At 62.5% G+C, this 55607-nt stretch carries 54 protein-coding genes, 2 tRNA genes and 1 riboswitch (1 of these 57 running past the window's edge); of the genes, 26 read left to right on the plus strand and 30 right to left on the minus strand.

Annotation, left to right across the window (positions count from 1 at the left end; all coding sequences use genetic code 11):
- Positions 1–62: 62 nt before the first annotated feature.
- Positions 63–1213 (plus strand): IS3 family transposase gene (locus tag E8E75_RS05410; protein WP_280358127.1). Its coding sequence is split into 2 segments (ribosomal slippage): positions 63–297 and positions 297–1213, totalling 1152 coding nucleotides; the frame shifts between segments, so codons are not numbered across the junction.
- Here E8E75_RS05410 and E8E75_RS05415 read toward each other — a convergent pair.
- From E8E75_RS05415 to E8E75_RS05465, 11 genes are all read right to left on the minus strand, one after another.
- Positions 1210–2430, minus strand: a complete 1221-nt coding sequence (locus E8E75_RS05415) for a hypothetical protein (RefSeq protein ID WP_280358257.1) — start codon at positions 2428–2430, stop codon at positions 1210–1212. The two genes, E8E75_RS05410 and E8E75_RS05415, sit on opposite strands and share 4 nt — an antisense overlap.
- Positions 2431–2856: 426 nt before the next feature.
- Positions 2857–4125, minus strand: a complete 1269-nt coding sequence (locus tag E8E75_RS05420; protein WP_280358258.1) for a tyrosine-type recombinase/integrase — start codon at positions 4123–4125, stop codon at positions 2857–2859.
- Between the two features lie 189 nt (positions 4126–4314).
- Positions 4315–5415 carry a redox-regulated ATPase YchF gene (gene ychF, locus E8E75_RS05425; protein WP_120654603.1) on the minus strand — a complete coding sequence of 367 codons (1101 nt, stop codon included), beginning with the start codon at positions 5413–5415 and terminating at the stop codon, positions 4315–4317.
- Between the two features lie 26 nt (positions 5416–5441).
- Positions 5442–6026, minus strand: a complete 585-nt coding sequence (gene pth / locus E8E75_RS05430) for an aminoacyl-tRNA hydrolase (RefSeq protein WP_077524268.1) — start codon at positions 6024–6026, stop codon at positions 5442–5444.
- Positions 6027–6064: 38 nt separating this feature from the next.
- A complete protein-coding gene (locus tag E8E75_RS05435) occupies positions 6065–6667 on the minus strand; it encodes a 50S ribosomal protein L25/general stress protein Ctc (RefSeq protein WP_120654604.1) in 603 nt (200 codons plus the stop codon).
- A 108-nt stretch (positions 6668–6775) separates the two neighbouring features.
- The gene (locus tag E8E75_RS05440; RefSeq protein WP_028629917.1) at positions 6776–7717 is read right to left on the minus strand and encodes a ribose-phosphate pyrophosphokinase; all 942 of its coding nucleotides are present in this window, start codon (positions 7715–7717) and stop codon (positions 6776–6778) included.
- A gap of 86 nt (positions 7718–7803) precedes the next feature.
- Positions 7804–7878: transfer RNA gene (locus tag E8E75_RS05445), tRNA-Gln, on the minus strand.
- Positions 7879–7938: 60 nt separating this feature from the next.
- Positions 7939–8013: transfer RNA gene (locus E8E75_RS05450), tRNA-Gln, on the minus strand.
- Between the two features lie 32 nt (positions 8014–8045).
- The gene (gene ispE, locus E8E75_RS05455) at positions 8046–8897 is read right to left on the minus strand and encodes a 4-(cytidine 5'-diphospho)-2-C-methyl-D-erythritol kinase (protein ID WP_153918495.1); all 852 of its coding nucleotides are present in this window, start codon (positions 8895–8897) and stop codon (positions 8046–8048) included.
- A 1-nt stretch (position 8898) separates the two neighbouring features.
- Positions 8899–9516 (minus strand): lipoprotein insertase outer membrane protein LolB, encoded by a 618-nt coding sequence (gene lolB / locus E8E75_RS05460; RefSeq protein ID WP_120654606.1) that lies wholly within the window; start codon positions 9514–9516, stop codon positions 8899–8901.
- 3 nt (positions 9517–9519) lie between these two features.
- Positions 9520–11250, minus strand: coding sequence for a tetratricopeptide repeat protein (locus E8E75_RS05465; protein ID WP_153918498.1), 1731 nt, complete (start codon positions 11248–11250; stop codon positions 9520–9522).
- Positions 11251–11436: 186 nt separating this feature from the next.
- On the opposite strand from E8E75_RS05465, the gene hemA reads away from it, so the two are divergent.
- The 6 genes from hemA to E8E75_RS05495 all read left to right on the plus strand — a co-directional run bounded on the left by hemA (position 11437) and on the right by E8E75_RS05495 (position 16774).
- Complete coding sequence (gene hemA, locus E8E75_RS05470; protein ID WP_120654608.1) at positions 11437–12711, plus strand: glutamyl-tRNA reductase; 1275 nt, start codon at positions 11437–11439, stop codon at positions 12709–12711.
- The gene (prfA, locus tag E8E75_RS05475) at positions 12708–13790 is read left to right on the plus strand and encodes a peptide chain release factor 1 (protein ID WP_120654609.1); all 1083 of its coding nucleotides are present in this window, start codon (positions 12708–12710) and stop codon (positions 13788–13790) included. Before hemA ends, prfA begins: the two co-directional genes overlap by 4 nt.
- 1 nt (position 13791) lies before the next feature.
- Positions 13792–14622 carry a peptide chain release factor N(5)-glutamine methyltransferase gene (gene prmC, locus E8E75_RS05480; RefSeq protein ID WP_280358261.1) on the plus strand — a complete coding sequence of 277 codons (831 nt, stop codon included), beginning with the start codon at positions 13792–13794 and terminating at the stop codon, positions 14620–14622.
- Positions 14616–15371 (plus strand): molybdopterin-synthase adenylyltransferase MoeB, encoded by a 756-nt coding sequence (locus E8E75_RS05485; RefSeq protein WP_120655353.1) that lies wholly within the window; start codon positions 14616–14618, stop codon positions 15369–15371. The genes prmC and E8E75_RS05485 overlap by 7 nt, the downstream gene beginning before the upstream one ends.
- A complete protein-coding gene (gene murI / locus E8E75_RS05490; protein ID WP_280358263.1) occupies positions 15364–16155 on the plus strand; it encodes a glutamate racemase in 792 nt (263 codons plus the stop codon). Before E8E75_RS05485 ends, murI begins: the two co-directional genes overlap by 8 nt.
- A gap of 103 nt (positions 16156–16258) precedes the next feature.
- Positions 16259–16774: an acyloxyacyl hydrolase gene (locus E8E75_RS05495; protein WP_120654612.1), complete on the plus strand. Its 516-nt coding sequence runs from the start codon at positions 16259–16261 to the stop codon at positions 16772–16774.
- Positions 16775–16834: 60 nt separating this feature from the next.
- On the opposite strand, the gene phrB is transcribed toward E8E75_RS05495, so the two are convergent.
- The 5 genes from phrB to E8E75_RS05520 form a co-directional block, all read right to left on the minus strand.
- Positions 16835–18265: a deoxyribodipyrimidine photo-lyase gene (gene phrB / locus E8E75_RS05500; RefSeq protein ID WP_153918500.1), complete on the minus strand. Its 1431-nt coding sequence runs from the start codon at positions 18263–18265 to the stop codon at positions 16835–16837.
- A gap of 11 nt (positions 18266–18276) precedes the next feature.
- Positions 18277–19206, minus strand: coding sequence for a MerR family transcriptional regulator (locus tag E8E75_RS05505; RefSeq protein ID WP_153918502.1), 930 nt, complete (start codon positions 19204–19206; stop codon positions 18277–18279).
- A 2-nt stretch (positions 19207–19208) separates the two neighbouring features.
- Positions 19209–20177, minus strand: a complete 969-nt coding sequence (locus E8E75_RS05510) for a DUF523 and DUF1722 domain-containing protein (RefSeq protein ID WP_174235591.1) — start codon at positions 20175–20177, stop codon at positions 19209–19211.
- A 115-nt stretch (positions 20178–20292) separates the two neighbouring features.
- Complete coding sequence (locus tag E8E75_RS05515; RefSeq protein ID WP_280358265.1) at positions 20293–20514, minus strand: TIGR02450 family Trp-rich protein; 222 nt, start codon at positions 20512–20514, stop codon at positions 20293–20295.
- A complete protein-coding gene (locus E8E75_RS05520; protein ID WP_120654616.1) occupies positions 20511–21494 on the minus strand; it encodes an NAD(P)/FAD-dependent oxidoreductase in 984 nt (327 codons plus the stop codon). The genes E8E75_RS05515 and E8E75_RS05520 overlap by 4 nt, the downstream gene beginning before the upstream one ends.
- Positions 21495–21691: 197 nt before the next feature.
- Here E8E75_RS05520 and E8E75_RS05525 point away from each other — a divergent pair, with 197 nt between their 5' ends.
- From E8E75_RS05525 to E8E75_RS05535, 3 genes are all read left to right on the plus strand, one after another.
- Positions 21692–22600: a TIGR01777 family oxidoreductase gene (locus E8E75_RS05525; protein ID WP_120654617.1), complete on the plus strand. Its 909-nt coding sequence runs from the start codon at positions 21692–21694 to the stop codon at positions 22598–22600.
- On the plus strand, positions 22600–23628 hold the full coding sequence (hemH, locus tag E8E75_RS05530) for a ferrochelatase (protein ID WP_120654618.1): 1029 nt from the start codon (positions 22600–22602) through the stop codon (positions 23626–23628). The genes E8E75_RS05525 and hemH overlap by 1 nt, the downstream gene beginning before the upstream one ends.
- A 185-nt stretch (positions 23629–23813) precedes the next feature.
- The gene (locus tag E8E75_RS05535) at positions 23814–25181 is read left to right on the plus strand and encodes an MFS transporter (RefSeq protein ID WP_120654619.1); all 1368 of its coding nucleotides are present in this window, start codon (positions 23814–23816) and stop codon (positions 25179–25181) included.
- Positions 25182–25235: 54 nt separating this feature from the next.
- On the opposite strand, the gene E8E75_RS05540 is transcribed toward E8E75_RS05535, so the two are convergent.
- Entirely contained in the window at positions 25236–26513 is a 1278-nt protein-coding gene (locus E8E75_RS05540; protein WP_153918506.1) for a uracil-xanthine permease family protein, read from the minus strand.
- A gap of 3 nt (positions 26514–26516) precedes the next feature.
- Positions 26517–27155, minus strand: a complete 639-nt coding sequence (gene upp, locus E8E75_RS05545; protein ID WP_120654621.1) for a uracil phosphoribosyltransferase — start codon at positions 27153–27155, stop codon at positions 26517–26519.
- Positions 27156–27433: 278 nt separating this feature from the next.
- Between upp and E8E75_RS05550 the strand changes: the two genes are divergently transcribed.
- On the plus strand, positions 27434–27991 hold the full coding sequence (locus E8E75_RS05550) for a hypoxanthine-guanine phosphoribosyltransferase (RefSeq protein ID WP_120654622.1): 558 nt from the start codon (positions 27434–27436) through the stop codon (positions 27989–27991).
- A gap of 3 nt (positions 27992–27994) precedes the next feature.
- Positions 27995–28468, plus strand: coding sequence for a WbuC family cupin fold metalloprotein (locus tag E8E75_RS05555; protein WP_120654623.1), 474 nt, complete (start codon positions 27995–27997; stop codon positions 28466–28468).
- On the opposite strand, the gene dauA is transcribed toward E8E75_RS05555, so the two are convergent.
- Positions 28435–30189 carry a C4-dicarboxylic acid transporter DauA gene (gene dauA / locus E8E75_RS05560; protein ID WP_120654624.1) on the minus strand — a complete coding sequence of 585 codons (1755 nt, stop codon included), beginning with the start codon at positions 30187–30189 and terminating at the stop codon, positions 28435–28437. The two genes, E8E75_RS05555 and dauA, sit on opposite strands and share 34 nt — an antisense overlap.
- A 126-nt stretch (positions 30190–30315) precedes the next feature.
- Between dauA and E8E75_RS05565 the strand changes: the two genes are divergently transcribed.
- Both E8E75_RS05565 and E8E75_RS05570 read left to right on the plus strand, forming a co-directional pair.
- Positions 30316–30804, plus strand: coding sequence for a hypothetical protein (locus tag E8E75_RS05565; protein WP_120654625.1), 489 nt, complete (start codon positions 30316–30318; stop codon positions 30802–30804).
- 63 nt (positions 30805–30867) lie between these two features.
- A complete protein-coding gene (locus E8E75_RS05570; protein WP_120654626.1) occupies positions 30868–31155 on the plus strand; it encodes a PA4642 family protein in 288 nt (95 codons plus the stop codon).
- 120 nt (positions 31156–31275) lie between these two features.
- Here E8E75_RS05570 and mqo read toward each other — a convergent pair whose 3' ends face one another.
- Together mqo and E8E75_RS05580 are read right to left on the minus strand one after the other, a co-directional pair.
- A complete protein-coding gene (mqo, locus tag E8E75_RS05575) occupies positions 31276–32793 on the minus strand; it encodes a malate dehydrogenase (quinone) (RefSeq protein WP_153918510.1) in 1518 nt (505 codons plus the stop codon).
- A 353-nt stretch (positions 32794–33146) separates the two neighbouring features.
- Positions 33147–33380, minus strand: coding sequence for a hypothetical protein (locus E8E75_RS05580; RefSeq protein ID WP_120654628.1), 234 nt, complete (start codon positions 33378–33380; stop codon positions 33147–33149).
- A gap of 176 nt (positions 33381–33556) precedes the next feature.
- Between E8E75_RS05580 and E8E75_RS05585 the strand changes: the two genes are divergently transcribed.
- Complete coding sequence (locus E8E75_RS05585; protein WP_120654629.1) at positions 33557–34141, plus strand: YajG family lipoprotein; 585 nt, start codon at positions 33557–33559, stop codon at positions 34139–34141.
- A 223-nt stretch (positions 34142–34364) separates the two neighbouring features.
- A complete protein-coding gene (locus E8E75_RS05590; RefSeq protein ID WP_120654630.1) occupies positions 34365–34643 on the plus strand; it encodes a hypothetical protein in 279 nt (92 codons plus the stop codon).
- A gap of 167 nt (positions 34644–34810) precedes the next feature.
- Here E8E75_RS05590 and E8E75_RS05595 read toward each other — a convergent pair whose 3' ends face one another.
- Entirely contained in the window at positions 34811–35974 is a 1164-nt protein-coding gene (locus E8E75_RS05595) for a 1-acyl-sn-glycerol-3-phosphate acyltransferase (RefSeq protein ID WP_120654631.1), read from the minus strand.
- A 104-nt stretch (positions 35975–36078) separates the two neighbouring features.
- Here E8E75_RS05595 and E8E75_RS05600 point away from each other — a divergent pair, with 104 nt between their 5' ends.
- From E8E75_RS05600 to E8E75_RS05610, 3 genes are read left to right on the plus strand one after another with little or no spacing between them, the layout of a single operon-like run.
- Positions 36079–36261, plus strand: coding sequence for a CPXCG motif-containing cysteine-rich protein (locus E8E75_RS05600; protein WP_120654632.1), 183 nt, complete (start codon positions 36079–36081; stop codon positions 36259–36261).
- Positions 36261–36521: a DUF2007 domain-containing protein gene (locus E8E75_RS05605; RefSeq protein ID WP_120654633.1), complete on the plus strand. Its 261-nt coding sequence runs from the start codon at positions 36261–36263 to the stop codon at positions 36519–36521. Before E8E75_RS05600 ends, E8E75_RS05605 begins: the two co-directional genes overlap by 1 nt.
- A gap of 26 nt (positions 36522–36547) precedes the next feature.
- Entirely contained in the window at positions 36548–37162 is a 615-nt protein-coding gene (locus E8E75_RS05610; protein WP_120654634.1) for an SOS response-associated peptidase, read from the plus strand.
- 178 nt (positions 37163–37340) lie between these two features.
- On the opposite strand, the gene E8E75_RS05615 is transcribed toward E8E75_RS05610, so the two are convergent.
- On the minus strand, positions 37341–39479 hold the full coding sequence (locus E8E75_RS05615; protein ID WP_120654635.1) for a methyl-accepting chemotaxis protein: 2139 nt from the start codon (positions 39477–39479) through the stop codon (positions 37341–37343).
- Between the two features lie 173 nt (positions 39480–39652).
- Between E8E75_RS05615 and E8E75_RS05620 the strand changes: the two genes are divergently transcribed.
- On the plus strand, positions 39653–40471 hold the full coding sequence (locus E8E75_RS05620) for a M48 family metallopeptidase (RefSeq protein ID WP_153918512.1): 819 nt from the start codon (positions 39653–39655) through the stop codon (positions 40469–40471).
- Positions 40472–40585: 114 nt separating this feature from the next.
- Complete coding sequence (locus E8E75_RS05625; protein WP_280358273.1) at positions 40586–41569, plus strand: NAD-dependent epimerase/dehydratase family protein; 984 nt, start codon at positions 40586–40588, stop codon at positions 41567–41569.
- Here the strand turns inward: E8E75_RS05625 and E8E75_RS05630 are convergent, their stop codons facing one another.
- From E8E75_RS05630 to E8E75_RS05650, 5 genes are all read right to left on the minus strand, one after another.
- Positions 41570–42013 carry a ketosteroid isomerase-related protein gene (locus tag E8E75_RS05630; RefSeq protein WP_120655355.1) on the minus strand — a complete coding sequence of 148 codons (444 nt, stop codon included), beginning with the start codon at positions 42011–42013 and terminating at the stop codon, positions 41570–41572.
- 147 nt (positions 42014–42160) lie between these two features.
- Positions 42161–42742: a TMEM165/GDT1 family protein gene (locus tag E8E75_RS05635; protein WP_120655356.1), complete on the minus strand. Its 582-nt coding sequence runs from the start codon at positions 42740–42742 to the stop codon at positions 42161–42163.
- Between the two features lie 57 nt (positions 42743–42799).
- Positions 42800–42956: riboswitch (yybP-ykoY riboswitch) on the minus strand.
- A 48-nt stretch (positions 42957–43004) separates the two neighbouring features.
- Entirely contained in the window at positions 43005–44480 is a 1476-nt protein-coding gene (locus tag E8E75_RS05640) for an amino acid permease (protein ID WP_120654638.1), read from the minus strand.
- Positions 44481–44571: 91 nt separating this feature from the next.
- Positions 44572–45570: a class I SAM-dependent methyltransferase gene (locus tag E8E75_RS05645; RefSeq protein ID WP_153918514.1), complete on the minus strand. Its 999-nt coding sequence runs from the start codon at positions 45568–45570 to the stop codon at positions 44572–44574.
- Positions 45571–45621: 51 nt separating this feature from the next.
- Positions 45622–46584 carry a 2-hydroxyacid dehydrogenase gene (locus E8E75_RS05650; protein ID WP_153918516.1) on the minus strand — a complete coding sequence of 321 codons (963 nt, stop codon included), beginning with the start codon at positions 46582–46584 and terminating at the stop codon, positions 45622–45624.
- A gap of 82 nt (positions 46585–46666) precedes the next feature.
- On the opposite strand from E8E75_RS05650, the gene E8E75_RS05655 reads away from it, so the two are divergent.
- The gene (locus E8E75_RS05655; protein WP_120654641.1) at positions 46667–47296 is read left to right on the plus strand and encodes a LysE family transporter; all 630 of its coding nucleotides are present in this window, start codon (positions 46667–46669) and stop codon (positions 47294–47296) included.
- Between the two features lie 215 nt (positions 47297–47511).
- Here E8E75_RS05655 and E8E75_RS05660 read toward each other — a convergent pair whose 3' ends face one another.
- Positions 47512–48291, minus strand: a complete 780-nt coding sequence (locus E8E75_RS05660) for a helix-turn-helix transcriptional regulator (protein ID WP_120654642.1) — start codon at positions 48289–48291, stop codon at positions 47512–47514.
- Between the two features lie 83 nt (positions 48292–48374).
- Between E8E75_RS05660 and E8E75_RS05665 the strand changes: the two genes are divergently transcribed.
- Positions 48375–49559, plus strand: a complete 1185-nt coding sequence (locus E8E75_RS05665; protein ID WP_153918518.1) for an MFS transporter — start codon at positions 48375–48377, stop codon at positions 49557–49559.
- A 140-nt stretch (positions 49560–49699) separates the two neighbouring features.
- Here the strand turns inward: E8E75_RS05665 and E8E75_RS05670 are convergent, their stop codons facing one another.
- On the minus strand, positions 49700–50875 hold the full coding sequence (locus tag E8E75_RS05670; RefSeq protein WP_153918520.1) for an acetyl-CoA C-acyltransferase: 1176 nt from the start codon (positions 50873–50875) through the stop codon (positions 49700–49702).
- Between the two features lie 179 nt (positions 50876–51054).
- On the opposite strand from E8E75_RS05670, the gene E8E75_RS05675 reads away from it, so the two are divergent.
- From E8E75_RS05675 to E8E75_RS05685, 3 genes are all read left to right on the plus strand, one after another.
- Positions 51055–52737, plus strand: a complete 1683-nt coding sequence (locus E8E75_RS05675) for a fatty acid--CoA ligase (RefSeq protein WP_120654645.1) — start codon at positions 51055–51057, stop codon at positions 52735–52737.
- A 274-nt stretch (positions 52738–53011) separates the two neighbouring features.
- A complete protein-coding gene (locus E8E75_RS05680; RefSeq protein WP_120654646.1) occupies positions 53012–54964 on the plus strand; it encodes a DUF1302 domain-containing protein in 1953 nt (650 codons plus the stop codon).
- Positions 54965–54995: 31 nt separating this feature from the next.
- Positions 54996–55607, plus strand: partial view of a DUF1329 domain-containing protein gene (locus E8E75_RS05685; RefSeq protein WP_120654647.1) — the 5' portion only. 756 nt of this gene lie beyond the right edge of the window; only the first 612 of its 1368 coding nucleotides appear in the window; the start codon lies at positions 54996–54998; its stop codon lies off the right edge, out of view.

Here is a 55607-nt window from a genome sequence, read left to right on the forward strand (position 1 = left end):
TGAATCGCCCCTAGTTTCGTAGACACCTCCAAGCCTCATAATGAGGCCCATTAGGAGGTGCCATGAGCAACCAGCGTTACCCCGAAGAATTCAAAATCGAAGCGGTCAAGCAAGTGACCGAGCGCGGCCTTCCCGTGGCCGAGGTGGCAGCGCGGTTGGGCATGTCGGTGCACAGCCTGTATGCCTGGATCAAGCGCTACAGCAAGCCCCGGGAACAGCGGCAGCAAGAAGATGATCAACAGGCCGAACTGCGTCGTCTGCGTGCGGAACTCAAGCGGGTAACCGAAGAGCGAGACATCTTAAAAAAGGCCGCCGCGTACTTTGCCAAGGAGTCCGGCTGAAGTACGCCGTCATCAACAAGTTATCGGTGGAGTACCCGGTACGTCGTCTCTGCCAGACCCTCAAAGTACATCCCAGCGGTTACTACGCCTGGTTGTCCGAGCCGAAATCCGTACGCGCGAAGGAAGACCAGCGTCTGCTCGGGTTGATCAAACATGCCTGGCTGGAAAGCGGCGGGGTCTACGGCTATCGCAAGATCCACGACGACCTGCGTGAGCTGGGGGAGTGCTGTGGCCGGCACCGCGTGGCTCGCCTGATGCGGGGAGAAGGGCTGCGCTCGCAGACCGGCTATCGTCGGCGCCCCGGTTATTACGGGGGCAAGCCGACGGTGGCCTCGCCCAACCGCCTGGAGCGGCAGTTCAACGTCAGCGAACCGAACAAGGTCTGGGTCACTGACATCACCTACATCCGCACCTATGAGGGTTGGTTGTACTTGGCGGTGGTGCTGGATCTGTTTTCACGCCAGGTGGTTGGCTGGTCGATGAAGCCACGGATGTGCAGCGACCTAGCCATCGATGCCTTGCTGATGGCGGTCTGGCGGCGGAAACCCAGGCAGGAGGTGATGATCCACTCCGACCAGGGTAGCCAGTTCAGCAGCTCGGACTGGCAGAGTTTCCTCAAGGCCAACAACCTGATCAGCAGCATGAGTCGACGCGGCAACTGCCACGACAACGCGGTAGCAGAAAGCTTTTTCCAGTTGCTGAAGCGGGAACGCATCCGACGGAAAACCTACGGCACCCGCGAAGAAGCCCGCAGTGATGTGTTCGATTACATCGAGATGTTTTATAACGCCAAACGCCGGCACAGCAGCGCTATGCAGCTATCGCCAGTGGAGTTTGAAAAGCGCTATTTCCAGAGCTTGGAGAGTGTCTAGGAAAGCCGGGGCGATTCAGTTTGATGGTGGACATACCAATAGGCCTGCTTCTTGTGGGATGCAAATCTTCTGAATCCGTCGATCAGCCTACTGACTTCAGAGTCCGTAAAGTAGATACGAATTACGTGAGAGCTACTTACGTCTATGTCCTCCACGTCCGCCTTTATTGGCGAACCCATTACTGCAATAGACTCATTTGCCAATATTGAATTTTTCGCAATTCGTGATGTTTCTTCCGGGTCTAATGGCCCGAAGCCATGATGCTTGTAGGCATCTAGGTCACTTATCAGCTTTTGGTAAAAATACCGGGCAGTGCTGAAGCTCTCAGTATCAAACAACTCTCGATCAATAAGGGAATGCATAAGAGTGTGAAGCGAGGCATTTGTTAACGTCATCGATTGATTGTCAAGCGCAGCGCTGCGCTGTACTCGAATAAAACCCGCTGCTGCACCTACCACTTGTGCGCCTGCGAAACCTGGCAGTAACTCTGTTCCAGCCTCCATCAACTGTGGTGCAACTAGGCACCAGGATCCAGTTAAGCCCGGGCCACGATCTTCAGTGAAGAGATTTTCAACAGGGATGATAGTTGCACGCCCCTCGTTTACCCAACTATCAATTATGCGCTTGTAACGCGGAGATATCGAGCTCCCACCTTCATCCACGATTAAAATGTAATGACTATCGGTAAGTCCATGCTCACGCATGCTCTGGTCAATTTCGGTGACAGCTCGCCCCGAAACCACAGTGTCGACGAACACAAATCGAGTTGATGGTTTTTTGATACTGGCGTTTCTACTCACTCCAACTCCAAAAATGTCCTCTTGGATGTATTGGTAATAGAGTAATTCCGGCGCCGTCAGATCTCCTTGCAGCCAGGCCTTCAGTACTTTAACCCAGAAATTGCGAATTTGTTTGCTAATGGGGTCGCTAGGGATAGAGTCAATTAGTTTTGAGTCTGCTGTAAATGGAAGAGTTATCTCACTATTTTTAAATGGCGTCGAAAGCCCGTGAAGAATTTTGCTTTTTTCCGTGTGCTTGAGCGCCCATTTCTGATGAATTTCAAAAAGATTCTTAGTAAAGGGAAAGGTACCTCTGCTAGGAATAACAAGAGTACCGAATCCGCGTGACTCTAGATCCACGAGAGTTTCATAGAGCTTGATGCAAGCCCATGCGAAAGAGTGCATGTGGTCAAAAGTAATGCGTTCCTGCCAGTCCATTCCTATCTCTCTATGCTCAATATCCTCTTACCCCTTCCGAGCACTGAGCTAGGGGGCAGTAGGAAAAAAGTGGCTCTTAGGCGACGGTTACGGCTACTTCTTACTCCGTGAATTGGTGATTCAGATATGTCTTAAGCGAGCATGCACTGAACAACCTCCAGACTCCTAGAGATCGTCGAATCTCATGATAAAAAATATTAAGAAATCTCAATAGTAAAAAATATCGCGACTGGCTGCGCTGGGACAAAAGCACTCCCTATCGATCGACCGCTTCTGGCCGTTTGTAGCCTGTTGCGACCGGCTACTTTAGGGCAGTGCTTGTTGATCAGCGTATCGAAACGACTTTTCTGTCCCGATTCTCCTTGATAGCTGACACCCACAGATTGCCCGTAGCTGTGTCCTGGATGTGCTCGTTCCAACAAGTCATCAGCGGAGGTCTGTGCTCGATGATCCGTCTTTGGGGGCCTTCCAAGCATCCAGCATGTCAGCCCATTGCTGCATCATTCCGGCCCGATCGCTCAGGTACTCCGCATGGTTATAGGTGCGGCGGACAGCGTTCTGTTCGGTATGTGCGAGCTGTCGTTCGATCCAGTCTGCTGAGAAGCCCATTTCATTGAGCCTAGTGCTGCCTGACGTGCGAGTGGCATGCGGGCTGTACTTGCCGCCCCAGCCCAGGACGTTGAGCATCTGGCGAAACGATGCCGAAACCATCGGTCGGGTGCGTACATCTCGATGTGGAAACACATGGGTGTACTTGCCGGTGATGGCATGAAGAGCTTGCAACATTTCGACTGCCTGCCTGGGAAGCGGGACAGTGTGCTCCTTACGCTTTTTCATCCTTGCGGCCGGGATGCACCAGATGGCTTTGTTTAAGTCAAGCTCTGACCACCGAGCCTCTACTGCTTCATTTGGGCGGCACAGAGTCAGCCACATAAGGCGAAAGGCGCAGAGGGTCTCGTGGCGGCCACCGTGGGATTCGACATCTCGTAGCAGTTGGCCAACTTCAACCATGGAGAGTGGCCGCTTGTGCTGCGTTTTGTTGGCTGGCAGGGCTTTGCGAACGGGGTGTACAGGATCGCTGCTGGCTCGCAGGGTTGAGATTGCCAGCTCGAAGACGCCGGACATGGTTCGCTTAGCTTCGGCGGCAACAGATGGGCCATTGTCCTGTGCCGCTCCTTTGAGCACTTCAAGGATGTGAGCGGGGGTGATGGATTTGATCGGCAGGTCGCCGATTTTCGGAAAGACGACCCGCTCCAGCATCTTGAGTCGTTTGGACTTGGTGATCTCTTCCCAGTCCTTCAGCGACAGCCACTCTTTGGCGACCGTCTCGAAAGTAATAGCTCTCTCATGGTCGCGTTTAACTCGTTCTTGTTGGCGGTGGTGCGCGGGGTTGATGCCTTGTACGACCAGTGAGCGTGCCTTCACACGCTCATCACGGGCTTCTGAAAGGGTGAAGCGGCGTCCTCTGCGGCGCTCCTCAGCCTGCTCGCTCGTTTCTCCTTTGGGGGCGATTACATAGTCCCCAATGGCGAACACGCTTTCCTTCCTGGCATTGCCGTCGCTCAGCTCGAACCGGTAGCGCCATGCCTTAATCCCGTTGGGCTTCACCTCCAGGTAGAGGCCATTTCCGTCCGTGAGTTTGTAGGGCTTTTCCTTGGGCTTTGCGGTACGGCACGCAGTGTCGGTAAGCGGCATAGCTGCTCCTCTCTGGCTGTACCCGGTTTTTGTGGCGGGTATGTTTGTGCTGTACCCGGCAGCGTACCCGGTTGAGGCGTGGATCGCATAGTGGCTTGATGGATCTTGCTGGAAAAGAAAAACCCCTTGAAGTGGCATTCTTCAAGGGGTTTAGTGTCCGGCAGGATCCGATAGAATCCAAATTTCAGTTTAGACGTTGAAGCGGAAGTGCATCACGTCGCCGTCCTTGACGATGTATTCCTTGCCTTCCAGGCGCCATTTTCCGGCCTCCTTGGCACCGTTTTCACCCTTGTATTGGATGAAGTCGTCGTAGGCGACTACTTCGGCGCGGATGAAGCCTTTTTCGAAGTCGGTGTGGATAACTGCGGCAGCCTGCGGGGCGGTGGCGCCAATGCGAACGGTCCAGGCGCGGACTTCCTTCACGCCGGCGGTGAAGTAGGTCTGCAGGTTGAGCAGGTCGTAGCCGGCGCGGATTACACGGTTCAGGCCAGGCTCTTCGAGGCCGAGAGCCTCGAGGAACATATCCTTTTCCTCGCCGTCATCGAGTTCGGCGATTTCGGCTTCGATCTTGTTGCACACCGGAACCACGATGGCGCCTTCTTCCTCGGCGATGGCTCGAACCACGTCCAGGTGAGGGTTGTTGTCGAAGCCGTCTTCGGCAACGTTGGCGATGTACATCACCGGCTTGCTGGTAAGCAGGTGGAAGCCACGAACCAGGCGCTTTTCCTCGTCGCCCAGGTTCTTCAGCAGGGAGCGCGCCGGCTTGCCTTCGCTGAAGTGGGGGATGAGTTTTTCCAGCAGGGCTTTCTGCGCCAGGGCGTCCTTGTCACCGCCCTTGGCGTTGCGAGCAACCTTCTGCAGTTGCTTTTCGCAGCTATCGAGGTCGGCAAAGATCAGTTCGAGGTCGATGATCTCGATGTCGCGCTTGGGGTCGACACTGTTGGAGACGTGGATGACGTTCTCGTCTTCGAAGCAGCGCACCACGTGGGCGATGGCGTCTGTCTCACGGATGTTGGCGAGGAACTTGTTACCCAGGCCTTCACCTTTGGAGGCGCCCGCTACCAGGCCGGCGATGTCGACGAACTCCATGGTGGTGGGGATCACGCGCTCGGGCTTGACGATGTCGGCCAGTGCGTTGAGGCGCATGTCGGGCATCGGCACGATGCCGCTGTTCGGCTCGATGGTGCAGAAGGGGAAGTTCTCCGCTGCGATGCCGGACTTGGTCAAGGCGTTGAACAGGGTGGACTTGCCGACGTTGGGCAGACCGACGATGCCGCAATTGAATCCCATGGTATGTGCCTCTGCGCGGAGTGGGTTCAGGCCTTGCGACTGTGCAGCTTCTGCATGGCGCGGGTGAGGTCACCGGCGAGCAGTTCTGGCATCACGTCGAGGGCGAAATCGATGCTGGTGTCGAGTAGTTCCTGTTCGCTGCGCGGGGCGCGGCTGAGTACGAAACCGGATACCAGGCTGCTGTGCCCCGGATGGCCAATGCCAAGCCGCAGGCGATGGAACGAATTCTGGTTGCCGAGCTGGGCGATGATGTCGCGCAACCCGTTGTGGCCGCCGTGGCCGCCGCCGGTTTTGAGTTTGGCGACTCCTGGGGGCATGTCGAGTTCGTCGTGGGCCACCAGGATGGCTTCGGGGGGAATGCGGAAGAACCCTGCCAACGCCGCCACGGACTGGCCGCTGCGGTTCATGTAGGTGGTGGGGATCAGCAGACGAACGTCGCGACCTTGGTGGGAGAATTTTCCGACCAGGCCGAAGTATTTCTTGTCGAGGCTCAGGTTGACGCGTTCGCGATCGGCCAGGCGCTCAACGAAAAGGGCCCCTGCGTTATGCCGGGTCTGGTCGTATTCGGGGCCTGGATTACCCAGGCCGACGATCAGTTGAATGGCAGTCACTACAGGGGCCCTTTATCAGGCTGACGCAGAGTAAGAAATTACTCGGCTTCGCCTTCTTCCTTCACCACGCGGGAAGCATGGATGTTGGCAACTGCCAGGTCGTTGCCGTGGGCCAGGGCCACCAGCTCGACGCCTTTCGGCAGGGTCAGGTCGGACAGGTGAACGGTCTGACCTACTTCGACCTTGGCCAGGTCAACTTCGATGAACTCCGGCAGGTCTTTCGGCAGGCAGGAGACTTCGACTTCAGCGATGGTGTGGGAAACTTCGCCGCCGCCTTGCTTCACGCCAACGGAGGTAGCTTCGTTGATGAAGTGCAGGGGTACGTGGGCGGTCAGTTTCTGGCCGGCAACTACGCGCTGGAAGTCAGCGTGCAGTACGAAGCCTTTGGCCGGGTGACGTTGCAGAGCCTTGATCAGAACGGTTTCGGTAGCACCGGAAACGTTCAGGGCGATCACGTGGCTGAAGGCAGCTTCGTTTTCCAGCAGCTTGGCCAGGTCTTTGGCCAGCAGGCTTACGGATTGCGGGGCTTTCTCGCCGCCGTAGATTACAGCGGGAACCAGGTTGGCATTACGACGCAGGCGGCGGCTCGCACCTTTCCCCAGGTCGGAACGCGCATCGGCATTCAGGGCGAAATCAGTCATTACAGTTCTCCAAAATAACCAAAACGCCCGTAATGCTTGCGACCAGCATCCGGGCGATTGGTCTATAAGCCCCGCCTGAGCGGGGCGCGTTTCGTCAGGGATGGCCGCTTAGCGGAACATCGCGCTGATCGATTCTTCATTGCTGATGCGGCGGACCGCTTCAGCCACAACCGGCGCGATATCCAGTTGACGGATACGCGAGCAGGCTTGTGCCGCGGCGGACAGGGGGATGGTGTTGGTCACCACCAGCTCGTCCAGCACGGAGTTTTCAATGTTCTCGATGGCACGGCCGGACAGCACCGGGTGGGTGCAGTAGGCGTAGACCTTGGCAGCACCATGGTCCTTCAGGGCCTTGGCCGCGTGGCCCAGGGTGCCAGCGGTGTCGACCATGTCGTCGACCAGCACGCAGGTGCGGCCTTCGACATCGCCGATGATGTGCATGACTTCGGACTGGTTGGCCTTCGGACGACGCTTGTCGATGATCGCAAGGTCAACGCCGAGGGACTTGGCCACGGCACGTGCGCGAACCACGCCGCCGATGTCCGGGGAAACGATCATCAGGTTCTCGAAGCGCTGGTCTTCGATGTCATCGACCAGGACCGGGGAACCGTAGATGTTGTCCACCGGAATGTCGAAGAAGCCCTGGATCTGGTCGGCATGCAGGTCGACGGTGAGTACACGGTCGATACCGACTACGGTCAGCATGTCAGCCACTACCTTGGCGCTGATAGCCACGCGGGCGGAACGCGGGCGGCGATCCTGGCGGGCGTAGCCGAAGTAGGGGATGACCGCGGTGATGCGGGAAGCCGAGGAACGGCGGAAGGCGTCAGCCATCACTACCAGTTCCATCAGGTTATCGTTGGTCGGTGCGCAAGTCGGCTGGATCAGGAAAACGTCCTTGCCGCGAACGTTTTCATTGATTTCAGCACTGATTTCACCGTCGGAGAACTTGCCTACGGAGGCATCACCGAGGGGAATATGCAGTTGACGTACGACGCGACGCGCCAGATCGGGGTTGGCGTTCCCCGTGAAGACCATCATCTTGGACACGCGCAGTACCTGCCGGCTGAGGGTAGACCTGATGAATCAAAAAGCCGTTCAAAGGCCGTGGGCTTTTGAACAGCTTTTCAAGTGTATGGCAGGGGCGGCTGGATTCGAACCAACGCATGGCAGGATCAAAACCTGCTGCCTTACCGCTTGGCGACGCCCCTATGTGTGCAACTCGCTATGCAGGATATTCGTTTCGCTGTACGCATGACCCAGTGGGTTAATGGCAGGGGCGGCTGGATTCGAACCAACGCATGGCAGGATCAAAACCTGCTGCCTTACCGCTTGGCGACGCCCCTGTATCGTACAACCGAATGCCTTGCATTCCTTCTCAAGCCAGACCTTGAAGCTTGCGGTGCAACATGGAGATGTTGCGGCCCTGGGCGACAAAGCTCGGCAGAGTGGCCGGAAGTTGGCGGCGAACTTTATCAGCATCGCCTTTGTTTGGGAAGCTCCCAAACACACAAGCTCCAGTGCCGGTCAATCTAGCTGAAGTGAATTTATTCAACAAGATCAGAGCGTTACGTACATCCGGGTAACGCTTCTCGACCACCGGCTGGCAGTCGTTACGACCGCCCCCCTCAAGAAGGCTGCGAACTTTAATGGGCGGCGAATTCCGTGTCAACTCAGGATCGGAGAAAACTTCTGCTGTGCTGACAAAGACTTGCGGCACGGCGACAAGGAACCACGGCTCAGGGAGTTCGACGGGGGTCAGCTGCTCGCCAACACCCTCCGCGAAGGCCGCGCGGCCGCGCACGAAGACCGGCACATCGGCGCCCAAGGTAAGCCCTAGAGCGGCCAGACGGTCTTCGCTCCAGCCGAGGTTCCACAGTCGGTCGAGCGCGAGCAGGGTGGTCGCGGCGTCGGAACTCCCGCCACCGATCCCGCCTCCCATGGGCAGGCGCTTCTCCAGCCACATGTCCGCGCCGAGGCGGCTGCCTGATTTGGCTTGGAGCTTGCGCGCCGCGCGGACGATCAGGTTGCTGTCGTGGGGAACGCCGGGCACGTCGGTTCGCAGGTGGATTTCACCATCGTCGCGCGGGGCGAAACCCAGTTCGTCGCCGTGGTCGAGGAACTGGAAGAGGGTCTGTAGCTCGTGATATCCGTCGGCCCGTCGGCCGAGGATGTGCAGCATCAGGTTGAGCTTGGCCGGTGCCGGCAGGACGAGTTGCGCATCCTGCATGTCACTGGCCGAGCTGGCGCGGTTGCCAGTCCTTGATCACCAGGGTGACGTCGAGGTTTTCGCCGCTTAGCTTGATGCGTTCGGGCAGGGTGTAGCCGTTCTGCTCGACGTAGCTCAGGTATTGCACCTGCCAGCCATCTTGCTCCAGGCGGGAAAGGCGGCTTTCGCCGTCGAGGGTGAGGCGGCTGCGGCTGTCAGGTGCGGGCAGGCCGCGCACCCACCAGAGCAGATGGGAGACCGGCAGACGCCAGCCGAGTTGCTCTTCCAGCAGCGCCTCGGGGGATTCGGCCTGGTAGCGGCCCTGGTTGGCTACTTCCAGCTCGATGTTGCCCGGGCGACCAGTGAGTCGCGCCGCGCCGCGACCCAGGGGGCCGGAAAGGCGGATGTCGTAGTAGTCCTGGCGCTGCAGCCAGAACAGGGTGCCACTACCGGAGTCCTTGGGCGCTCGGATGCCTACCTTGCCGCTTATCTGCCAGCCATCGAGGGTGCTGACCTGCTCTTTGTGAGCTTTCCAGATGGCCTGGTTACCCTGGCCTTCGAGGGTTTCGCGCGGGGCAAGGGCGGAGCAGCCGGCGAGCAGGACAAGTGCGCCGGCGGCCAGGAGATTTCGTACACGCATGGATCAGAGGTTTCCGGAGCCAGTCAGGCGTTGCAGGGTGTCACGGAGGATGGCGCTGTCGGGCTGCTTCTGTAGGGCGTCCGCCCAGACCTTGCGGGCTTCGACCTGCTTGCCCTGGGCCCAGAGGACTTCGCCCAGGTGAGCGGCTACTTCGTGGTCGGGGAACTCTTGCAGTGCCAGGCGCAGAAGGCGTTCGGCCTCCGACAGATTGCCCATGCGGTAATTCACCCACCCGAGGCTGTCGAGGATTGCCGGGTCGTCCGGGTTGAGCTTGTGCGCCTGTTCCACCAGTTTCCTGGCTTCGTCGTAGCGCGTGGTACGGTCGGCGAGTGTATAGCCTAGGGCGTTCAGGGCCATGGCGTTTTCCGGCTCGCGTTCGATGATGAAGCGCAGGTCCTTTTCCAGTTGGGCGAGGTCGTTGCGCTTCTCCGCCAGCATGGCGCGTGTGTAGAGCAGGTTGAGGTCGTCCGGGAACTGCTGCAAGCCCTGATGGATGACCTTCCAGGCACGTTCCGGCTGCTGGCGCTCCGCCAGGCTCTCGGTTTCGATCAGGTAGAGCTGGATGGCGTAATCCGGTTGGGCATCGCGGGCCTTGGCCAGACGGGTTTCGGCTTCGTCGGCGCGACCGCTTTCCAGGAGGATTTCCACCTGGCGCATCTGCGCCGGCAGGTAGTCGTTGCCCGGGCCAACCAGTGCGTACTCGATCAGCGCGCTCTCTTTGTCGCCGCGCTTTTCGTAGACCTGGCCAAGGTTGAAGTGGGCAGAGTCGACATGGCTACCGCGTTCCACCAGTTCTTCCAGGTACACCTGGGCTTCGTCCCAGGCTTCGCCTTCCAGGCAGACCAGCGCCAGGGAGTAGCGGAGGTCGTCGTCGTCGGGGAATTGCTGGACGAGGCCGGCAAACTCGGACTTCGCCTCGTCCAGGCGGTCCTGCTCCACCAGCATGCGGGCGTAGGTCAGGCGCAGACGCTTGTCGTCCGGGTGCTGCTTGATGGCTTTCTGCAGAAGCGGCAGGGCTTCATCGCCACGCTTGAGGCTCTGCAGCAGGCGAGCACGGAGCAGGATCGGGGCGATTTCCTTGTCGTTGGCGGGCACGCCTTCGAGCAGAGTGAGCGCTTCTTCGGTGCGGCCGTCCTGTTGCAGCAGCACAGCCTTGCCGAACACCAGCTGGCTATTGTCGGGGTGCTTGGCCAGCAGGCGGTCGAAGCTTTGCAGCAGGCCGGCGCGGGTGTCTGCGTCAGTTTCTGCGGCAGAGAGCGCGAGGAAGTCGAAATGGGTGTCGCCCTGGCCCTGCAGCACTTTCTCCATATAGGCCATGGCTTCGTCGTGGCGGCCGGCACGGGCCAGCTGAACGGCGGCGGCGCGCTGGGCGTCGAGATTGTCGGGAGCGTTCTTGGCCCAGATCAGCGCAGTGTCCAGGGCTGCCTGGTCGGCGCCCAGGTACTCGGCGATGCGGAAGGCGCGCTCGGCCACAGCTGGATCCTGAGTGGCGTTGGCCTGTTGCACGTAGTTGCCGAGGGCGATGTCGAAGCGATTGCGTTGCCCGGCCAGTTCGGCCGCGAGCAGGGCGTAGAGGGTTTCGCGGTTGAACGAGCCATAGACCTCTGGCTTTGCGGGCGTGGAGGCCTGGTTGCCTTCCTCGACCGGTGGAGTGCCGTCCGGGGACTTGTGGGTCAAGCTCTGACAGCCGCCGAGAAACAGCAGGGCGGTCAGCAACGCGAGGGATCTATTCATATAGGAAGGAAGGGGCTAACCAGCGAGTGGCCCATCATGACACAAGCCGTCAGGCTAGCACATGGGGCGGGGGCCAACCCGCGGACGAGCAAAACCTGTACGGGCAGACAATTATCGGCGGTGGTTGTCGTCGTTCGGGTGAAGTAGGACAATTGCGCGCCCTCCCGATTCAGTTAGCGACCCTGCATGGCCTTCATTGCTCTTGGTATCAACCACAAGACCGCCTCGGTGGATGTCCGCGAACGCGTGGCTTTCACCCCCGAGCAGCTCGTGGAGGCCCTGCAGCAGCTGTGTCGCATCACGCCCAGCCGTGAGGCGGCCATCCTCTCTACCTGCAACCGCAGCGAGCTCTACCTGGAGCAGGATCACCCGAGCACCGATGAAGTACTCGCCTGGCTGGCCGGTTATCACAACCTCAGCCTTGAAGAGCTGCGCGCGTGCGCCTATGTGCACCAGGACGATGACGCTGTTCGCCACATGATGCGTGTCGCCTCCGGGCTGGACTCCATGGTCCTCGGCGAACCCCAGATCCTCGGCCAGATGAAGTCTGCCTACGCGGTTGCGCGTGAGGCAGGCACCGTCGGCCCGCTGCTCGGTCGTCTTTTCCAGGCGACCTTCAGCACCGCCAAGACGGTGCGTACCGACACCGCTATCGGCGAGAACCCGGTTTCCGTGGCCTTCGCTGCCGTCAGCCTGGCCAAGCAGATCTTCTCCGACCTGCACCGCAGCCAGGCGCTGCTGATCGGTGCTGGCGAAACCATCACCCTGGTAGCCCGCCATCTGCACGAGCAGGGAGTGAAGCGCATCGTCGTCGCCAACCGGACCCTGGAACGCGCCAGCATCCTTGCCGAGGAGTTCGGTGCCCATGCGGTGTTGCTCGCCGACATGCCCCAGGAGCTGGTCAACAGCGACATCGTCATCAGCTCGACCGCCAGCCAGTTGCCCATTCTCGGCAAGGGGGCGGTGGAGCGCGCACTGAAACAGCGCCGGCACAAGCCGATCTTCATGGTGGACATCGCCGTCCCGCGTGACATCGAGCCCGAAGTCGGCGAGCTGGACGATGTCTACCTCTATACCGTGGACGACCTGCACGAGGTGGTCGCGGAAAACCTCAAGAGTCGCCAGGGGGCGGCTCAGGCAGCCGAAGAACTGGTCGGCGCTGGCGTCGAGGAGTTCATGCAGCGCCTGCGCGAGCTGGCCGCGGTCGACGTGCTGCGTGCCTATCGCCAACAGGCCGAGCGTCTGCGGGATGAGGAAGTGGCCAAGGCGCAGCGCATGCTGCAGAACGGCACATCGGCCGAGGAAGTGCTGGCGCAACTTGCCCGCGGCCTCACCAACAAGCTGCTGCACGCACCCAGCGTGCAGCTGAAGAAACTCTCCGCCGATGGCCGCTTCGACGCGCTGGTCGTGGCCCAGGAACTCTTCGCCCTCGACGAGGGCCCGGATAAACGTTCGCAATGAAAGCTTCCCTGCTGAACAAGCTTGACCTCCTCCAGGACCGCTACGAGGAACTTACCGCCCTGCTCGGAGATGCCGAAGTCATCAGTGACCAGGCCAAGTTCCGCGCTTACTCCAAGGAGTTCGCCGAGGTCGAGCCGGTGATCCTCGCTTTCCGCGAATTCCGTAAGGTTCAGGGAGACCTCGAGGGCGCTCAGGCGCTACTCAAGGACAGCGACCCGGACTTACGGGAGATGGCCGAGGAAGAAGTGGCCCAGGCCCGTGAGCAGCTCGTGGGGCTGGAGGACCGTCTGCAGCGCATGCTGCTGCCGAAGGACCCCAACGACGGCCGCAACGTCTTCCTGGAAATCCGCGCTGGCACGGGCGGCGACGAGGCGGCGATCTTCTCCGGCGACCTGTTCCGCATGTATTCCCGTTATGCCGAGCGCCAGGGTTGGCGTGTCGAGATCCTCTCCGAGAACGAAGGGGAGCACGGCGGATACAAGGAAGTGATTGCCCGCGTCGAGGGTGACAACGTTTACGCCAAGCTCAAGTTCGAGTCCGGCGCGCACCGTGTACAGCGGGTGCCGGAGACTGAGTCCCAGGGCCGTATCCACACCTCCGCCTGCACCGTGGCGGTATTGCCTGAGCCTGACGAGCAGGCCGCCATCGAAATCAACGCCGCCGATTTGCGTGTCGATACCTATCGCGCTTCCGGCGCAGGTGGCCAGCACGTTAACAAGACCGATTCTGCGGTGCGTATCACCCACATCCCGTCGGGCATCGTCGTCGAGTGCCAGGAAGAACGTTCCCAGCACAAGAACCGCGCCAAGGCCATGGCGTGGCTGGCGGCCAAGCTGAACGACCAGCAGGAAGCCGCCGCCCACAAGGAAATGTCCGATACCCGTCGCCTGCTGGTGGGTTCCGGTGACCGCTCCGAGCGCATCCGCACCTACAACTATCCGCAGGGCCGGGTGACTGACCACCGCATCAACCTCACCCTTTATGCGCTGGACGACGTGATGGCCGGCAGCGTCGAGGCCGTGATCGAGCCGCTGCTCGCCGAATACCAGGCCGACCAGTTGGCAGCCCTGGGGGACTGACGTGACCATCATCGCCAGTCTCCTCGGCGAAGCCCGCCTACCGGACTCGCCCACCCCGCGCCTGGACGCCGAACTGCTGCTGGCCGCCGCCCTCGGCAAGCCCCGCAGCTTCCTGCACACCTGGCCGGAGCGAGTGGTTTCCAGCGAAGTGGCCGAGCGTTATGCCAGCTTCCTGGAGCGCCGCCGCACCGGCGAACCGGTGGCCTACATCCTTGGCCACCAGGGTTTCTGGAGCCTGGACCTGGAAGTGGCGCCGGATACCCTGATTCCGCGCCCGGACACCGAATTGCTGGTGGAAACCGCCCTGGCACTGCTGCCGGCGAGCCCGGCCGAGGTACTCGACCTGGGCACCGGCACCGGCGCCATCGCCTTGGCGTTGGCATGCGAGCGTCTGGCCTGGAAGGTCACCGGCGTCGATCGGATTTCCACTGCCGTGGAGTTGGCCGAGCGCAACCGCGCGCGGCTGCGCCTGGCCAATGCCCGGTTCGTCGAGAGCCACTGGTTCTCTGCCCTGGGGAAGCAACGATTCGCACTGATCGTCAGCAATCCGCCCTACATACCGGCCCAGGATCCGCACCTCGCCCAGGGCGACGTACGCTTCGAGCCTTCCAGCGCCCTGGTGGCCGGCGCCGATGGCCTCGACGACATCCGCAAGATCATCCAGGACGCGCCCGATCACCTGCTGCCGGGCGGCTGGCTATTGCTGGAGCATGGTTTTGACCAGGCGCCGGCCGTGCGCGATCTGCTCGATCAGCAAGGCTTCCAGCAAGTGGAAAGCCGTCGCGACCTGGGCGGCCATGAGCGCATCTCTCTGGGGCAATGGCCATGCTGAATGATCAGGAACTCCTTCGTTACAGTCGGCAGATTCTCCTGCCGCAGATCGACATCGACGGTCAGCTGCGCCTGAAGCAGGGACGCGTCCTGATCATCGGCCTCGGCGGCTTGGGCTCGCCGGTTTCTCTCTATCTGGCTGCCGCCGGTGTGGGCGAGTTGCATCTGGCGGACTTCGACAGTGTCGACCTCACCAACCTGCAACGACAGATCGTCCACGACAGCAACAGCGTCGGGCAGAGCAAGGTCGATTCGGCCATGACCCGCCTTGCCGCGCTGAACCCTGAGGTACGTCTGGTGCCGCACGACCGCGCGCTGGACGAGGATTCCCTGGCCGCCGCCGTTGCAGCGGTCGACCTGGTCCTGGACTGCACCGACAACTTCGGTACCCGCGAAGCGGTCAACGCGGCATGCGTCGCCGCCGGCAAACCATTGGTGTCCGGCGCCGCCATTCGTCTTGAAGGCCAGCTTTCGGTCTTCGACCCGCGCCGTGACGACAGCCCTTGCTACCACTGTCTCTACGGCCATGGCAGCGAAGCCGAACTGACCTGCAGCGAGGCCGGCGTGGTTGGCCCGCTGGTTGGACTGGTGGGCAGCTTGCAGGCACTCGAAGCGCTCAAGTTGATCGCCGGTTTCGGCGAGCCCATGGTCGGCCGCCTCTTGTTGGTGGACGCCTTGGGAAGTCGCTTCCGCGAACTGCGGGTAAAGCGCGACCCGGCCTGCGAAGTCTGCGGAGCACGGCGTGCCTGAAGCTGCGGTCGGAGTCTTCGACTCAGGCGTCGGCGGCCTTTCCGTCCTGCGGGAAATTCGCACGTTGCTGCCTCGCGAATCGCTGCTCTATGTGGCGGATAGCGGCCACGTGCCCTACGGCGAGAAGAGCGCCGACTTCATTCGCGAGCGCAGTCACCAAATCGCCGAGTTCCTGCTCGACCAGGGCGCCAAGGCGTTGGTGCTGGCCTGCAACACGGCCACTGTGGCCGCCGTAGCCGACCTGCGTGAGCGTTATCCACAGCTGCCTATCGTTGGCATGGAGCCGGCGGTGAAGCCGGCTGCAGCCGCAACGCGCAGTGGCGTGGTCGGGGTGCTGGCGACTACTGGCACGCTGAAGAGTGCGAAGTTCGCGGCACTGCTGGATCGCTTTGCCGGAGATGTACGGGTCATCACCCAGCCCTGTCCCGGACTGGTGGAGCGCATCGAGGCAGGGGACCTGCTGGGGCCGGAAACGCGCACCCTGCTGACGGCCTATGTCGAGCCGCTACTGGCCGAGGGCAGCGATACCTTGATCCTCGGCTGCACCCACTATCCGTTCTTGCGTCCTTTGCTGCGTCAGCTGGTGCCGGACTCGGTCAGCCTGATCGATACCGGTGCGGCGGTTGCCCGTCAGTTGCAGCGGCTACTGGATGCGCGCGGTCTATTGGCGGAAGGGTCGGCCGAAAACTGCCGCTTCTGGTCGAGCGGCGATCCGCTGGCGATGCAGGAAATCCTGCCGATTCTCTGGGGCGAATCCGCCTGTGTGGACAGGTTTCCGGATTGATACAAAAGTCCGCCAGAGTTCTTTCCCCGATTAAAAAGCTATCTATAATCGCTGCCAGGTATTAAGACTTTTTTGTCTGCACTTCAGAAAAAGGATTGGTTTCATGAAGAAGCTTTTCTGCTGGGCCGCAGCTGCAGCGATCACCGTCGGCCATGTTGTTTCCGCCCAGGCTGCGGACGTTTCTCTGGACATTGGCCAGACTGGCGATTCCACCATGGTTTATCGTCTGGGAACTCAGTTCGACTTCTCCAGCAGTTGGTTCCAGACCGATGTAGGGCGCCTGACCGGCTACTGGGATGCCGCCTACACCTATTGGGAAGGCGATGAGACCGCCAGCAACCACAGCCTGTCTTTCACTCCGGTATTCGTCTACGAGTTCGCAGGTGAATCCGTGAAGCCCTACGTCGAAGCAGGTATCGGCGTCGCCGTGTTCTCGGACACCGACCTGGAAGACAACGATCTGGGTTCCTCCTTCCAGTTCGAGGATCGCATCGGCCTGGGCCTGCGTTTCGCCAATCAGGAAGTCGGCGTGCGCGCCATGCACTACTCCAACGCCGGCATCAAGCAGCCGAACGATGGCGTGGAGGCTTACACCTTGCACTATCGCCTGTCCTTCTGAGGCGAACCTGCAACACCGGAAACCGGGCCAAGCGCCCGGTTTTTTATTGCGCCTGCATCTTCAAACGGTACGTTCCGAAAGATTCCTGAAGGCCGCCAGTGCCCGATCGCGGCTGGCAGACAGGTCTACCAGCGGCGGCGGATACCCGGTGACGCCGAACAGGCCACCCAGTCCGGCCGGGTTGTGGATATCGCGTTTGTCCAGATGAGCGAGTTCCGGTAGCCAGTGGCGCAGGAAGCGTCCGTCCGGGTCGAACTTCTGCGACTGGTTTATGGGGTTGAAGATGCGGAAGTACGGGGCCGCATCGGTGCCGGTGGAGGCGCTCCACTGCCAGCCGCCATTGTTCGCCGCGAGGTCGCCGTCGATCAGGTTGCGCATGAACCAGCGCTCGCCTTCGCGCCAGTCGATCAGCAGGTTCTTGGTTAGGAACATCGCTACTATCATGCGAAGGCGGTTGTGCATCCAGCCCGTGGCGAGCAATTGGCGCATCGCCGCGTCGACGATGGGGATGCCGGTTCGCCCTTGCTGCCAGGCCTCCAGATCCTCCGGCGCACGGCGCCAGGCCAGCGCTTCGGTTTCGCGACGGAAGGGGCGGTGGCGGGAAACGCGAGGGAAGGCCACCAGGATGTGCTTGTAGAACTCGCGCCAGAGCAGCTCGTTGATCCAGCAGACGGCGCCGGGATTGCCACTGTCGAACTCCCCGAGGTTGTTGCGTAGCGCCGCGTGCAGGCATTGGCGGGGCGAGAGCACGCCAGCAGCGAGGTACGGCGAGATCTGGCTGGTGCCGGGGACGGCGGGGAAGTCGCGGCGTTCCTCGTAGCACCAGAGCTCTTCCAGGACGAAGGTGTCCAGCCGCTCGCGGGCGGCTTCTTCCCCGGCGGGCCAGAGTTGGCGCAGGCTTTCCGGAGGTATCGGGAAGCCTTCTACCGACATGGGGGGCGTGTCGCTGGGGATATCCAGTTCTTCCTGCGGGCGCGGTGGTGGCAGGCAACTCGGCAGGGCTGTGTGCAGGCGCTGGTAGCAGACTTTGCGGAACTGACTGAAGACCTGGAAGCAGGTGCCGGACTGGGTCAGAACGCTACCGGGACGGAACAGCAACTGATCGAGATGGCTCTGCAAGACGATACTGTCTGCCGCAAGCAGCTCGGCCACCTGGTGGTCGCGCCGGGCCTCATTGATGCCGTATTCCTCATTGACCTGAACCGAACCGATGTCGAAATCGTGGCAAAGCTGGCGTACCACCTGTGGCGCCTCGGCCCAGGTGTCGGCGTGGCGAATCAGTAGAGGCACGTTCAGCCGGTCCAGCGCCCAGGCCAGCTCGGACAGGTTGCGCATCCAGAAATCCACTTTGGCAGGCGCGTCGTCGTGGGTTTGCCATTGGCCCGGGGTGATGAGGTACAGGGCCAGAGTCGGGCCGGCGGTGAGTGCAGCCTGCAGGGCCGTGTTGTCCTGCACGCGCAGGTCGGTGCGGAACCAGATGAGCTGGCGCATGGAGCATTCCTTTATCGGTTGTGCAGCAGGCCGAGGTCTGACAGGGCCTGAAAGGCGTCGAGCGGGCTTTCGGCCAGGATGACGCCGGGGACGGAATCGGCCTGGTGGATGGCCGCTGCGGGTCCCCCCAGCAGACACGGGCATCGATGGCCGTTGAGCAGCCTTGGCAGTTGCCCGGGACTGATCGGCTGGCTTGAGTAGAGCATTAGGGCACGAGGCTGGATGCGCGCCACGACCAGGGGTAGTTCGGTAGCAGGTACCGGCCAGTCGAAGACTTCTACTGCGCAATCGGCGCTGCTGGTGAGCCAGGCCGCGAGCCAGAGGCCGGGCTCCATTGGCAGGTCCGAAACATTCATCATCAGGATCGGCGCCCCGCTGAACTGGCGGTTGTTGTGGTAGAGCCGCGCGCCTAGCTTGGTGCGCAGCCAGGAGTGCAGGAACACGCGCTCCGCCTGGCGGCCGAACTGGCCGCGCCAACGTTGTTCCAGCTCTTCCAGCACGGGCTGCAACAACTGGCGATAGAGAGTCTGAGGAGGGTAGAGCGCCATTGAGGCATTGAAGCGCTCGTCCAGTTGGCGCTCATTGAGGCTGCCAATGGCTTCCAGCAGGTGCTGGCGCTGTTCTTCCCAGGGGGAGGCCGACGTAGGTTCAGGGGCTGCCGGCGGCTGTTGCTCCTTGAGCAGCCCCTTGACCTGGCCAACGGCGACGCCCCGGTCCAGCCAGGTGAGGATCAGGCGTATGCGCACCACATCGTCCTCGGTGTAGAGGCGGTGGCCCTTGCTGGTGCGCAGCGGTGCGACGAGCCCGTAGCGGCGTTCCCAGGCTCGCAGGGTCACCGGTATGACACCGGTCTGGCGTGCCACTTCGCGAATGGGCAGCAGCCCCCGCGACAGTGCGGTCTGGTAGTCGATGTCCATCGAGGTTTCGCCGGGCGTGTCCATGGCTAGAGGGCGTTGCGCAGGCTGAGTTCTTCCGGATGCGGCTGCAGGTAGGCCTGCTGGGTGATGTAGCGATCCGGGTGACTGTTGAAGTGATGCTTGAGCAGGGTGATGGGCACGACCAGTGGGATGATGCCACCTCGGTATTGCTCGATCAGGCGCTGGAGCTCCGCCTTTTCCGGGCGGCTGAGGTGCGTCTTGAGATAACCGCTGAGGTGCTGCAGCACATTGCTGTGAGTGCCGCGAGTGGCGCATTTACCGAGGGCTGTCATGAGTGCCGAAAAATAGCGCGGGCCGATCTCGGCTGCCGGGTGCTCACCGATGTCGCCGAGCAGTCGGCCAAGGACCTTGTACTGCACCGGGTCGTGGGCCATCAGTTGGTACTTGTAGCGGGAGTGGAACGCGATGATTGCCTTGTGCGTCAGCCCTTCGCGGCACAGCGCCTGCCACTGCGCGTAGGCGTAAACGCGGGTGAAGAAGTTTTCCCGCAGCACCGGATCGTTGAGGCGACCTTCTTCTTCTACCGGTAGGTCCGGGCGCAGGGCGCAGAAGGCTCTGGCGAAGATTCCCCGGCCATCTCCTGCGGCTGCTTGGCCGTTGGCCCGATACACCTTCACCCGTGCGAGCCCGCAAGAGGGCGACTTCTGCATGAAGATGTAGCCACTGATGTCGTCGAGTTGCTCCGCCATTAGCTCGCCGAACTCGGTCAGGGCCTCGGTGTGATCGAGTTGCGGCTGTCGCGTGCCGACCGCACGCGGTGCAGCGAGGTCGCCAACCAGTCGGATGGGCGCGCGGGGAATGCCAAGGCCGATGGCCACTTCTGGGCACAGCGGCACGAAGTCGAAATGCGCTGCCAGGCTGCGGCTGCACAACCGTGACTCCTTGTGCCCACCATTGAAGCGCACGGGGTCACCGAGGAGGCAGGCGCTGATGCCCAGTTTGGGGCGCTGCGACAGATCGAAGGGCATGACCATGGGCTATTACCTGGACGCGTGTTATACAAAGTAGATTGTTTGTATAGGTTTATGGAAATCATAGAGATGGTCTTGTACAAGTCAAATGACTTGTACAAGTTCTTGACGGGTGGGATCAGCGCCAGCCGATCTGCCAGCTGCGGGTATCGGTCAGGTCGCGCCAGGGCAACTGCCGGCAGCGGTGGCTGTGCACAGCTTCGAGTTCCACGGTTTGCAGGACGCCGCCTTCATCGAAGATCAAGCGGCTGACGAGGAAGTGTCGTTCGCGTCTGGACGGCCGTACGGCCGTCCACTTCGAGAGCAGTAATTTGCGCGGATTGAGCCGCGGAGCGGTCACAAGTGCTCAAGCAGGCGGCGAGCGGCTTCCTGGCCGCTTAGCCAGGCACCTTCCACACGGCCTGACAAGCACCAGTCGCCGCAGGCGTAAAGGCCCAAGTCGGCATCGGCGAGGGCGCCCCACTGGTGCGCCTGGCTCGGCCTTGCGTAGAGCCAACGGTGGGCCAGGCTGAAGCTCGGAGCCGGAACGGCACAGCCGATCATTTCGGCGAAGGCACCATGCAAGTGTTCGATAACCGCATCCTTGGGCATGTCCAGGTGTTGCTTGCTCCAACTGCTGGTGGCGTGCAGCACCCAGGTGTCCAGGCTGGCTTCGCGACCTGGCTTGGAGCGATTGCGGGCAAGCCAGTCCAGCGGGCTGTCTTGCAGGAAGCAACCTTCAACACGGGTATCCAGCGGTTCGCTGAAGCCCAGTGCCACGGCCCAGGTCGGCTCCATGGCGACGCTTGCGGCGGCACCGGCGAGTTTCGGTGCAGCGGCCAGCAGGGCCGCAGCGTGGGGCGCCGGGGTGGCGACTATCACGTGGCTGAACGGGCCGTGACTGAGGCCTTCGGCATCTTGAAGGCCCCAGTGGCGTTCGCCACGGAAGACCTCGGTGATGCGGCAGGCGAAATTCACGGGCAGGGCACCGAGCAGGGCGCGGGTGATGGCGCTCATGCGTGGCGTGCCGACCCAGCGGATCTGCTCGTCGGGGGAGGGCAGCAGCTGGCCTTCGCTGAAGTGATAGAGACTGGGTGACCATTCGGCGACCCAGCCACGATCGCGCCATTGCTGCACCACTTCGGCGAAGCGACGGTCGCGGGCGGTGAAATATTGAGCGCCAAGGTCCACGGAGCCGGCGTCGCTTCGCTTGCTGGCCATGCGTCCACCGCTGCCGCGGCTCTTGTCGAAGAGCTCCACGGCCTGCCCGGCTGCATGCAGCGCCTGGGCGGCGGAGAGGCCGGATATACCGGTGCCGATGATGGCGATAGGTGCACTCATGGTCTACCTCGTTACCTATGGCTACAGGCTACGCTTTAGACAACACCTGTACAAAATTCAAGCTTTGTACAGGTTGATCGTTTCCAATCGCGGACTACTGCATTTCTGACGATACGTGGCCCAATCCGGGGCACGTTGAGGCGTCATAGACCAGACTAGGGCGATATCCGCACTTAGCGCCATGCGAGGAGGATGCCATGCACATATTGCTGACCGGCGGTACTGGTCTGATCGGCCGGGCGCTCTGCCAGCGTTGGCTGGCGGAGGGGCATCAGCTCACTGTGCTGAGTCGGCGGCCGCAGAGCGTTGCAAGCCTTTGCGGCCGCACGGTGCGTGGTATCAGCCAGTTTCCCGATTATGGCGACGAGCCGCTGGACGCCATCGTCAACCTGGCGGGAGAACCCATTGCAGATCGGCCCTGGAGCAATAAGCGCAAGGCACAGCTTTGGGGCAGTCGCATCACGCTCACCGAGCAGATGCTGGAGTGGCTGGAGAAGCGCGGCCAGATGCCGCAGGTGCTGCTCAATGGCTCGGCGGTAGGCTGGTACGGTGATGGCGGCGAACGGGAGCTGACCGAGGAATCGCCACCGGTGACCGATGATTTCGCCAGCCAGCTTTGTGTGGCCTGGGAGGAGACGGCGCAACGCGCCGAGGCATTCGGCATCCGCGTGGTGCTGGTGCGCACCGGTTTGGTGCTGGCGCGCGACGGAGGGTTTCTCAAGCGCCTCGTGCCACCCTTTCGCCTGGGATTGGGCGGTCCCCTGGGCAATGGTCGGCAATGGATGCCCTGGGTGCACCTGGACGATCAAATTGCACTGATGGATTTTCTCTTGAAGCAGATCGATGCGCGCGGTCCTTATAATGCGTGCTCGCCGCAGCCCGTGCGCAACCGCGATTTCGCCCGCAGCCTGGGTCGCGCACTGGGCCGGCCGGCCTTCATGCCGGCACCGGCCTTCGTCCTGCGTCTGCTGCTGGGTGAGCTGGCCGGGCTGTTGCTCGGTGGCCAGCGTGCGGTACCGGCCCGATTGCGGGCAGCGGGTTTTACCTTTGCATTCACCGATCTGGACATGGCACTCGGCGATCTGCTGAAGCCTAAGGATGTTTGATGACTGATCACGCGCTGCTGCTGGTCAACCTGGGATCGCCGGCTTCCACCAAGGTGGAGGACGTGCGGAGTTACCTTGATCAGTTCCTGATGGACCCCTACGTCGTCGACCTGCCGTGGCCGCTGCGGCGCCTGCTGGTTTCGCTGATCCTGATCAAGCGTCCGGCACAGTCGGCCCATGCCTACTCGTCGATCTGGTGGCCGAACGGTTCGCCGCTGATCGTCCTCAGTCGTGAATTGCAGGACGCCATCGTTCCCCTCTGGCGGCATGGCCCGGTGGAACTGGCGATGCGCTATGGAGAACCTTCCATCGAAAATGCGCTGCGCAAGTTGGCTGAGCAGGGTGTCAAGCGCGTGACCCTGGCGCCGCTCTATCCGCAGTTCGCCGACAGCACCACTACAACCGCCATCGAGGAGGCTCGCCGTGTAATCCGCGAGCGAGGCCTGACGCTGAATGTTTCGGTGCTGCCACCCTTCTTTGCCGAGCCGGACTACCTGGACGCCCTGGTGGCCAGCGCCAGGCCCTACCTTGAGCAGGACTTCGACCACCTGCTGCTGAGCTTCCACGGTTTACCCGAGCGGCATATCCGCAAACTGGTCAAGAGCATCGATCCACAGCATGACCTGACTGCCCCCGATAGCCGTGACGTCAGCGACGAGGTCCTGGCGGTCTGCTACCGCAGTCAGTGCCAACGCACTGCCGAAGCCTTCGCTGAACGTGCGGGGCTTGCGCCCGGAAAATGGTCGGTGTCCTTCCAGTCGCGCTTGGGCAAGGACAAATGGATCGAGCCTTACACCGAGGCGCGGCTTGATGAGCTGGCCAAGCAGGGGGTGAAGAAGCTGCTGGTGATGTGCCCGGCTTTCGTGGCCGACTGCATCGAGACGCTGGAAGAAATCGGCCAGCGCGGCAGCGAGCAGTTCCAGGAAGCCGGAGGCCAGGAGTTGGTGCTGGTGCCGTGTATGAACAGCCATCCGCAATGGGTTTCTGCGCTCGCCCGGCTTTGCGAAACGGCGGTGCGCCCTCTCTGATCTCGTCCACGTACTTCACGCAGGGGCGAATTCGCTCCTGCGGCGCCCTTATCAACCAGAGGTCATGGCGCGCATTCAGCGTGCCTATATGACGACCGTTCTCGTATTCAGGCCGCCCATGGCCACCTAAGCTGGGTTCTTCTTCAACCGTCGTGCGCCGCACCGGCGGCGCCGAGGAGAGCCCAGTGCAGAACAAGAACAATGGCTATCCCTCGGGCCTGAGAGCCTGGACCACCGTCGCGATCCTGATGGTGGCCTACGTGCTGTCCTTCATCGACCGGCAGATTCTCAACCTGCTGGTGGAGCCCATCCGCCGTGACCTGGTCATCAGCGATACGCAGATGAGCCTGCTGATGGGCCTGTCCTTTGCGCTCTTCTATACCGTCTGTGGCATTCCACTGGGTCGCCTGGCCGACAGCCGCAGCCGGCGCGGGCTGATCGCCATTGGCGTGCTGTTCTGGAGCGCCGCCACCGCCGCATGCGGCATGGCAAAACTCTATTGGCAATTCCTGCTCTGCCGCATCGGCGTAGGCGTGGGCGAGGCGGCCTTGTCGCCGGCGGCCTACTCGCTGATCGCCGACAGTTTCCCCAAGGAGCGGCGCGCCACTGCCATCAGCGTCTACTCCATGGGGGTCTATCTCGGTTCCGGGCTGGCCTTTCTGCTAGGCGGGCTGGTGATCAAGTTCGCGTCGGCCCAGGGCGACGTGCACTTGCCGTTGCTGGGCGAAGTGCGGCCATGGCAATTGATCTTCCTCGCCCTTGGCGCGGCCGGTGTGCTCTTCACTCTGCTGATGCTGGCGGTGCGTGAGCCGCAGCGGCGCGGCATTGGTGCCGGCGTAGTGGTGCCCCTTGCGGATGTCGGCCGTTATCTACGCAGCAATCGACGCACTGTCATCTGCCACAACTTCGGTTTCGCCGGCCTGGCCTTCGCCGGCTACGGCAGCGCGGCCTGGATTCCCACTTTCTACATCCGTACCCATGGCTGGGACGCCGGCCAGGTCGGCGTGATCTACGGCAGCCTGGTGGCCGTGTTCGGCTGCCTGGGCATCGTCTTCGGTGGGCGGCTGGCGGACTGGATGGCCAAGCACGGGCGGGCGGATGCCAACATGCGCGTCGGTCTGTTCGCCGCCATCGGCGCCCTGCCGCTGGTGGTGCTGTTTCCCCTGCTGGATGACGCTTTCTGGGTCACGGTGCTGATGGCGCCTACCGTGTTTTGCCTCAGCATGCCCTTTGGCGTTGCGCCGGCCGCCATCCAGGAAATCATGCCCAACGCCATGCGCGGCCAGGCTTCGGCCATCTACCTGTTCGTGATCACCCTGATCGGTCTTGGCTTCGGTCCTACCGCCGTGGCCCTGGTGACCGACTATGTGTTCGCCGACGACAAGGCCCTGCGCTACTCGTTGCTGATCGTCACCACCATCGCGGTGGCGAGCTCGGTGGTGTTGTTGTGGGCTGGGCTAAAGCCTTATCGCGAAAGCCTGCAGCGACTGCAGCAATGGGGCGTGGAGCCACAGGGTGAAACCATGCTCCGCGAGGCACAGCCTTCCACGTAGAACAGGCAGAAGACAAAAAAGCCCCGCGATTGCGGGGCTTTTTCATTTTGCGCCTCAGATATGCGGCGCGTCGTCCGGGCTATGATGCTTCCAGGTCTGGTGGCCCGGCAGGATCAGGTTGAGGGCGATGGCGACGATGGCGCAGAGGGCGATGCCTTTCAGGCCGAAGTCGTCCTGGCCGGTACCGGTGCCCACCAGCATGCCGCCGATGCCGAATACCAGGGTGACAGACACGATCACCAGATTGCGCGCTTCGGCCAGGTCCACCTGGTGGCGGATCATGGTGTTCAGGCCAACCGCGGCGATGGAGCCGAACAGCAGGCAGAGGATGCCGCCCATTACTGGCACCGGGATGCTCTGCAGTACGGCGCCGAACTTGCCGATGAAGGCCAGGCCGACGGCGAAGACGGCTGCCCAGGTCATGATCTTCGGGTTGTAGTTCTTGGTCAGCATCACCGCGCCGGTCACTTCCGCATACGTGGTGTTCGGCGGACCACCGAACAGGCCGGCTGCCGAAGTGGCCAGGCCGTCGCCGAGCAGCGTGCGGTGCAGGCCGGGCGTCTTCAGGTAGTTGCGACCGGTCACGCTGCCCACCGCGATCACGCCACCGATGTGTTCAATGGCCGGGGCCAGGGCAACCGGGACAATGAACAGGATGGCCTGCAGGTTGAACTCGGGGGCGGTGAAGTTCGGCAGTTCCAGCCAGGGCGCGGCGGCGATCCTGGCGGTGTCGACCACACCGAACCAGAACGACAGGGCGAAGCCGACGATCACGCCGGAGATGATCGGCACCAGGCGGAAGATGCCTTTGCCAAACACGGCGACGATCAATGTGGTCAGCAGTGCCGGCATGGAAATCCACATGGCGGTGGCGTAGGGAATCAGCTCAGCGCCGTCACCACCCTTGCCCATGGCCATGTTGGCTGCGATGGGGGCCATGGCCAGGCCGATGGAGATCACCACGGGACCGATCACCACTGGCGGCAGCAGGCGGTCGATGAAGCCCGTGCCTTTGATCTTCACGGCGAGGCCGAGGAACGTGTAGACGAAGCCTGCCGCCACCACACCGCCCATGGTCGCGGCCAGGCCGAACTGGCCCTTGGCGAGGATGATCGGAGTGATGAAGGCGAAGCTGGATGCCAGGAACACCGGCACCTGACGCCCGGTGACCAACTGGAACAGCAGGGTGCCGAGGCCGGCGGTGAAGAGCGCTACGTTCGGGTCCAGTCCGGTGATCAGTGGCATCAGCACCAGGGCGCCGAAGGCCACGAAGAGCATCTGGGCGCCGGAAATGACCTGGCGCCAGAGCGGGTCCTTGAATTCGTCGCTCATCGATCAGTTTTCCTTCTGCTTGGTGCCGAAGATCTTGTCTCCCGCATCACCGAGGCCCGGGATGATGTAGCCGTGTTCGTTGAGTCTCTGATCGATTGAGGCGGTGAAGATCATCACGTCCGGGTGGGCATCGTTGACCACCTTGATGCCTTCGGGGGCGGCGACCAGCACCATCGCGCGGATTTCCTTGCAGCCCGCGCGCTTGAGGAGGTCGATGGTGGCGACCATGGAGCCGCCAGTGGCGAGCATCGGATCGATGATCAGCGCCAGGCGCTCGTCGATCTCCGGTGCCAGCTTTTCTAGGTAGGTGTGGGCTTCCAGGGTTTCTTCGTTGCGGGCCACGCCCACGGCGCTGACCTTGGCGCCCGGAATCAGGCTGAGCACACCGTCGAGCATGCCGATGCCGGCGCGCAGGATGGGTACCACGGTGATCTTCTTGCCGGCGATCTTCTCGACCTGCACGGTGCCGGCCCAACCCTGGATTTCGTAGTTTTCCAGGGGCAGGTCGTTGGTCGCTTCGTAAGTCAGCAGGGCGCCGACTTCCTGTGCCAGTTCGCGGAAGTTCTTGGTGCTGATGTCGGCGCGGCGCATCAGGCCGAGCTTGTGGCGGATCAGCGGATGGCGGATCTCACGGATGGGCATGGGAGGGTTCTCCGGCGGGCTGGCAAAAAATTGCGTTAGCTTAATCCATTGATCACAGGCTGTGCTGCACTGACTGGTGGGTCCCGGGCACTGATGTCGCGGTCAAGCAAGGAACTGTCACACGCGGCGGCAACCTGCTGCAGTATGGTCGACACTCGTCCGTCGGGACTTGCTCCGGGGCAGGCGGATGGGTACCTTTGCCGACTTTTATCTTGACGCCCCGTTCAAGTTTTCACCGGGAACCCTGCCTGTTCCCCGCAGAACCCAGAGGAATTGCCATGTCCGCCGATCTCGCACACATCCGCCAGGTAAGGGCCGAAGCCGACTGCCTGTACACCGACGCCCAGGTCGAGGCGGCCATCTCCCAGGTCGCCATCGCCATCAACGGCGAACTGGCGGAGCGCAATCCGGTGGTGTTCTGCGTCATGAACGGTGGTCTGATCTTCGCTGGCAAGCTGCTGCCCAAGCTGGACTTCCCGCTGGAGCTGTCCTACCTGCACGCCACCCGCTACCGCAATGAAACCAGCGGCGGTGAGCTGTTCTGGAAGGCCAAGCCGGAAATCTCCTTCATCGACCGTGACGTGTTGATCATCGACGACATCCTCGACGAAGGTCACACCCTGGCGGCCATCATCGATTTCTGCAAACACGCCGGCGCTGCCAACGTGCATACCGCCGTGCTGATCGACAAGACCCACGACCGCAAGGCCCGTCCGGACCTGAAGGCCAACTACGTGGGCCTGCCCTGCGAAGACCGTTACATCTTCGGCTACGGCATGGACTACAAGGGCTACTGGCGCAACGCCGCCGGCATCTTCGCGGTCAAGGGGCTCTGAGTCATGAGATCGCCGCGCTTCCTCGATCAGGCCCTGTTCGCCGAACTGGCCGACAAATCCGCGGCGAATCCGCGCAAGCGCCAGCACCATAACTTCCATGCCATGGAAGAACCTTGCCATCGCATGGCGGTGGGGCTGCAGCCGGGAACCTACATCCCGCCGCACCGTCACCTCAGCGCTGACAAGGCGGAAAGCCTGTTGGTGCTCAAGGGGCGCCTGGGCCTGCTGATCTTCGACGAGGACGGCAAGGTCGTCGACAAACGCGAGCTGGCGGCGGGCGGCGAATGCGTCGGTGTCGACCTGCCGCCGGGCGTGTTCCACGCGCTGGTGGTGCTGGAGCCGGACAGCCTGCTGTTCGAGTGCAAGGCCGGCCCCTATCGCCCAGTGGGCGAAGGCGAGCTGCCCGCATGGGCGCCCCGTGAGGGCGAGCCAGGGGTGGCCGATTACTCGGCCTGGATGCGCTCGTTGTTCTCCTGAGGCGCATCGCCCTGCAGCCACTGCATCGCCTTGGCCCGTGCTTGTTCCAACGATTGTACGTAGGCCAGGCGACCACTCTCCCGATGTACACCGGCGCGGCGTAGTTTCAGCCGCACACGGGGTGAAGTGCCCACAAGCACCAATCCCACGCCCTGGCGAGCGTAGTCGTGCAGCAGGTTTTCAAGGGCCGCCAGCGCGGTCATGTCCAGCATCGGTACCGCGGCCATCTCGACGATCACCACCTTCACCTCGGGATTGAAGCGGCGCAGCACGCTCAACGCCTTTTCCGCAGCGCCGAAGAACAGCGGACCACGGATGGCGTAGACCAACACCTGTTCAGGGAGATCGCGCAGGGCTTCGTGGAAGTGGCGGGGCAAGGGCGCAGCGTCGGTGAGGTCGCTCATGCGTTTGATGAACAGGCCGGCAGCCAGCAGCAGGCCGACACCCACTGCCAGCACCATGTCGAACAGGACCGTCAGCACCAGGCAGGTGAGCAGGACCAGTACGTCGTTGCGCGGGGCGATGCGCAGGGTGTGCACCACGTGTCGCGCTTCGCTCATGTTCCACGCAACCATCAACAGCAGTGCCGCCAGCGCGGCCATGGGCAGGTAGCTGAACAACGGCGCTAGCAGCAGCATGGCCAGCAATACCACGCCGGCGTGGATGATGGCCGCGATGGGGGAACGGGCACCTGCGCGCACGTTGGCGGCGCTCCGGGCGATTGCCGCAGTGGCGGTGATGCCGCCGAACAGCGGAGCAACCAGGTTGCCGAGACCCTGGCCGACCAATTCTGCATTGGGGTCGTGGCGCGTGCCTGCCATACCGTCAGCCACCACGGCACAAAGCAGAGACTCGATGGCACCGAGCATGGCGATTGCGAAGGCCGGTGCGAGCAACTGGCGAATCAATTCGAACGAGAGGCCCAGGGGCTGGCCATCAGGGCCGGGCAGCATCCATGGCCAGGCGAAGGTTGGCAGGAACGGTGGAATGCCAGGGTGGTTGATGCCATCCACTGCGTAACTGAAGCGTTCGCCCAGGGTTGCGACTGGAATACCTATCGCTTCCATCAGCAGCCCGAGCAGGGCACCCAGCGCCAGCGCTACCAGATGACCCGGCACCTTGGGCACCAGGCGCGGCCAGATCACCAGCACCGCGAAACAGACCATGGCCACCAGGGCATCGCCCAGGTGTGCGGTTGGCAGGGCGCCGGCCAGCAGGTGCAATTGATCCACGTAGTTCTGCGGCGACTCGGCCAACTGCAGACCGAGCAGGTCCTTGATCTGCAGGGTGGCGATGACGATTCCAATGCCGGCGGTAAAACCCAGGGTCACCGGGTAGGGGATGAACTGGATCAGCCGGCCAAAGCGTGCCAGGCCCATGGCGATAAGAATCAGTCCGGCCATCAACGTACAGAGCAGCAGGCCGCCAAGGCCGAATTTCTGGGTGATGGGCAACAGGATCACCACGAAGGCAGCGGTAGGCCCGGAAATGTTGAAACGTGATCCGCCGGTGAGGGCGATCAGCGGCGCCGCGAGCAGTACCGTATAGAGGCCATGTTGCGGCGCCACGCCGACCGCTATGGCCAGTGCCATGGCCAGGGGGATGGCGATGATGCCGACCGTGGTCCCGGCTGCGAGATCGCCACGCAGGTCGGCGAGCGAATAGCCATCGCGCAGCGTTTGGCGCAAGGCCGCGAATAGGGGAGGCAGATATCGGGACATGGTCGCTCCTGTGGCAGAGGCCCCGAGTATAGGAGGCAGGCTCGGGAAGTTAAGTCGGCGAGGGTCGAATGCCGCTGTCCGAAAGCCCCGCGCTAGAGTGTTCGCCCGCTGAATTCGGAGTTGTCGATGTCCCTTCCCCTGCGTATCGGGGCCTGCCTGGCCCTAGTGCTGAGCCTGCCTCTCTCCGCCGCCGAAAACACCCCCATGCACGCCCAGTTCCTGCCGCCAGACGACCTCTCGCTGCGCCAGGAACAGCCCGATCAGCAGCAACTGATCCAGATCACCGAGTACTCGGTTGTGCTGGGTAGCCAGCGTCAGTCCAACCAGCAGCCGATCCCCATCACGTCGCCTGCCGTGCTGCGCCTAAAGGGGAAGCCGCTCAGCAAGGGCGCCGATGTGCGTCAGGTGGTGATCCAGTTCGACGTCGAGGGCAAGAGCCTGAAGAAACCCGGATACGACCCGCAAACCCGTATTCTCAGCCTGAATTACCCGATGGCGCAGTACGCGGCTGTGCTCGATCTGCTGCGCAACGGACCGGTGTACTGCCAGTTCCTCAGCTACCCCAACGGCCATGTCTGGGCCGACCTGCACAGCGGTGCAGTACGCCTGCGTTGAGCGCGCAGGCCCGCCGGGGGTAAACTGCCCGCCCCGTGATACCCGGCCCGAGAGATGTGAGCGATGCGTAAAGACAAGAAGCAGGTGATTGGCGAAGAAATCTCCGAAGACTCGATCAAGCTGTTCCTCGCGGTCGAGCCGGCCGACTCCACTCCGCCTTCGCTGCACAAACTGATCAAGGCATACCGTGGCCTGCGCATCGACGACTTCGAGCGTTTCGTCGGCTTTTTCGTCGAGGCCGGCTACGACCTCGATGCCAAGGATGAGAAGGGCAACGACTTCATCGCGCTGATCCAGGACCAGCGCCAGGCCGAGCCCTACATCGAAGTGATCAAGGCCGCTCGTGGCTGATCCCATGCGCAGACGAGAGAGCCCGCCATCGAGCGGGCTTTTTTGTGGGTGAGAAGTGCACGCCGCACATAAAAAAACCGCCCCGAAGGGCGGTTTTTTCTTTCAGCGTACTGCCGAGGCTCAGGCGATGCTCTGGGTCGCGGTGTTGACGTTTGTCAGGCCAAGTGCCGCATCGGAACGGGCGCTGATCTCGCGGTACAGATCTGCGTCGCTTTCCAGGACCTTCTCGCGAGCCGGGAAGATTTCCTTCAGCTTGGCTGTCCACTGCTCGGAACGTGCCTGCTCGGCGAAGCAGCGCTCGATCAGGTTGAGCATGATGGAAACGGTCACCGAAGCGCCCGGGGAGGCGCCCAGCAGTGCCGCGATGCTGCCGTCTTCGGCCGAGACCAGCTCGGTACCGAATTGCAGGATGCCGCCTTTGCCTGCGTCCTTCTTGATGATCTGCACGCGCTGGCCGGCCACTTCCAGGCGCCAGTCGGCCGGGTTCAGGTCCGGATAGAACTTGCGCAGGGCATCGAGACGCTGCTCCTGGGATTGCATCACTTCCTTGACCAGGTAACGGGTCAGGTCGAAGTTGTCGCGAGCCACGGCCAGCATCGGGCCGAGGTTGCTCGGACGTACCGAGAGCGGCAGGTCCATGAAGGAGCCGTGCTTGAGGAACTTGGTGGTGAAGCCGGCGTAGGGTCCGAACAGCAGGGATTTCTTGCCGTCGACCACGCGGGTGTCCAGATGCGGCACGGACATCGGCGGGGCGCCGACTTCGGCCTGGCTGTAGACCTTGGCCTGGTGCTGCTTGACCACTTCGGGGTTATCGCAGCGCAGCCACTGGCCGCTGACCGGGAAGCCGCCGAAACCCTTGCCTTCGGGGATACCGGAGAGCTGCAGCAGCGGCAGTGCGCCGCCGCCGGCACCGAGGAACACGAAGCGCGCGGACACTTCACGATTGGCGCCGGTCTGGGTGTTCTTGATGCTGACTTTCCAGCCTTCGTCGGTGCGACTGAGGTTGGTGACCTTCTGGAAATAGCTGACGCGAGTGTCCTGCAGGCTGGAGAGGTACTGCAGCAGCTGATTGGTGACCGCGCCGAAATTGACGTCGGTGCCGTTCATGGCGCGGGTCGCGGCGATTTTCTCGGACGCATCGCGTCCCTTCATCATCAGCGGCGTCCATTTGGCCATGGTGGCGCGGTCTTCGGTGTACTCCATCTCGCTGAAGGCGTGGTGCTGGCGGAGCAGCTCGAAACGCTTCTTGAGGAAGGCCGTGTCCTTTTCTCCGCGCACGAACGAGAGGTGCGGGACGGCGTTGATGAAAGTCTTGGGCGAACCGAACGCGGTCTTGCCGCTCATGTAGGCCCAGAACTGCTTGGACACCTCGAACTGGGCGTTGATGTTGACGGCCTTCTTGATGTCGATGGAGCCATCGGCCGCCTGGGGCGTGTAGTTCAGCTCGCAGAGGCCTGCATGGCCGGTACCTGCGTTGTTCCAGGGATTGGAGCTCTCGATGGCTCCCGATTCCCGGAGTTCGGCGATCTCCAGCTTGATGCCGGGATCGAGCTCTTTAAGCAGTACCGCCAACGTAGCGCTCATGATGCCGGCCCCGACCAGCAACACGTCCACTGCTTCGTAATCGTTTTGCGCCATTTGCTCGCCACTCTCTTGTGAAGTAGTGAAAAACCGTCATCTCACGCTCTTTTGGAGACGTGAACCTCAAAAGGATCGGCTACCCCCAGGCAGGCCGCTTCCGTCTGCATACGTGTTGCTACGCATGCGTCCCTGCAAAAAAGCGTTTGCAATTCGGGCGGAAGGATGCGGCAAGCCAACAAGTGGCAGCGCGAAAAGTGGACGGCTCTCTGTGGGGCTGTGCGGATGCCCAAGCTGGCGCGAGGTGCGGTGTTGCGAGGCCCGATCAGGAGACGACCTTATAATCGGGGGGCGATTATAACGATGAAATGGACGGAATAGGGCGCTCGGTGTGACTTTTATTCATCCACCGGTCAGGCTGCCAACGCGTTGCGGCGCGAAGGCTGTCTGACGACCGGTGCGACGCGGGCGCTGGCGGGCAGGGGCTGGTCGAGCCAGGCGAGACTGGTTTCGCTCACTTCCACCCAGTTGCCGCTGGTCGGACGGTCGATTCCGTGGTGCAGGCCACGGCAGATCCCCGCGTTATCCACAAGGGCGAAACTGCGGCGTTGCGGGCGGCGGGCGAGCATGGACCAGAGAAGGAACATCCTGACTACTCCTGTGGGACTGACGCCTTTATGCCAGGGGGGCGTGACAGGGGAATGACAGGAACCGCACCCGAGGATGGCGGTCTGACATTGCATGGGGACTGGCGCTCTGTCAGTACCTCGGTCGGGTGGTTATACTGCCGGCCGTTTTGCCTTCACTCCTGGAGAGATAAAGCATGCTGAAACGCCCGTTGCTTGGCCTGCTGGCCGCCCTCAGCCTGACCCTGGTCGGCTGTGCCCTCAGTCCGCAACAACTCAGCCCGCAACCCAAGCTGACCGGCCCGTTGACTCCTGTAGGCCAGGGCCAGCCGGTGGTGGTGCGTGTTGCTGACGGTCGTCCTTCTCCGGTTCTCGGCACCCGTGGCGGTATCTATGCCGATACCAGTGCCATCAGCGTGCAGGGCCAGGACATCCTGCCGCGTCTGCAAGCCGAGGCCGAGGCCGCTGTGCGCTTGTTGGGCTTCACCCCGTCGCCGAACGCCTACAACGCTCCGCAACTGACCCTGACCCTGGCTGACCTGAAGTACCAGTCTCCCAAGGAGACCTACGTCACCGAGGCGAACATCAGTGCCAGTTTCCGCGTCGACGTGCAGAACAGCAGCCGCCGCTACAGCGGCAAGTACGGCGCCTCGCTGAACCAGCGCTTCGGTACCGCGCCGAACCAGCAGACCAACACCAAGCTGGTAACCGATGTGCTGAGCGATGCGATGACCCGAGCTTTCAAGGACCCGACCATCGGTCAGGTTCTGTCTCAGCAGTAAGCGGACCTTGTCCGAGAGAGCCCGGCCACGCGCCGGGCTTTTTCTTGCCTCCGGACTCGCGTGAGGTCTTCCGCGAGTCCGGCGGCATTCGTCGGAAGGAGCGAATGGGCGGGCGTCGGTTTCGGTAAACTCGCGTCTTCCGATAGACCCCCCGGATCAGGGTGGGCAGATATTTGTCTTGCAGGTTGAGTGCATGGTCGCACCGCCTGAAGCGGAGTTTGAGATGTCGCTGCAGGCGCTTTGGGCCATGTTCCTGGCCCACCCCGCACAGGTCGTCAATGGCCTGGCCGTGTTCTTTGCTTGTGCTGGTGCCTGGGTGCTGCTGGCTACCCGGCTGCGGGAACAGCGTTCCATTGCCCGCCTGGTTGCCGACAGCGAACTCGACGAAGCGGCCGATATGCAGGATGACGGTGCCCGGCGTCTGAACCGCTTCTTTTACGCCTTCGGCTATTTCAGCCTGGCGGTGGCCCTGGGGGTGTCCTGGGCCAGTACCCAACTCTGAGAACTTGCCCACGACCTGTTGCACGTTGGAATGAGTGCGTTGAATTTGGCTTCGGGCTGCTCATTTACTTCGCGCCCTCAGCCACCAGCTCGTGAACAGGTTCCGGTGCCTCTTGCTCAATAAAAAACGGCGACCCCTGGGTCGCCGTTTTGCATTCTGACTCCGCCTTACAGGGGCAGTCCTGCCTTGATCCGGTACTGATTGCGTACGGGGGTGGCGTATTGCTGGATCAGGTAAGGACGCTGCTCCTCCGGGCAAGCGTCAAGACGCTTCTGCCACTCGGCCTGGGCGCGAGCCAGTTCATCGCCTTTGAAGATATCGGCGGCAGTCGGTACGTGCAGATCGGGGGCGCGCTCGCCCCACATGGCGTAGGCCAGGTAATGCACAGGGAACAGGCGATAGCCACCGAGGATCTGCTTGTCGATTTCCTGGGCCAGTTGCTTGGCGTCCTCGCTGGAGCTGCCGATTTCGCTGCCGAAGGTGATGTGCACGCGGCCTTTGTAGCCGGTGATCCCGAGGGCAATGCTCGCATCGTCCTCACCAGGGGCCTTTGCGTAGCTGCCGGTGCTGGCGCGGACCTGCAGTTCGCGGGCCTTGGCCTGGTCGCACGGATCGTATTCGTAGCTGATGGAGACCGGGATCAGGTGCAGGTCACGAATGACGTCGGCGAACGCTTCGTCCTTGCGGCTCATGTGGAACATCTTGAGGATCGCCGAATCGGTGCGATCGTCTCCGTCCTTCGCGCGGCCTTCGGCCTGGGCGATCCAGATCGACTGACCATCCTTCTGGATCGAATGGTTGATGTACGCCGACAGCAACTGGAACGCCGCCAGCTTCTCGCGGCGCCCGGCGAGGTTGCGATGCACGATGAAGCTCTTGTTCAGGCGCATCAGGTCACTGACGAAGGGCTTCTGCAGCAGGTTGTCGCCAATGGCGATGCGTGGCGTCGGCAGCCCTGCGTGGTACACGGCGTAGTTGACGAAGGCCGGGTCCATCACGATGTCGCGGTGGTTGGCCAGGAACAGGTAGGCGGTACCCGGCTTCAGGCGCTCCACGCCGGAATAGGTCACGCCATCGGTAGCGCGCTCGATGGTGTTGTCCACATAGGGCTCAATGCGGTCTTGCAAGGCCGCCACCGAGTTGATGCTCGCGAACTCGCTGCGCAGCCGATGAGCTATAACAGGCTTGAGGAGCCAGCCCAGCGGGCCCGCCAGTTTCGGGAAACGATAGCGGGTGAGGGTGCCGAGGAAGGCGTCGTCGGCAAAGAGGCGCGCAAGCACCGCCGGGACCTCGGCATCGTCATAGGGTCGGATGGCTTCAAATTCGCCCATTGGTCACTCTTGTTCTGGAATCGGCTGGATAAAGGATGGAGGCCCCGTCATACGGGGCGTCAAATAGACCGGCGATTATACAGGCAAGTCACACGGGAGGCGGGATGCTGGAGACAGAGGACTACCAATGCCCCTATTGCGGCGAGCCGGCTGAAGCCGTGCTCGATCTCTCGGGTGGCGAACAGCAGTACATCGAGGACTGTCCAGTGTGCTGCCGGCCCATCCTCTTCCTGCTCTGGACCGATGGCCAGGACTGGACACTGGAGGTTCGCCGGGAGGACGACTGATGCGACGAATCTATGAGCCCAGGGACCTGATCGAAGCCGAACTGCTGCTGGGCATGCTCGCCAGCGAGGGCGTGGAGGCCCATCTGGCCGGTGGACATCTGTTGGGCGGAATCGGCGAGTTGCCTATGTTCGGCTTGCTCGGCCTGCTGGTCGAGGACGAGGACGCCGAACGCGCCAGCAGGCTGATCGCCGCGTACAATGCCGCGCAACCCCTGCCGGGTGAAGAGCCCGACAGTTACCCCGGGACTCTGCTCTGCTGATTTCCCGCACACGAACTGGCTGCCTCATGTCTGGACGTTTCGCACTGTTCCGCTGGTCGCCCACTCAGGCCGCCCTTCCGGGTTTCCCCGCCGACCACCAACCACACTGGAACCTGGCTCCCGGCAGCCGGGTGCTGATGCTGCGCGAGGTGGACGGCCAGTTGCGTGCCGACATGGCCCGCTGGGGCCTGACGCCGTCCTGGCTCACCGATCTGTCCAAGACCCCGTCGCACGCCCGTGTCGAAACCCTGGCCGACCAGCCGATGTTCCGTGAGCCTTTCCGCTCGCGGCGCTGCCTGATCCTGGCCAATGGGTTCTATGAGTGGCGTGGCGTGCGCAAGCGGCCCTACTGGCTCAGCGCCGAAGGCGGGAGCATGTACCTCGCCGCTCTCTGGGAAGCCTACCCGGTTGGCGATGTGGAATACCTCAGCCTGGCGATGGTCACCCAGCCTGTTGCCGGCCTGCGCCGCCCGCTGGTGCTGGATGAGGAGGGCCAGCGCCTCTGGCTGGCCGCCGATTCGACGCCGATTCAGTTGCAGGAACTGCTGGCCCGGCCCGGCCCGCAGCTGCGCGAGCGCGCCCTGGCGACACTGGTGAACAATCCCAAGCTAGATGGACCGGAGTGCCTGACACCGGCCTGATGTGTCGCACCCACCCTCGCAGTTACGCAGGTTCGTGCGTGCGGCGTTCCGCTAGAGCGAAGCGAAACCCAAGGAATCTCCGTCGGGCTGCGCGTTGGGCGTCGCATAGCTCAGACACAACCTACCAGAGCAGTTCGCAAGCCGAATGAAAAAGCCCCTCGTGATGAGGGGCTTTTTCTTACACCTTGAACTGATTGATCAGCCGTCGTTGCTGCTCGGCCAACTTGGTCAGCTCGGCGCTGGCCTGGGAGGCTTCGTCGGCGCCGCCGGCGACCTCGTTGGCCACCTGGCCGATGTTGATCACGTTGCGGTTTATATCCTCGGCCACCGCGCTCTGTTCCTCCGCGGCGCTGGCGATCTGGGTGTTCATGTCGTTGATCACCGATACCGCCTGGGTGATGGACTCCAGCGCATGGGCCGCTTCGTTGGCGTGCTGCACGCTGGTGTCGGTCTTCTCCTGGCTGTCCTGCATCACCTTCACCACTTCGCGGGTGCCGTGCTGCAGTTGCTGGATCATCGTCTGGATTTCTTCAGTGGCCTGCTGGGTCTTCTGCGCCAGGTTGCGTACCTCATCGGCGACCACCGCGAAACCACGCCCCTGCTCGCCGGCGCGTGCCGCCTCGATGGCCGCGTTCAATGCCAGGAGGTTGGTCTGCTCGGCGATACCGCGAATGGCGACCAGGATGGCATTGATGTTCTCGCTGTCCTTGGCCAGGTTCTGCACCACGCCCACGGCGCGGCCGATCTCGGTGGCCAGGGCGGAGATGGCTTCGGCGGTGCTGTGGACGATGCGCTTACCGTGGTTTGCCGCCTGGTCGGCGTGGCTGGCGGCTTCCGCCGCATGGGTGGCATTACGGGCCACGTCCTGGGCAGTGGCGGTCATTTCATGGACTGCGGTGGCCACCAGCTCGATTTCCGCTAGCTGCTTCTGTACGCCCTGGTTGGTGCGGATGGCGATATCGGCAGTGTGCTCGGAAGAGTCGCTGACCTTCTGCACTGAGGTCACTACCTGGCTGATCATCGACTGCAGTTTGCCGAGGAAGGTGTTGAAGCCCCCAGCGATGGCGCCCATCTCGTCGGCGCGGTTGTTGTGCAGGCGTTGGGTCAGGTCGCCGTCCCCCTTGGCGATGTCATCCAGCATGCCGACCATCTGGCGCAGCGGACGGGCGATACCGTAGCCGACGAACCAGATCACCAGCAGACCAAGACCAGCGATGAGCAGGCCCACCAGGGTCATGCCGAAGATATCGGCGTCGCGCTGGGAGGCGAGGTCGCTCTGCAGCTGAGACAGCTCCTTCATCACTGCCTGTACCGGCAACTGAATCAGCAGCACCCAGCGGGCGTCGGTGTCGCCGATGCCGAAGGGAACCATCAGCTCGATGCGCTGGCTGGCCTGGTCAATGCGGTAAGCCGGCTGGTCGCCGGACAGGCCGCGCAGGCTGTCCAGGGTGGTGGAGTCCAGCGCCTTGGCAGCGTCTTCGCCCAGCTTCGAGCTGTCGCGGGAATAGGCCACCAGGCGGTTGTTGCTGGCAAGCAGCGCCATGTCACCGGCGCCCTCGTAGAGCTGCTGGTCTGCTTTACTCAGCAGGTCCTGGATGAAGTTCAGGGAGAAGTCGGCACCGGCGATGCCCTTGAACTCGCCCTTGATCATGATCGGCGCGGTGAACGACGAGAGGATCACGATCTTGCCGCCCACATCATAAGGTGCGGGGTCGATGGCGCAGGGCTTCTTGCGCTCTTTCGAGCAAAGGTAGTACTCGCCCTCACGTACACCGGTGGGGAGCATCTTCTCGCTTTCCATGAAGCCGATGGCGTCCTGGCCAACGCTGCCGTCGGCATTGCGGAACCACCAGGGCAGGAAGCGGCCTGTGCCGTCGTAGCCATTCCCCTTCGGGCCGGCATAGTTGGCGTCGGCACCGTCGATGCCATTGGGCTCCCAGCCGATGTAGCTGCCATTGAGCTTGGGGTTGCGCTCGGTGGTCTGGCGAACCAGGTTGTTCAGCTGCTCACGACTGATGCTCAGCTTGGGATTGCCGGCGTCGTCGGTTTCACCGAGCAGGCTGTTGAGGTTAGCCATGTTCTTGGCAATTCCCAGGGGCAGCTCCAGTTCCCGCTGGATCTGGCTCACCTGGGAGCCAGCGAGCGCAATCAGGCGATCATTGATCACCTGTTCGAGCAATGCCTGGGTGCGTTGCTGGACCAGTTCCTGGGTTTTCGCACCGGAAAACAGGGCGTAGAGCACCAGGGCGGCAACCACCGCCAGCACGCTGGCTCCTGCCAAGGCTGCGATGGAGAACTGAATGGACCTGAACTTCATGTGGACTCCGGAAATGGGATTTCACCGTGATTCCTTATATCGGCCGGACTGTGAAATTTCCTAAGTCGTGCATGCAGTTAAAAACGTCGCCAGCTTGTCTACATGCGACGTGGTTGCCCGGGTTTCTGGCCAGCCTTAGCATTACCGACCTCGCAAAGAGATGGAGAGCCACCATGGCCAAGCTGTTTTACCTGTCCGGGCTGACCGCGGCCCTGCTCCTGGCAGGATGCCAGGCCGTCAATACCACCAGCGGCGGAGCAGTCGGCGTCGAACGCAAGCAGTACATGTTCAGCATGTTGTCGAGTTCTGAGCTGAATCAGATGTACGCCCAGTCCTACCAGCAGACCGTGACCGAGGCGCAGCAGAAGGGCGTGCTGGACAAGAACAGCACCGACGCCCGTCGTGTCGATGCGATTGCCAAGCGGCTGATCGCCCAAACTTCCGCGTTCCGTCCGGATGCCGCGCAATGGGCCTGGGAAGCCAATGTGATCGACAGTGACGAGCTCAACGCCAACTGCGGTCCGGGCGGCAAGATCATCGTCTACAGCGGCCTGATCGATAAGCTCAAACTCACCGACGACGAACTGGCAGCGGTGATGGGGCATGAGATCGCCCACGCCCTGCGCGAACACAGCCGCGAAGCCATGTCCAAGGCCTATGGCGTGCAGATGGCCAACCAGATCGGTTCGGTCCTGGGTGTCGGTCAGGCTGGTCTGGGGATGGCCAACGCGGGTGTGGAATACCTGATGACCCTGCCCAACAGCCGCTCCAATGAGAACGAAGCCGACCTCATCGGCCTGGAGCTCGCCGCCCGTGCCGGCTACAACCCGAACGCCGCCATCAGCCTCTGGCAGAAGATGGAGCAGGCCGGTGGTGGAGCTCCACCGGAGTTCATGAGTACACACCCGTCGTCAGGCTCGCGCATGTCGTCGTTGCAGGCAGCCATTCCAAAGGTGATGCCACTGTACGAGCAAGCGAAGGGACAGCGCTAGGAACATCCGGGTTGTCGGTGATCCCGGCTGGCATCCCGGCAACCCGCGTTCTAGACTGCTCGCCGCCACCTCAAAGCGTCGGGGTGGCGAATCTCCAGCGGATGAGGAGTCGCAGTGAAAATCGCCGTACTGGGAGCAACTGGCCTGCTCGGCCATCACGCGGCACGAGCGGTAAAGGTCGCCGGGCACCGCCTGGTGCTGATACACCGGCCGACGTCACGGATCGAACGCCTGGCATACCTGGAGCCCGAGTGCCGGGCGGCTGAACTGCTGGACCATGCCGGTCTCACCCGCGCGCTCAGCGACATCGACGGCGTGATCTTCTGTGCCGCCGGCTACCCGAAGCGGCCGCGCCGCTGGCAAGAGGAAGTCGCCAGCGCCCTCGACCAGACCAACCATTTCTATGCCGCATGTCTCGCCGCGCATGTCCCGCGCATCCTCTACACCGGCGCCGCCATCGCCCTGCCGCGACATCCCGAAGGACTGCCCGGCCACGAAGGGCTGTTCTATGAGGGGATGCCGCGCTGGAAGAACCCATATCTGCTGAGCAAGTGGGCACTCGATGAACAGGCCCGCGAACAGGCCCGCAGCGGACTGCCTGTAATCATCGGGATTCCCGGCATGTGCCTGGGCGAGTTCGACGCAGGTCCTAGTACCGGGCGCCTCGTCACCGCGATGGCGCAGGGCTGGATGACTCATTACGTACCCGGCCGGCGCAACCTGCTGGATGCAGCCGACGCCGGGCGGGGCCTGCTGTTGGCGCTGGAGAAGGGAAGGGCGGGCGAGCGCTACCTGCTGACCGGGCAGAACATCGAGCTGGCCGAGCTGACCGAGCGAATTGCCAGGCTGCTCGGTGTTCAGCCGCCGCAACCCATGCCGCTGGCAATGGCCAAGGGCATCGCGGTGCTCGGACGTTTGCGTTACCGGTTATCCGGCGAGCTGCCGAAACTGGATGACACCGCGATCGCGGTGATGGCTGGCGGGCAGTTCCTCGATGGCAGCAAGGCGCGCCATGAACTGGGCTTCGTCGCCGAGACGCCGTTGGACGTCACCCTGGAACGCACCATTGGCTGGTTCCGGGCCAACGGCTATCTCTGATTAAGGCAGGGCTTTCTCGGCCAGAGGCTGGGTGGCGAGACCGAGCTGGGCGCGGAAGCTTTCCATGTCGAACATGGTGCAGATTTCCTGCACTTCACCCACGCTGTTAAGGGTCCAGAAGGCCATGGCCGAAATGCTGAGGATCTTGTCGCTGGGCGGGTAGCCCAGGGCGGGTTTCTGGATGCTGCCGATCAGGGTGCACCAGGTCACCACCTTGTTGCCTTCGGCGATGCATTCCTCCACCACCACTTCCAGATCAGGCATGGCCTCGCGGATGTTCGCCACCATCTGGGCGTAGGCGGCGCTGTTCAAGGCGCGGCCGATGAAGGAGCTCTTGTAGAGGAAGTCCTTGCTCTGCAGCTGCTCGGCCAGGGCCAGGCGACCCTTGTTCCACGACAGCTCGATGTGCTGGCGAACCAGCCGCTTCATATCGTCCAGTGACACGATGCGCTCCCCTGCGCCTTGATCCAGCGCGTAACAATACCGATACACGCGGCGATTCCATTGGCCGAAGCGCCGTGGTGCGGGGTAAGCGGAGCGAAGCCCGAAGGGCGGCAGCCGCCCCACGGGCTTCTCAGGCGCGGCAACCCGTCAGAACGTCCCGCTGAGCTTCAGCGCTTCGTACACGGCATAGACGGCCAGGGCAGCGAAGGCGATGGCGGCCAGGCGGCGGATCAAGGTTAGCGGCAGGCGGTCGGCGGCGAAGTTGCCGGCCAGCACCACCGGTACGTTGGCGATCAGCATGCCGAGGGTGGTGCCCATGACCACCATGACGAAGTGCGGGTACTGGGCGGCCAGCATCACGGTCGCGACCTGGGTCTTGTCACCCATTTCGGCGAGGAAGAAGGCGATCAGCGTGGTGAGGAACGGGCCGTACTTCTTCAGGCCGGACTCTTCGTCGTCATCCAGTTTGTCCGGCACCAGGGTCCACAGGGCCACGGCGGCGAAGGATGCCGCGAGGATCCAGCTGAGGGTGGCGGCAGAGAAGAAGCTGGCGACCCATGAACCTACGGCGCCAGCGGCGAAGTGGTTGGCCAGGGTAGCCGCGACGATGCCCCAGATGATCGGCCAGGGTTTGCGGAAGCGGGCGGCAAGCAGTAGTGCGAGCAACTGAGTCTTGTCGCCGATTTCGGCGAGGGCAACGATCAGCGTCGGGACGAAGAGGGATTCCAGCATCAGGGTTCCTACGGGGGCGGGTCGACTAATCACCATGACACACGCAATCTGCCCACCCCGGGTCAGGTTGTATGTGTCATAGGTCTTGTCAAACCGCTGGCCTGTCTTTGCAGGCTCGGGGTCGCATGCGCCATGGTCTGTGGACCAAGTGTGTTGACGCACGCCGGGCGAGCAGGGCGCTCGCGGGAGACTACTCCCCTAGGACGGGGCGCATTTTGCACAAGCCGGGCCGCCCCGGCAAGCGCGAAATGCCGGTCGGTCAGTTGTCGCCGCCGCGCACGTCCATCTCCGAGTAGGCCACCAGACGGCTGCCCTTCTTCATGCGATAGCCCAGCCAGATGGCGAGGAACAACGGCAGGCTGATGTAGGTGGCCGCCAGACCGGCCCAGTCGATCTTGTCGCCGAAAAAGGCCTGGTAGTTCTGCCCGAGGGTGATCAGCAGGCACAGGGTGAAGGCGAACAGTGGTCCGAAGGGGAACAGCTTGGCGCGGTAGGGCAGGTCTTCCAGGCGCCCGCCTTGGGTCAGGTAGCCCTTGCGGAAGCGGTAGTGGGAAATGGCGATGCCCAGCCAGGCGATGAATCCGCACATGCCCGAGGTGTTCAGCAGCCAGGTGTAGAGAGTGCTGTCACCGACGATGGAGGTGAAGAAGCACAGCGCGCCGACCAGGGTAGTGGCATAAAGCGCGTTGCGCGGCACGCCACTGGCGGAGAGGCGCGCGAAGAGTTTCGGCGCTTTGCCCTGCAGGGCGAGGTTGTAAAGCATGCGGGTCGAGGCATACATGCCGGAGTTGCCGGCGGAGAGGATGGCCGTGAGGATCACCGCATTCATCACGCTGGCTGCGGCAGCGAAACCGGCACGCTCGAATAGCAGGGTGAAGGGCGACACGCTGATATCGCTGGCGTCGTTCTTCAGCAGGTTCGGTTCAGTGTAGGGAATCAACATGCCGATCACGAAGATCGCCAGGATGTAGAACATCAGGATGCGCCAGAACACCTGGCGGATGGCGATGGGGATGTTCTTCTTGGGGTTCTCCGATTCACCTGCGGCGATGCCGATGAGCTCCGTACCCTGGAAGGAGAATCCGGCGATCATCGCCACCCCGACCATGGCCTGCAGGCCGCCGACGAAGGGCGCATCGCCTGTGGTGAAGTTGCTGAATCCGGGGGATTCGATGCCGCCCATGATGCCGAAGATCGTGGCCAGGCCGATGCCGATGAACACCACCACCGTCACCACCTTGATCAGCGCGAACCAGAACTCGCTTTCGCCGAAGCCCTTCACCGAGATCACGTTGAGCAGGAACATCAAGCCGAGGAACAGGGCGCTCCAGTAGATGCCGGGCACGTCCGGCAGCCAGAAACTCATGATCAGCTGCGCCGCTACCAGTTCAGCGGCAATGGTCACCGCCCAGTTGTACCAATAGTTCCAACCCAGGGCGAAACCGAATCCATCGTCGACGAAGCGGCTGCCATATGTGCTGAACGAGCCGGAAACCGGGATGTGCGCGGCCATCTCGCCCAGGCTGGTCATCAGGAAGTAGACCATCAGGCCAATCAGTGCGTAGGCCAGCAGCGCGCCGCCCGGCCCGGCAGTTGCGACCGTGGCGCCGGAGGCTACGAACAGGCCGGTACCGATGGAGCCGCCGATGGCGATCATGTTCAGGTGGCGTGGTTTGAGGGAGCGATGCAGCCCATCCTTGAGTGGAGTAGCGCTGGCAGTGTTCAAATTGGTCACAAAGATCTCCAGATCCCCCCCGCCGAGGCCAGGGGAGAGGGCGGCTATTGGATGCCGCTTGAGCAAGGGTATTGAGGCGGTGCCCGCCAGGTCAGGCCAGGCGGGCGCGGTAAATGCGGAAGCCATCCCCTTCGGCGAGGGTCTGGCAGGGGCCGAGATGGTACTCGATAAGCGGTGGGTACTTGAGGAAGCTGTTGGCCACGATACGCAGCTCACCGCCCGGCCGCAGGTGGTTGCGGGCCTCGTGCAGCAAGTCCTCGCTGGCCTGGTAGTCGGTGTGCACGCCCTGGTGGAACGGCGGGTTGCTGATGATTGCGCAAAGGCCTGCCGGAGCGCCATGGATACCGTCGGCGGCGATCACCTCCCCTTCCAGTCCATTGGCGGCCAGAGTCAGGCGGCTGCTGGCAACGGCGAACGCATCGACGTCCAGCAGGGTCAGCTGGCTCTGTGGATATCGCCGTTTGAGTACCGCGCCCAGTACGCCGGCGCCGCAGCCGAAGTCCAGCAGATGGCCATTGGGCAGGCCATCCAGTTGCTGCAGGAGCAGGGCGCTGCCGCGGTCCAGGCGGCCATGGCTGAAGACGCCGGGCAGGCTGACCACTTCCAGCGGGCCGTCGGCCAGATCCAGCGAGTAGCGCTGGGCCAGGGCCTCCAGGTCGGGGGCGGCGGGGGTCTGCTCAATACTCACCTGCCACAGCTGGCAATGGCGCGCGCTATCCAGTTTGCGCGGCTTGCCGAACGCGGCCAGTTGCTTGGCTGCACGCTCGATACCGCCGCGTTTCTCGCCGACGAGGAAGAGTTCACCGCCGGGCAGGCGGGCCGCAAGCGCGGCCAGCAGGTAGTCAGCCAGTTCACGGGACTTGGGCAGGAAAAGCACCGCAGCGGTGAAAGGGGTATCCGGCGGCGTGGTGCCGAAATGGCTACGCCCGGCAAAGCGGCTTTCAAGGGCCGCCTGGTCACCGGCGTGCCAGCTCCAGCCACTGGCCTGCGGCAAGGTGCCGAGCAGGTCGTCGGCGGGCAATCCGGCCAGTAACACCGCGCCTTGGAACAGATCGGCCTGTCGAAGCAGGACTTCGCTGCGTGGGTCCATCTAAAGGAGATCCTGATAAAAGCAGCGAATTTTATCAGGAAGTTGTAGGAACTAGCTGACGACTCTGACGGGCGAATCCTTCAGCCAGGCGGCGCCGTTCTCGGCAAGCTGTTGCACGATGCGCTGGCGGGCCTCGCGGCTACCCCAGGCGCTGTGCGGGGTGACTATCAGGCGCGGGATGTCGGTGGCCAGCAGAGGGTTGCCATCCCGTGGCGGTTCCTGGGTCAGTACATCAGTCGCGGCACCGCCGAGGTGGCCGCTGCGCAAGGCGGCGGCCAGAGCCTCTTCGTTCACCAGGCCGCCGCGGGCGGTGTTCACCAGCAGGGCGCCCGGTTTCATCAGGGCCAGTTCGGCGGTGCCGATCATGTCGCGGGTCTGCTCGTTTAGCGGGCAATGCAGGGTCAAGGCATCCACCTGGGGCAACAGTTCGTGCAGCGGCAGGCGGTCGGCGCGAGGTGGGCGACCCGGTAGCTGGCCGAGCAGCACGCGCATGCCGAAGGCCTCCGCCAATCGGGCCACCGCGCCGCCCAGCTCACCGTGTCCGAGCAGGCCGAGGGTCTTGCCGTCCAGTTCGAAGATCGGGAAGTCCAGCAGGCAGAACTGGCTGGACTGCTGCCAGCGGCCGGCGCGCACGGCGGCCTGGTAGTCCGGCAGGCTGGTGGTCAGGGCGAGCAGCAACGCGAGGGTGTGCTGGGCCACCGAGGGCGTGCCGTAGGCCTGGCAGTTGCAGACAGTGATGCCGCGGGCGCGGGCCGCATCGAGGTCGATGTTGTTGGTACCGGTGGCGGCTACCAGGATCAGCTTGAGAGCCGGGTTGGCTGCCATCGCTGCCGCGTCGATGTGCACCTTGTTGCTGATCGCCACCTGGGCACAGCTCAGGCGTTCCGCCACTTCGGAAGGCGCAGTTTGCCCATGCAGTTGCAGCTCGCCGAAGACTTGTCGCAGCGGGTTCAGGTCGAGGTCGCCGAGATCGAGGGAGGCGTGATCGAGGAAGACGGCGCGGCTGCTTTTCATGCGGGGCTGTACCTTTTGCGAGTCCGTGGGAAGGCGTAAGGTTGCCAGCCTAACAAAGCTTGTTACATCCCTTGGAGGTCGCATGTACTGGACGGAATTCCTCACCGTCGCCCTGATCCACCTGCTGGCCGTGGCCAGCCCCGGACCGGACTTCGCCATCGTGGTGCGCGAGAGCGTGGCCCATGGGCGCCGCGCCGGAACCTGGACCGCGCTTGGCGTGGGCACGGGCATCTTCGTGCATGTGGCCTATTCGCTGCTGGGCATCGGCCTGGTCGTGTCCCAGTCGATCATGTTGTTCAACGCGCTTAAGTGGGCTGCAGCGGCCTACTTGCTGTACATCGGCATCAAGGCCCTGCGGGCCAAGCCGGCCGACCCAGTCGCTACCGAGGCCGCGCTCATGGCTGGCGAACGCAGTCCGCGTGGAGCCTTCGTCACCGGTTTCGTTACCAATGGCCTGAATCCCAAGGCAACCCTGTTTTTCCTGTCGTTGTTCACGGTGGTCATCAACCCGCACACGCCGCTGGCGATCCAGGCCGGCTACGGCGTTTACCTGGCTTTCGCCACTGCCACGTGGTTCAGCCTCGTGGCGCTGCTGTTCAGCCAGCGCCGGGTGCGTGCAGGATTCGCCCGTATGGGGCACTGGTTCGACCGGCTGATGGGAGCGGTGCTGGTGGGGCTGGGGATCAAGCTGGCCTTTACCGAGCTGAAATGAACCACGCTGGGCGGGCCTTCAGCCCGCTTGGCGTATGAGTTCGCCCCGCAGGTAACGGTTCATCCTTTCCGTAGGAGCGAGCTTGCTCGCGAAGGATCGTGCTCGGACTGTTCGCGAGCAAGCTCGCTCCTACACGCCCGGTAAGTCGCCAGGCGCAAAGGTCATGCTTGGCGCAGGGGGCACAAACAATTCCACGTCCTACAAGCGTGGTTTTTCTATTCCTTCTCCAGCGTGGCCAGCAGCCCCAGGCTGTTCACGTACTCCTTCGGATTCTTACCCAGCAGGCGCCGGAACATGGCGCTGAACGCACGGCCGCTGCCGTAGCCAAGGTCAACGGCCACTATCTGCACGCTCTGTCCCGACAGCAGACGCGGCAAGGCCTCGGTCAGCCGCAATTGCTGGCGCCAGTCGTTGAAGCTCATGCCCAGTTCGCGAGCGAACAGTCGGGCCAGGGTGCGGCTGCTGGCGCCTACTTCCAGTCCCCAATCTTCCAGCGTGCGGTCCTGTTCCGGAGCTTTCAGCAACGCCAGGCAGATGGCCCGCAGGCGGCGGTCTTCCGGCAAAGGCAGGTGCAAGGGCATGTGCTCCAGGGCGGCGATTTCGTGGAGGACCAGCCGTTGCACCAGGGACTTGTGCTCCTCGCCGTCCATTTCTTCCAGTTGAACGGCGCGCAGGACCAGCTCCCGCAGTAGGGGCGGTACCGCCAGCACGCAGCAACTGTCGAGCGAGGCGGGCGCTGCATCGGCGGTGATGAACAGGGTACGCATCTGCACCTGCCCGGCCATGAAGATCTGGTGCTCCACGCCCGGCGGAATCCACACCGCCTGGGTCGGTGGTATCACCCAGGCACCGGCTGTGGTGACCAGACGCATCAGACCTCGTGCCGCGTAGAGGAACTGCGCTTCCTCGTGGCAGTGGCGCTCGACATGGGCACCGTCCTGATAGTCGCGGGCGACCGCACTCAGGCGGCCTTGCTGGTGGAGTCTGATGAGCATGTCTGATTCGATGACTTCTATGGCAGGTTGGTTCAATGCGGACAACCTAGCATGGCCGCTCCACCAACAAGAACGTCGCCGTCATGAATCGACCCCGCACCGTTATCCGCTTCATCAATGCCGCCCATGTGATCGACCACATGTTCATGCTCATCTTCCCGGCTGCCGTGCTTGGCATGGGGCGCGACTTCGGTCTGGCCTACGGCGAGCTGATAGGCCTGTCGCTCGGCGGATTCATCGCCTTCGGTGCATGCTCGCTACCTGCCGGTTGGCTGGGGGATCGCTGGAGCCGGCGCCAGATGATGCTGCTGTTCTTCCTGGGTATCGGCGCCTCGGCCATCTTCACAGGCCTGAGTACTTCGGTCCCGACACTGGTGGCGGGCCTTACCCTGGTCGGAGTGTTCGCCGCCATCTACCACCCGGTGGGCACGGCGATGCTGGTGGCCCATGCGGAGAGTCGCGGACGTGAGATCGGCATCAACGGTATGTGGGGCAACCTGGGAGTGGCCTTTGCGGCGTTGCTGACGGGTTTTCTCACGGTGCGTCTCGGCTGGCGCGTGGCATTCATCCTGCCGGGCGTCGTGGCCATGCTGGTGGGGTTCTGGTTCGCCTGGTGCGTGCGCGACGAGGCTGCGCCCGTGGCAGCGGCCGGGGCCCGGCGTGGAGGTCTTGCGGGCGGGGTCTCCATGCCACTGGTATTCGGCGTGCTGGCATTGGTGACGGCCACCGGCGGGGTCGTGTTCAACGCGTCCACCGTGACCTATCCCAAGCTGTTCCAGGAGCGCCTGCATGACCTCTTCTCCACACCGGAAACCCTCGGCCTGGTGGTCAGCCTGGCTTACGCCTTCGGCGCCATCGCCCAGTTGCTGATCGGCCGGGTGATCGATCGCGTCAGCCTGAAGGTGCCCTTCGTCCTGCTTACCTTCTGCCAGGCGCCGCTGCTGCTGGCCATGGCCTGGGTCGATGGCGGGGTGGTGATCCTGCTGGGCGCGGCCTTCATGTTCGTGGTGTTCGGCCAGGTGACGGTGAACGATTCGATGGTCGCCAACTTCGTGGCACCGCAATGGCAGGCACGAGTGTTCGCACTGCGCTATTTCGTTTCCTTTGGTGCGAGTGCCGCGGCAATCCCGATGATTGCCTTCATCGAGCCGAGACAGGGGCTGACGGGGCTGTATCTGGTGCTGGTTGGATTCGCGGTGCTGACCTTCGCGGCAGCGCTAGTGTTTCCGCGCACGCCGGCGCATGTGCCGAAGGTGGTGGCGGCATAGCTCTTGGAAACTCCCTCATTCCCAGCCGCTCTCCGGGAAGTAGAAGTGCTCGCGCCTGTTAGGCAAAAGCCATACTGACGTCCACTCACACAAAAAAAGGCGCAGCCAAAGCCGCGCCTTTCTCTATCCAGCGATGGGCCTTAGAGCAGCTCGATCGCTACCGCAGTCGCTTCACCGCCACCGATGCACAGCGAAGCCACGCCGCGCTTGCCGCCCTTGTTACGCAGGGCGTTGATCAGGGTGATGATGATGCGCGAGCCGGTGGAACCAACCGGGTGGCCTTGGGCGCAGGCGCCGCCGTAGACGTTGACCTTGGCGTGGTCCAGGCCGTGTTCGCGCATGGCCAGCATGGTCACCATGGCGAAGGCTTCGTTGATCTCGAACAGGTCGATCTCGTCCTTGTTCCAGCCGGTTTTCTTGAGCAGGTTGGTCATGGCGCCAATCGGGGCGAGGGTGAATTCGGCCGGGTCCTGGCTCTGGGTGGCGTGGCCGACGATCTTCGCCAGCGGCTTGAGGCCACGGCGGGCGGCTTCTTCGGCGGTCATCAGGATCAGTGCGCTGGCGCCATCGGAAATGGAGCTGGCGTTGGCGGCGGTGATGGTGCCGTCTTTCCGGAAGGCAGGCTTGAGGCCTGGGATCTTGTCCAGGTTGGCGGTCAGCGGTTGCTCGTCGTCTTTGACCACGACCTCACCCTTACGGGTGGTGACGGTCACCGGGACGATTTCGGCGGCCAGTGAACCATCGGCAATGGCGGCCTGGGCGCGCTTGAGGGATTCGATGGCATAGGCGTCCATTTCTTCTCGGGAAACGCCGTACTTGTCGGCGGTTTCCTGGGCGAACGAGCCCATCAGACGGCCGGTACGGGCATCTTCCAGGCCATCGAGGAACATGTGGTCCTTGATTTCGCCATGGCCCATGCGCAGGCCGGTGCGGGCCTTTTCCAGCACATAGGGGGCGTTGGACATGCTTTCCATGCCACCGGCCACCATTACGGAGTTGCTGCCGGCCTTGAGCAGGTCATGGGCCAGCATCACGGCCTTCATGCCGGAGCCGCAGAGCTTGTTGATGGTGGTGCAACCGGTGGCTGCGGGCAGGCCGGCATTCAGCGCCGCCTGGCGGGCCGGGCCTTGCTTGAGGCCAGCAGGCAGCACGTTGCCCATGATCACTTCCTGCACGTCGGCCGGCTGGATGCCGGCGCGGTTGACGGCCTCGCGTATGGCCAGCGCTCCAAGGTCCACGGCGGAAACGCCGGACAGGCTGCCCTGGAAGCCGCCCATGGGAGTACGGGCGCCACTGACGATAACGATATCGGACATCTCGAACCTACCTCTGTGGATTACTGGCCGCGACCGGCCGGAGCGCCGGATTCTATCTCGTGACCAGAAGGCTAAAAAGAGTCATCCATCAAATCACTCTTTTGACTGATTTGCGCCTGGCCAATGCGACCTAAAGTCGGGAACAACGAAAAGTTTCCCAACCTCGCCAGGTGTGCCTCATGCTTCAGACCCGCGTCATCAAGCCCGCTGAAAACGCCTACGTCTATCCCCTGCTGATCAAGCGCCTACTGATGTCCGGCAGCCGCTACGAGAAGACCCGCGAGATTGTCTACCGCGACCGCATCCGCTACAGCTACGCGACCTTCAACGAGCGCGTCGCGCGCCTGGCCAACGTACTTACCCAGGCCGGGGTGAAGGCTGGCGACACCGTTGCGGTGATGGATTGGGACAGCCATCGCTACCTGGAGTGCATGTTCGCCATCCCGATGATTGGCGCCGTGCTGCACACCATCAACATCCGTCTTTCGCCGGACCAGATCCTCTACACCATGAATCACGCCGACGACCGCTTCGTGCTGGTCAACAGCGAGTTCCTGCCGATCTTCAAGGCCATCGGTGGTCAGTTGACTACGGTGGAAAAGACCCTGCTGCTCACCGACGGCAGCGACCACGATGCCGACCTGCCGAACCTGGTGGGTGAGTACGAGACCCTGCTGGCAGCGGCCAGTCCGAAGTACGATTTCCCCGACTTCGATGAAAACTCGGTGGCGACCACCTTCTACACCACCGGTACCACCGGCAATCCCAAGGGCGTGTATTTCACCCATCGCCAACTGGTGCTGCATACCCTGTCCATGGCCGCCACCATCGGCGCGCTGGACAGTATCCGCCTGATGGGCACCGATGACGTCTACATGCCCATCACCCCGATGTTCCACGTGCATGCCTGGGGCGTGCCTTACGTGGCCACCATGCTCGGGGTGAAGCAGGTTTACCCCGGCCGCTACGAGCCGGACATGCTCTGCAAGCTGATCCGCGAAGAGAAGGTCACCTTCTCCCACTGCGTACCCACCATCCTGCAGATGGTGATGAATGCGCCCACTGCCCAGGGCCATGATTTCGGCGGCCTGAAGATGATCATTGGTGGCAGTGCGCTGAACCGTGCCCTGTATGAGTCGGCCAAGGCTCGAGGCATCCAGCTCACCGCCGCCTATGGCATGTCCGAGACCTGCCCGCTGATCTCGGTGGCCCACCTCAACGAAGAGCTGCTGGCCGGCAGTGAGGATGAGCGCACCACTTACCGCATCAAGGCTGGCGTGCCGGTACCGCTGGTCGAGCCCGCCATCATGGATGCCGACGGCAAGTTCCAGCCGGTGGACGGCGAATCTCAAGGGGAACTGGTGCTGCGCGCGCCCTGGCTGACCTATGGCTACTTCAACGAAGCGCAGAAGAGCGAGGAGCTCTGGGAGCACGGCTGGCTGCACACTGGCGACGTGGCAACGCTGGACGGCATGGGCTTCATCGATATCCGCGATCGCATCAAGGATGTGATCAAGACCGGTGGCGAATGGATCTCTTCCCTTGAGCTGGAAGACCTGATCAGTCGTCACCCGGCGGTACGCGAAGTGGCCGTGGTTGGGGTGCCCGATCCGCAGTGGGGTGAACGTCCCTTCGCCCTGGTGGTGGTTCGTGACAACCAGAGCCTGGATGCCAAAGTGCTGAAGGAACACCTCAAGCCGTTCGTCGAGCAAGGTCACATCAATAAGTGGGCAATTCCCAGCCAGATCGCCGTTGTTACTGAAATTCCCAAGACCAGCGTGGGCAAACTGGACAAGAAACGCATTCGTGTCGACATCGCCCAATGGCAGGCTGCCGGGAGCACTTTCCTCTCCGCACTCTGACCTTTCGTCCCTCGTCCGCTGAACAGCCCAGGCCGCGCCTTGCGCGGCCTGGGCTTTTTTTCGGCCAGACAACCAAGCAAACGCTTGGCTTGTTAATTGCTGCTTTCTGAAAATTACTGGCTATCTTTCCTACCGAAGGATCGGACTAGTCCGTCGGAAGGTGCGAGCCAGAGTGCCTGGGGGTTCCAAATCACACTTTCGAGGGATCAAGCGCTAATACCCGCTGGCTATAGTCCGCAACCATCAATAACAAAAAACACATGGAGTAGCGTCGATGACAACAACCACAACGTTCTGGCGCCTGGCGAAACTGCCACTGGCCGTCAGCCTCGCTTCCACGCTTGCAGCTCCGGCCTTCGGCGTGACGTTCAACCTCGGTGAAATCGAAGGCCAGTTCGACTCTTCGCTGTCCGTGGGGGCCAGTTGGTCGATGCGGGGGGCCGACAAGGACCTGATCGGCGTGAACAACGGTGGAGACGGTCTGTCCCAGACCTCCGACGACTCCCACCTGAACTTCAAGAAGGGCGAAACCTTCTCCAAGATCTTCAAGGGCATCCATGACCTCGAACTGAAATACGGCGATACCGGCGTCTTCGTTCGTGGCAAATACTGGTACGACTTCGAACTGAAGGACGAGAGCCGCCTGTTCAAGGACATCGACGACAGCAATCGCAAGGAAGGCGCCAAGTCGTCCGGCGCCGAACTGCTCGACGCCTTCGTCTACCACAACTACAACATCGCCGATCTGCCGGGCAGCGTTCGCCTGGGCAAACAGGTGGTGAGCTGGGGTGAAAGCACCTTCATCGGCAACAGCATCAACTCCATCAACCCGGTAGACGTGTCCGCATTCCGTCGTCCGGGCGCCGAGATCAAGGAAGGCCTGATCCCGGTCAACATGTTCTATGTGTCCCAGAGCCTGACCGACAACCTGTCCGCCGAAGCCTTCTACCAGATTGAGTGGGACCAGACCGTCGTCGACAACTGCGGCACCTTCTTCGCCCAGCCGGACGTGATCGCCGACGGCTGCGACCAGAACCTGGCCGTACTGCGTACCCAGCAGGGTCTTCGCAATGCCCTTGCAGCCGCCCGTCTGCCGGCTGCAGCCCAGAACAACATTGTCAGCGCATTGCAAGCCCGCGGCGTGCAGTGGGGCAACCCGGACGAAGGCGCGATCGTCAAACGTGGTCCGGACCGCGACGCCCGTGATGATGGTCAGTGGGGTACCGCTTTCCGCTACTTCGCCGAGGAGCTGGATACCGAGTTCGGCCTGTACTTCATGAATTATCACAGCCGCAACCCGTACTTCAGCGGTCGTGGCGCACCGGCCGCCTCCTACTCGCCGACCGCATTGGGTCAGGCGCTGGGCGGCGCATTGGCTGGCACCATTCCTGGCGCCGCGATTCCGGGCACCGTCAATGCCCTGGTACCGCAATTGCTGCCGCTCGTAGTTGCCGGCAACAGCCAGTACTACGTTGAGTACCCGGAAGACATCCGCCTCTATGGCCTGAGCTTCTCCACCACCCTGCCCACGGGTACCGCCTGGAGCGGTGAGGTCAGCTACCGTCCGAACCTGCCGGTACAGCTAAACACCACCGACATCCTGTTCTCCGGCCTGAGCCCGCTGAACCCCAACGTGTCGGTGCTGACCGGTCGTCCGAACACCGACCAGCCTGGCTATCGCCGCAAGGAAGTCACCCAGTTCCAGACCACCTTCACCCACTTCTTCGACCAGGTCATGGGCGCCAGTCGTCTGACGTTGGTGGGCGAAGTCGGTGTCGTCCATACCGGCGGCCTGGAGAGCACGACCGAGGCTCGCTACGGCCGTGACCCGGTCTTTGGTCCTGGCCCGCTGCCGGCTGGTCAGTGCCGTGCGCTCAACCTGAGCACCCTGGGTAGCGCCACTGCGGAAAACCTCACCAAGTACTGCGAGGACGACGGCTTCGTCACCACTACAGCGTGGGGTTACCGCGCCCGTGCCGTGTGGGACTACAACGACGTATTCGCTGGTATCAACCTGAAGCCCAGCATCGCCTGGTCCCATGACGTCGATGGCTACGGCCCGAACGGCGTGTTCAACGAAGGCAACAAGGCCGTGAGCCTGGGCCTGGATGCCGAGTACCAGAACACCTACACCGCTAGCCTTGCCTACACCGACTTCTTCGGCGGCACTTACAACACTTCGATCGATCGCGATTTCCTCGCGCTCAGCTTCGGCGTGAACTTCTAAGCGGTCTGGAAATTTGAGGAAGACGATGAAAATGAAAACAACAAAGAGTCTGCTGCAAACCGGCGTGCTGGCGCTGTCCCTGCTGGCCACTGGTGTCATGGCTGCGGTATCCGCCGACGAAGCGGCCAAACTGGGCTCCACCCTGACGCCCATGGGCGCGGAAAAGGCCGGCAACGCCGATGGTTCCATCCCCGAGTGGACCGGCGGCCTGCCGAAGAATGCCGGCAACGTCGATGCCCGCGGTTTCCTGTCGGATCCCTTCGCCAGCGAGCAGCCGCTGTTCACCATCACCGCGCAGAACGTCGACCAGTACAAGGACAAGCTGACTCCCGGCCAGCTGGCGATGTTCAAACGCTACCCCGACACCTACAAGATGCCGGTGTTCAAGACCCACCGTTCGGCCACGGTGCCAGACGGCGTGCTCGAGGCCACCAAGTTCAACGCCACCAATACCAAGCTGGTCGAGGGTGGCAACGGCCTGGAAAACTTCCGCACCGCCAACCCCTTCCCGATTCCGAAGGACGGCCTGGAAGCGATCTGGAACCACATCACCCGCTACCGCGGCGGCAGCGTGCGTCGTCTGGTGACCCAGGCGACCCCGCAGCCGAACGGCTCCTACAGCCTGGTGTACTTCCAGGACGAG

Origin of the sequence: Pseudomonas sp. BN606 (assembly GCF_029873115.1) — a bacterium.
In the GTDB taxonomy this organism is placed as follows: Bacteria; Pseudomonadota; Gammaproteobacteria; order Pseudomonadales; family Pseudomonadaceae; genus Metapseudomonas.

Excerpts from the sequence above, each read along its gene's own strand:
- upp (WP_120654621.1), bottom strand. The coding sequence starts at position 27,155 with ATGCCCATCCGTGAGATCCGCCATCCGCTGATCCGCCACAAGCTCGGC.
- E8E75_RS05610 (WP_120654634.1), top strand. The coding sequence starts at position 36,548 with ATGTCTGGACGTTTCGCACTGTTCCGCTGGTCGCCCACTCAGGCCGCC.
- ispE (WP_153918495.1), bottom strand. The coding sequence starts at position 8,897 with ATGCAGGATGCGCAACTCGTCCTGCCGGCACCGGCCAAGCTCAACCTG.
- E8E75_RS05435 (WP_120654604.1), bottom strand. The coding sequence starts at position 6,667 with ATGACTGATTTCGCCCTGAATGCCGATGCGCGTTCCGACCTGGGGAAA.
- ychF (WP_120654603.1), bottom strand. The coding sequence starts at position 5,415 with ATGGGATTCAATTGCGGCATCGTCGGTCTGCCCAACGTCGGCAAGTCC.
- E8E75_RS05415 (WP_280358257.1), bottom strand. The coding sequence starts at position 2,430 with ATGGACTGGCAGGAACGCATTACTTTTGACCACATGCACTCTTTCGCA.
- E8E75_RS05465 (WP_153918498.1), bottom strand. The coding sequence starts at position 11,250 with ATGAATAGATCCCTCGCGTTGCTGACCGCCCTGCTGTTTCTCGGCGGC.
- hemH (WP_120654618.1), top strand. The coding sequence starts at position 22,600 with ATGACTGATCACGCGCTGCTGCTGGTCAACCTGGGATCGCCGGCTTCC.
- hemA (WP_120654608.1), top strand. The coding sequence starts at position 11,437 with ATGGCCTTCATTGCTCTTGGTATCAACCACAAGACCGCCTCGGTGGAT.
- E8E75_RS05520 (WP_120654616.1), bottom strand. The coding sequence starts at position 21,494 with ATGAGTGCACCTATCGCCATCATCGGCACCGGTATATCCGGCCTCTCC.
- prfA (WP_120654609.1), top strand. The coding sequence starts at position 12,708 with ATGAAAGCTTCCCTGCTGAACAAGCTTGACCTCCTCCAGGACCGCTAC.
- E8E75_RS05655 (WP_120654641.1), top strand. The coding sequence starts at position 46,667 with ATGTACTGGACGGAATTCCTCACCGTCGCCCTGATCCACCTGCTGGCC.
- dauA (WP_120654624.1), bottom strand. The coding sequence starts at position 30,189 with ATGTCCCGATATCTGCCTCCCCTATTCGCGGCCTTGCGCCAAACGCTG.
- E8E75_RS05565 (WP_120654625.1), top strand. The coding sequence starts at position 30,316 with ATGTCCCTTCCCCTGCGTATCGGGGCCTGCCTGGCCCTAGTGCTGAGC.
- E8E75_RS05540 (WP_153918506.1), bottom strand. The coding sequence starts at position 26,513 with ATGAGCGACGAATTCAAGGACCCGCTCTGGCGCCAGGTCATTTCCGGC.
- E8E75_RS05665 (WP_153918518.1), top strand. The coding sequence starts at position 48,375 with ATGAATCGACCCCGCACCGTTATCCGCTTCATCAATGCCGCCCATGTG.
- E8E75_RS05585 (WP_120654629.1), top strand. The coding sequence starts at position 33,557 with ATGCTGAAACGCCCGTTGCTTGGCCTGCTGGCCGCCCTCAGCCTGACC.
- E8E75_RS05615 (WP_120654635.1), bottom strand. The coding sequence starts at position 39,479 with ATGAAGTTCAGGTCCATTCAGTTCTCCATCGCAGCCTTGGCAGGAGCC.
- E8E75_RS05600 (WP_120654632.1), top strand. The coding sequence starts at position 36,079 with ATGCTGGAGACAGAGGACTACCAATGCCCCTATTGCGGCGAGCCGGCT.
- E8E75_RS05580 (WP_120654628.1), bottom strand. The coding sequence starts at position 33,380 with ATGTTCCTTCTCTGGTCCATGCTCGCCCGCCGCCCGCAACGCCGCAGT.
- E8E75_RS05420 (WP_280358258.1), bottom strand. The coding sequence starts at position 4,125 with ATGCCGCTTACCGACACTGCGTGCCGTACCGCAAAGCCCAAGGAAAAG.
- E8E75_RS05605 (WP_120654633.1), top strand. The coding sequence starts at position 36,261 with ATGCGACGAATCTATGAGCCCAGGGACCTGATCGAAGCCGAACTGCTG.
- lolB (WP_120654606.1), bottom strand. The coding sequence starts at position 9,516 with ATGCGTGTACGAAATCTCCTGGCCGCCGGCGCACTTGTCCTGCTCGCC.
- E8E75_RS05670 (WP_153918520.1), bottom strand. The coding sequence starts at position 50,875 with ATGTCCGATATCGTTATCGTCAGTGGCGCCCGTACTCCCATGGGCGGC.
- E8E75_RS05620 (WP_153918512.1), top strand. The coding sequence starts at position 39,653 with ATGGCCAAGCTGTTTTACCTGTCCGGGCTGACCGCGGCCCTGCTCCTG.
- E8E75_RS05525 (WP_120654617.1), top strand. The coding sequence starts at position 21,692 with ATGCACATATTGCTGACCGGCGGTACTGGTCTGATCGGCCGGGCGCTC.
- E8E75_RS05505 (WP_153918502.1), bottom strand. The coding sequence starts at position 19,206 with ATGGACACGCCCGGCGAAACCTCGATGGACATCGACTACCAGACCGCA.
- E8E75_RS05645 (WP_153918514.1), bottom strand. The coding sequence starts at position 45,570 with ATGGACCCACGCAGCGAAGTCCTGCTTCGACAGGCCGATCTGTTCCAA.
- E8E75_RS05550 (WP_120654622.1), top strand. The coding sequence starts at position 27,434 with ATGTCCGCCGATCTCGCACACATCCGCCAGGTAAGGGCCGAAGCCGAC.
- E8E75_RS05510 (WP_174235591.1), bottom strand. The coding sequence starts at position 20,177 with ATGGTCATGCCCTTCGATCTGTCGCAGCGCCCCAAACTGGGCATCAGC.
- mqo (WP_153918510.1), bottom strand. The coding sequence starts at position 32,793 with ATGGCGCAAAACGATTACGAAGCAGTGGACGTGTTGCTGGTCGGGGCC.
- E8E75_RS05485 (WP_120655353.1), top strand. The coding sequence starts at position 14,616 with ATGCTGAATGATCAGGAACTCCTTCGTTACAGTCGGCAGATTCTCCTG.
- E8E75_RS05675 (WP_120654645.1), top strand. The coding sequence starts at position 51,055 with ATGCTTCAGACCCGCGTCATCAAGCCCGCTGAAAACGCCTACGTCTAT.
- E8E75_RS05650 (WP_153918516.1), bottom strand. The coding sequence starts at position 46,584 with ATGAAAAGCAGCCGCGCCGTCTTCCTCGATCACGCCTCCCTCGATCTC.
- phrB (WP_153918500.1), bottom strand. The coding sequence starts at position 18,265 with ATGCGCCAGCTCATCTGGTTCCGCACCGACCTGCGCGTGCAGGACAAC.
- E8E75_RS05570 (WP_120654626.1), top strand. The coding sequence starts at position 30,868 with ATGCGTAAAGACAAGAAGCAGGTGATTGGCGAAGAAATCTCCGAAGAC.
- E8E75_RS05555 (WP_120654623.1), top strand. The coding sequence starts at position 27,995 with ATGAGATCGCCGCGCTTCCTCGATCAGGCCCTGTTCGCCGAACTGGCC.
- E8E75_RS05680 (WP_120654646.1), top strand. The coding sequence starts at position 53,012 with ATGACAACAACCACAACGTTCTGGCGCCTGGCGAAACTGCCACTGGCC.
- E8E75_RS05595 (WP_120654631.1), bottom strand. The coding sequence starts at position 35,974 with ATGGGCGAATTTGAAGCCATCCGACCCTATGACGATGCCGAGGTCCCG.
- E8E75_RS05495 (WP_120654612.1), top strand. The coding sequence starts at position 16,259 with ATGAAGAAGCTTTTCTGCTGGGCCGCAGCTGCAGCGATCACCGTCGGC.
- E8E75_RS05660 (WP_120654642.1), bottom strand. The coding sequence starts at position 48,291 with ATGCTCATCAGACTCCACCAGCAAGGCCGCCTGAGTGCGGTCGCCCGC.
- E8E75_RS05590 (WP_120654630.1), top strand. The coding sequence starts at position 34,365 with ATGTCGCTGCAGGCGCTTTGGGCCATGTTCCTGGCCCACCCCGCACAG.